59 protein-coding genes (2 of these 59 only partly in view) are annotated in these 57,671 nt (G+C 41.1%); 40 read left to right on the forward strand and 19 right to left on the reverse strand.

What is annotated here, in order from left to right:
• From BC659_RS09895 to dnaB, 3 genes are all read right to left on the reverse strand, one after another.
• A protein-coding gene (locus tag BC659_RS09895; protein WP_133474599.1) for a L,D-transpeptidase family protein crosses the window boundary here: on the reverse strand, positions 1-683 show its 5' portion. Its footprint begins 907 nt before the window's first position; 683 of the gene's 1,590 nt are visible here — the first part of the coding sequence; it begins with the start codon at positions 681-683; its stop codon lies beyond the left edge, outside the window.
• 98 nt (positions 684-781) lie between these two features.
• Positions 782-1,480, reverse strand: a complete 699-nt coding sequence (locus BC659_RS09900) for an RsmE family RNA methyltransferase (RefSeq protein WP_133474600.1) — start codon at positions 1,478-1,480, stop codon at positions 782-784.
• Between the two features lie 96 nt (positions 1,481-1,576).
• Positions 1,577-3,160 carry a replicative DNA helicase gene (gene dnaB, locus BC659_RS09905; RefSeq protein ID WP_133474601.1) on the reverse strand — a complete coding sequence of 528 codons (1,584 nt, stop codon included), beginning with the start codon at positions 3,158-3,160 and terminating at the stop codon, positions 1,577-1,579.
• A 473-nt stretch (positions 3,161-3,633) separates the two neighbouring features.
• Here dnaB and pheT point away from each other — a divergent pair, with 473 nt between their 5' ends.
• The 9 genes from pheT (at position 3,634) to BC659_RS09950 (ending at position 12,488) form a co-directional block, all read left to right on the forward strand.
• Positions 3,634-6,099 (forward strand): phenylalanine--tRNA ligase subunit beta, encoded by a 2,466-nt coding sequence (gene pheT / locus BC659_RS09910; protein ID WP_246027116.1) that lies wholly within the window; start codon positions 3,634-3,636, stop codon positions 6,097-6,099.
• A gap of 167 nt (positions 6,100-6,266) precedes the next feature.
• A complete protein-coding gene (locus BC659_RS09915) occupies positions 6,267-6,554 on the forward strand; it encodes a hypothetical protein (RefSeq protein ID WP_133474602.1) in 288 nt (95 codons plus the stop codon).
• 7 nt (positions 6,555-6,561) lie between these two features.
• The gene (locus tag BC659_RS09920) at positions 6,562-6,855 is read left to right on the forward strand and encodes a cell division protein ZapA (protein ID WP_246027117.1); all 294 of its coding nucleotides are present in this window, start codon (positions 6,562-6,564) and stop codon (positions 6,853-6,855) included.
• Positions 6,856-7,028: 173 nt separating this feature from the next.
• On the forward strand, positions 7,029-8,591 hold the full coding sequence (gene rny / locus BC659_RS09925) for a ribonuclease Y (protein ID WP_133474604.1): 1,563 nt from the start codon (positions 7,029-7,031) through the stop codon (positions 8,589-8,591).
• A 166-nt stretch (positions 8,592-8,757) separates the two neighbouring features.
• The gene (locus BC659_RS09930; protein ID WP_133474605.1) at positions 8,758-9,111 is read left to right on the forward strand and encodes a four helix bundle protein; all 354 of its coding nucleotides are present in this window, start codon (positions 8,758-8,760) and stop codon (positions 9,109-9,111) included.
• A gap of 94 nt (positions 9,112-9,205) precedes the next feature.
• Positions 9,206-9,556, forward strand: coding sequence for a 50S ribosomal protein L19 (gene rplS, locus BC659_RS09935; RefSeq protein WP_133474606.1), 351 nt, complete (start codon positions 9,206-9,208; stop codon positions 9,554-9,556).
• 131 nt (positions 9,557-9,687) lie between these two features.
• Positions 9,688-9,891: a Sec-independent protein translocase subunit TatA/TatB gene (locus BC659_RS09940; protein ID WP_246027118.1), complete on the forward strand. Its 204-nt coding sequence runs from the start codon at positions 9,688-9,690 to the stop codon at positions 9,889-9,891.
• Positions 9,892-9,923: 32 nt separating this feature from the next.
• Positions 9,924-11,360 carry an Asp-tRNA(Asn)/Glu-tRNA(Gln) amidotransferase subunit GatA gene (gene gatA / locus BC659_RS09945; RefSeq protein ID WP_133474607.1) on the forward strand — a complete coding sequence of 479 codons (1,437 nt, stop codon included), beginning with the start codon at positions 9,924-9,926 and terminating at the stop codon, positions 11,358-11,360.
• Between the two features lie 66 nt (positions 11,361-11,426).
• Positions 11,427-12,488, forward strand: a complete 1,062-nt coding sequence (locus BC659_RS09950) for a lytic transglycosylase domain-containing protein (protein WP_133474608.1) — start codon at positions 11,427-11,429, stop codon at positions 12,486-12,488.
• Positions 12,489-12,490: 2 nt separating this feature from the next.
• Here BC659_RS09950 and BC659_RS09955 read toward each other — a convergent pair whose 3' ends face one another.
• The 4 genes from BC659_RS09955 to BC659_RS09970 form a co-directional block, all read right to left on the reverse strand.
• Positions 12,491-13,723 (reverse strand): anthranilate synthase component I family protein, encoded by a 1,233-nt coding sequence (locus BC659_RS09955; RefSeq protein WP_133474609.1) that lies wholly within the window; start codon positions 13,721-13,723, stop codon positions 12,491-12,493.
• 69 nt (positions 13,724-13,792) lie between these two features.
• Entirely contained in the window at positions 13,793-14,251 is a 459-nt protein-coding gene (locus BC659_RS16840) for a hypothetical protein (RefSeq protein ID WP_162847406.1), read from the reverse strand.
• A gap of 86 nt (positions 14,252-14,337) precedes the next feature.
• Positions 14,338-15,600: an adenylosuccinate synthase gene (locus BC659_RS09965; RefSeq protein ID WP_133474610.1), complete on the reverse strand. Its 1,263-nt coding sequence runs from the start codon at positions 15,598-15,600 to the stop codon at positions 14,338-14,340.
• Positions 15,601-15,755: 155 nt separating this feature from the next.
• Complete coding sequence (locus BC659_RS09970; protein WP_133474611.1) at positions 15,756-18,017, reverse strand: RelA/SpoT family protein; 2,262 nt, start codon at positions 18,015-18,017, stop codon at positions 15,756-15,758.
• 184 nt (positions 18,018-18,201) lie between these two features.
• On the opposite strand from BC659_RS09970, the gene BC659_RS09975 reads away from it, so the two are divergent.
• The 20 genes from BC659_RS09975 (at position 18,202) to BC659_RS10070 (ending at position 34,874) form a co-directional block, all read left to right on the forward strand.
• On the forward strand, positions 18,202-20,025 hold the full coding sequence (locus BC659_RS09975; RefSeq protein ID WP_133474612.1) for an ABC transporter ATP-binding protein: 1,824 nt from the start codon (positions 18,202-18,204) through the stop codon (positions 20,023-20,025).
• Positions 20,026-20,451: 426 nt separating this feature from the next.
• A complete protein-coding gene (locus BC659_RS09980; RefSeq protein ID WP_133474613.1) occupies positions 20,452-20,712 on the forward strand; it encodes a hypothetical protein in 261 nt (86 codons plus the stop codon).
• Between the two features lie 92 nt (positions 20,713-20,804).
• The gene (atpB, locus tag BC659_RS09985) at positions 20,805-21,902 is read left to right on the forward strand and encodes a F0F1 ATP synthase subunit A (RefSeq protein WP_133474614.1); all 1,098 of its coding nucleotides are present in this window, start codon (positions 20,805-20,807) and stop codon (positions 21,900-21,902) included.
• Between the two features lie 36 nt (positions 21,903-21,938).
• The gene (gene atpE, locus BC659_RS09990) at positions 21,939-22,151 is read left to right on the forward strand and encodes an ATP synthase F0 subunit C (protein WP_026768996.1); all 213 of its coding nucleotides are present in this window, start codon (positions 21,939-21,941) and stop codon (positions 22,149-22,151) included.
• Positions 22,152-22,246: 95 nt separating this feature from the next.
• Entirely contained in the window at positions 22,247-22,756 is a 510-nt protein-coding gene (gene atpF / locus BC659_RS09995; protein WP_133474615.1) for a F0F1 ATP synthase subunit B, read from the forward strand.
• A gap of 116 nt (positions 22,757-22,872) precedes the next feature.
• Positions 22,873-23,436 carry an ATP synthase F1 subunit delta gene (gene atpH / locus BC659_RS10000; protein WP_133474616.1) on the forward strand — a complete coding sequence of 188 codons (564 nt, stop codon included), beginning with the start codon at positions 22,873-22,875 and terminating at the stop codon, positions 23,434-23,436.
• Positions 23,437-23,471: 35 nt separating this feature from the next.
• Entirely contained in the window at positions 23,472-25,049 is a 1,578-nt protein-coding gene (atpA, locus tag BC659_RS10005) for a F0F1 ATP synthase subunit alpha (RefSeq protein WP_133474617.1), read from the forward strand.
• Positions 25,050-25,210: 161 nt separating this feature from the next.
• A complete protein-coding gene (locus BC659_RS10010; protein ID WP_133474618.1) occupies positions 25,211-25,780 on the forward strand; it encodes a Crp/Fnr family transcriptional regulator in 570 nt (189 codons plus the stop codon).
• Between the two features lie 84 nt (positions 25,781-25,864).
• Entirely contained in the window at positions 25,865-26,212 is a 348-nt protein-coding gene (locus BC659_RS10015; RefSeq protein ID WP_133474619.1) for a YciI family protein, read from the forward strand.
• Positions 26,213-26,228: 16 nt separating this feature from the next.
• Complete coding sequence (locus BC659_RS10020) at positions 26,229-26,597, forward strand: DoxX family protein (protein WP_133474620.1); 369 nt, start codon at positions 26,229-26,231, stop codon at positions 26,595-26,597.
• Between the two features lie 166 nt (positions 26,598-26,763).
• Positions 26,764-28,971, forward strand: a complete 2,208-nt coding sequence (locus tag BC659_RS10025; RefSeq protein ID WP_133474621.1) for a TonB-dependent receptor — start codon at positions 26,764-26,766, stop codon at positions 28,969-28,971.
• Positions 28,972-29,010: 39 nt separating this feature from the next.
• Entirely contained in the window at positions 29,011-29,289 is a 279-nt protein-coding gene (locus tag BC659_RS10030) for a 2TM domain-containing protein (RefSeq protein ID WP_133474622.1), read from the forward strand.
• Between the two features lie 54 nt (positions 29,290-29,343).
• The gene (locus tag BC659_RS10035) at positions 29,344-29,970 is read left to right on the forward strand and encodes a hypothetical protein (RefSeq protein ID WP_133474623.1); all 627 of its coding nucleotides are present in this window, start codon (positions 29,344-29,346) and stop codon (positions 29,968-29,970) included.
• 51 nt (positions 29,971-30,021) lie between these two features.
• Complete coding sequence (locus tag BC659_RS10040; RefSeq protein ID WP_133474624.1) at positions 30,022-30,684, forward strand: DUF2268 domain-containing putative Zn-dependent protease; 663 nt, start codon at positions 30,022-30,024, stop codon at positions 30,682-30,684.
• Positions 30,685-30,689: 5 nt separating this feature from the next.
• Positions 30,690-31,298 (forward strand): hypothetical protein, encoded by a 609-nt coding sequence (locus tag BC659_RS10045; RefSeq protein ID WP_133474625.1) that lies wholly within the window; start codon positions 30,690-30,692, stop codon positions 31,296-31,298.
• A 6-nt stretch (positions 31,299-31,304) separates the two neighbouring features.
• On the forward strand, positions 31,305-31,991 hold the full coding sequence (locus BC659_RS10050) for a hypothetical protein (RefSeq protein WP_133474626.1): 687 nt from the start codon (positions 31,305-31,307) through the stop codon (positions 31,989-31,991).
• A complete protein-coding gene (locus BC659_RS10055) occupies positions 31,984-32,271 on the forward strand; it encodes a winged helix-turn-helix domain-containing protein (protein WP_133474627.1) in 288 nt (95 codons plus the stop codon). Before BC659_RS10050 ends, BC659_RS10055 begins: the two co-directional genes overlap by 8 nt.
• Before the next feature lie 110 nt (positions 32,272-32,381).
• Positions 32,382-33,308: an ABC transporter ATP-binding protein gene (locus BC659_RS10060; protein WP_133474628.1), complete on the forward strand. Its 927-nt coding sequence runs from the start codon at positions 32,382-32,384 to the stop codon at positions 33,306-33,308.
• Positions 33,292-34,167 (forward strand): ABC transporter permease, encoded by an 876-nt coding sequence (locus tag BC659_RS10065; RefSeq protein WP_133474629.1) that lies wholly within the window; start codon positions 33,292-33,294, stop codon positions 34,165-34,167. The genes BC659_RS10060 and BC659_RS10065 overlap by 17 nt, the downstream gene beginning before the upstream one ends.
• An 11-nt stretch (positions 34,168-34,178) precedes the next feature.
• Positions 34,179-34,874, forward strand: a complete 696-nt coding sequence (locus BC659_RS10070) for a LolA family protein (RefSeq protein ID WP_133474630.1) — start codon at positions 34,179-34,181, stop codon at positions 34,872-34,874.
• On the opposite strand, the gene BC659_RS10075 is transcribed toward BC659_RS10070, so the two are convergent.
• Both BC659_RS10075 and pdxA read right to left on the reverse strand, forming a co-directional pair.
• Positions 34,875-35,750, reverse strand: a complete 876-nt coding sequence (locus BC659_RS10075) for an aldose 1-epimerase family protein (protein ID WP_133474631.1) — start codon at positions 35,748-35,750, stop codon at positions 34,875-34,877.
• 2 nt (positions 35,751-35,752) lie between these two features.
• Positions 35,753-36,841, reverse strand: coding sequence for a 4-hydroxythreonine-4-phosphate dehydrogenase PdxA (pdxA, locus tag BC659_RS10080; RefSeq protein ID WP_133474632.1), 1,089 nt, complete (start codon positions 36,839-36,841; stop codon positions 35,753-35,755).
• Between the two features lie 205 nt (positions 36,842-37,046).
• Between pdxA and rsmA the strand changes: the two genes are divergently transcribed.
• Complete coding sequence (gene rsmA / locus BC659_RS10085; RefSeq protein WP_133474633.1) at positions 37,047-37,802, forward strand: 16S rRNA (adenine(1518)-N(6)/adenine(1519)-N(6))-dimethyltransferase RsmA; 756 nt, start codon at positions 37,047-37,049, stop codon at positions 37,800-37,802.
• Between the two features lie 43 nt (positions 37,803-37,845).
• Positions 37,846-38,784, forward strand: coding sequence for an NAD(P)-dependent oxidoreductase (locus BC659_RS10090; protein WP_133474634.1), 939 nt, complete (start codon positions 37,846-37,848; stop codon positions 38,782-38,784).
• On the opposite strand, the gene BC659_RS10095 is transcribed toward BC659_RS10090, so the two are convergent.
• Positions 38,785-39,495: a CPBP family intramembrane glutamic endopeptidase gene (locus BC659_RS10095; RefSeq protein ID WP_133474635.1), complete on the reverse strand. Its 711-nt coding sequence runs from the start codon at positions 39,493-39,495 to the stop codon at positions 38,785-38,787. It abuts the gene before it with no gap.
• 178 nt (positions 39,496-39,673) lie between these two features.
• Here BC659_RS10095 and greA point away from each other — a divergent pair, with 178 nt between their 5' ends.
• The 5 genes from greA to BC659_RS10120 all read left to right on the forward strand — a co-directional run bounded on the left by greA (position 39,674) and on the right by BC659_RS10120 (position 43,479).
• The gene (gene greA, locus BC659_RS10100) at positions 39,674-40,150 is read left to right on the forward strand and encodes a transcription elongation factor GreA (protein ID WP_133474636.1); all 477 of its coding nucleotides are present in this window, start codon (positions 39,674-39,676) and stop codon (positions 40,148-40,150) included.
• A 58-nt stretch (positions 40,151-40,208) separates the two neighbouring features.
• On the forward strand, positions 40,209-40,610 hold the full coding sequence (locus tag BC659_RS10105) for an HIT family protein (protein WP_133474637.1): 402 nt from the start codon (positions 40,209-40,211) through the stop codon (positions 40,608-40,610).
• 159 nt (positions 40,611-40,769) lie between these two features.
• A complete protein-coding gene (locus tag BC659_RS10110; RefSeq protein ID WP_133474638.1) occupies positions 40,770-42,089 on the forward strand; it encodes an MFS transporter in 1,320 nt (439 codons plus the stop codon).
• The gene (locus tag BC659_RS10115) at positions 42,086-42,955 is read left to right on the forward strand and encodes an MBL fold metallo-hydrolase (RefSeq protein ID WP_133474639.1); all 870 of its coding nucleotides are present in this window, start codon (positions 42,086-42,088) and stop codon (positions 42,953-42,955) included. Before BC659_RS10110 ends, BC659_RS10115 begins: the two co-directional genes overlap by 4 nt.
• A gap of 155 nt (positions 42,956-43,110) precedes the next feature.
• Positions 43,111-43,479, forward strand: a complete 369-nt coding sequence (locus BC659_RS10120) for a hypothetical protein (RefSeq protein WP_133474640.1) — start codon at positions 43,111-43,113, stop codon at positions 43,477-43,479.
• On the opposite strand, the gene BC659_RS10125 is transcribed toward BC659_RS10120, so the two are convergent.
• Positions 43,476-44,270 carry a DUF3108 domain-containing protein gene (locus tag BC659_RS10125; RefSeq protein WP_133474641.1) on the reverse strand — a complete coding sequence of 265 codons (795 nt, stop codon included), beginning with the start codon at positions 44,268-44,270 and terminating at the stop codon, positions 43,476-43,478. The two genes, BC659_RS10120 and BC659_RS10125, sit on opposite strands and share 4 nt — an antisense overlap.
• Before the next feature lie 11 nt (positions 44,271-44,281).
• Positions 44,282-45,154, reverse strand: a complete 873-nt coding sequence (locus BC659_RS10130; protein WP_133474642.1) for a lysylphosphatidylglycerol synthase domain-containing protein — start codon at positions 45,152-45,154, stop codon at positions 44,282-44,284.
• A 304-nt stretch (positions 45,155-45,458) separates the two neighbouring features.
• Here BC659_RS10130 and ruvC point away from each other — a divergent pair, with 304 nt between their 5' ends.
• A complete protein-coding gene (ruvC, locus tag BC659_RS10135) occupies positions 45,459-46,022 on the forward strand; it encodes a crossover junction endodeoxyribonuclease RuvC (protein ID WP_133474643.1) in 564 nt (187 codons plus the stop codon).
• A gap of 128 nt (positions 46,023-46,150) precedes the next feature.
• Here the strand turns inward: ruvC and BC659_RS10140 are convergent, their stop codons facing one another.
• From BC659_RS10140 to BC659_RS10150, 3 genes are all read right to left on the reverse strand, one after another.
• A complete protein-coding gene (locus tag BC659_RS10140) occupies positions 46,151-46,948 on the reverse strand; it encodes an undecaprenyl-diphosphate phosphatase (RefSeq protein ID WP_133474644.1) in 798 nt (265 codons plus the stop codon).
• Between the two features lie 96 nt (positions 46,949-47,044).
• Complete coding sequence (locus BC659_RS10145) at positions 47,045-47,284, reverse strand: DUF3098 domain-containing protein (RefSeq protein WP_133474645.1); 240 nt, start codon at positions 47,282-47,284, stop codon at positions 47,045-47,047.
• 108 nt (positions 47,285-47,392) lie between these two features.
• Entirely contained in the window at positions 47,393-48,268 is an 876-nt protein-coding gene (locus BC659_RS10150) for a cell division protein FtsX (protein WP_133474646.1), read from the reverse strand.
• 282 nt (positions 48,269-48,550) lie between these two features.
• Here BC659_RS10150 and leuS point away from each other — a divergent pair, with 282 nt between their 5' ends.
• Positions 48,551-51,358: a leucine--tRNA ligase gene (gene leuS, locus BC659_RS10155; protein WP_133474647.1), complete on the forward strand. Its 2,808-nt coding sequence runs from the start codon at positions 48,551-48,553 to the stop codon at positions 51,356-51,358.
• 33 nt (positions 51,359-51,391) lie between these two features.
• On the opposite strand, the gene BC659_RS10160 is transcribed toward leuS, so the two are convergent.
• Positions 51,392-51,874 (reverse strand): hypothetical protein, encoded by a 483-nt coding sequence (locus BC659_RS10160; protein WP_133474648.1) that lies wholly within the window; start codon positions 51,872-51,874, stop codon positions 51,392-51,394.
• Positions 51,875-52,007: 133 nt separating this feature from the next.
• Here BC659_RS10160 and BC659_RS10165 point away from each other — a divergent pair, with 133 nt between their 5' ends.
• Together BC659_RS10165 and BC659_RS10170 are read left to right on the forward strand one after the other, a co-directional pair.
• Entirely contained in the window at positions 52,008-55,121 is a 3,114-nt protein-coding gene (locus BC659_RS10165; RefSeq protein ID WP_133474649.1) for a S41 family peptidase, read from the forward strand.
• Between the two features lie 82 nt (positions 55,122-55,203).
• A complete protein-coding gene (locus BC659_RS10170) occupies positions 55,204-55,854 on the forward strand; it encodes a peptidoglycan DD-metalloendopeptidase family protein (protein WP_133474650.1) in 651 nt (216 codons plus the stop codon).
• A 65-nt stretch (positions 55,855-55,919) separates the two neighbouring features.
• Here the strand turns inward: BC659_RS10170 and BC659_RS10175 are convergent, their stop codons facing one another.
• The 3 genes in view from BC659_RS10175 to BC659_RS10185 are tightly spaced (at most 60 nt apart) and all read right to left on the reverse strand, a layout consistent with a single transcriptional unit that may run on beyond the window.
• Entirely contained in the window at positions 55,920-56,813 is an 894-nt protein-coding gene (locus BC659_RS10175; RefSeq protein WP_133474651.1) for an NmrA family NAD(P)-binding protein, read from the reverse strand.
• A gap of 60 nt (positions 56,814-56,873) precedes the next feature.
• Positions 56,874-57,296: a MarR family winged helix-turn-helix transcriptional regulator gene (locus tag BC659_RS10180; RefSeq protein WP_133474652.1), complete on the reverse strand. Its 423-nt coding sequence runs from the start codon at positions 57,294-57,296 to the stop codon at positions 56,874-56,876.
• A 60-nt stretch (positions 57,297-57,356) separates the two neighbouring features.
• Positions 57,357-57,671: the 3' end of a Rossmann-fold NAD(P)-binding domain-containing protein gene (locus BC659_RS10185; protein WP_133474653.1), read on the reverse strand. Its footprint extends 336 nt past the window's final position; the window shows 315 of its 651 coding nt (coding positions 337-651); the start codon falls outside the window, past its right edge — the gene reads right to left on this strand; its stop codon occupies positions 57,357-57,359.

A 57,671-nucleotide genomic window follows, 5' to 3' on the forward strand; every position in this document is an offset into this window, starting at 1 on the left:
CTCAGAGATTTCGGTAGAGCCGGGATGGAATCGAAGCCGGTCTCCTTGCTGAGCCGGCTATATTTTTGCACGAATTCCTGTAAGCGTCTATACTGGCTATTCTGTGGGGCATAGGCTTCGGCAGACTTATATAGTATGGCAGAATCCAGTAAAGCGTGCACATCTATTTTTTTTCTGGGAATAAACCATCCAAGTTCAGATGCATCAATATCGCTTCCTTTATACACTTTGGCGGCATATTGAAAAAATTGTCCGGTTAACAAAAGTTCTGTTTCCAATACCTGAGATTCAGCAGGTTTTCTCTTTGGGTTGTTTTGCTGAATGCTTTGTAACAATGAATCGAGTAAAGGATTATAAATACTACTGTCCGAAAAACTGGTAATATAATTTTGTTGAAGATTATTGAAATTGAGCGCCTGTTCTGCTAACCCTGTTGAATCGAACCACGCATAGGCATAATTTCGGTCTTTATAAAAATCATGAAATTGCGCTGTGAAATTTTCATATTGAGAATGGTTCTTCAGGAAAGCAGATAGTCTGGTACTATCAAAAAAAAGATTATTGAATGAGGTAACAGCAGTTATGCTTGTGTCACGGATTACTGGTTTTCTGCTTTTGCCATTTTTGCAGGAAGCATATAGTAGTGCCAGGCATATAGAAGAAATAATCAGCGCTTTACTCATGTTATGAATATACGAAAGAGGTGGGATAAAAAATACCACTGTGGTTGCAGAAAAAACAGAAATATTTGTACTCTTTTATGTCTTCAGTGGTATTCTGATCATATTGAAAGAAGTGTGGCCCCAACAATTCCAGCAGTCTCTGTTCTTAACCTGGTATTGCCTAATGAAACGGGCTCAAAACGGTTATCAAGGGCCGATGCAATTTCCTGAGAAGTGAAATCACCTTCCGGGCCAATTAAAAGGAGGCAGCTGTTTTCAGTTTTGATATCAGCTAATGATGTTTTTCGGTTTTCCTCGCAATGTGCAATCAGTTTTTGTGTTTGCATGGCACCTGATACACATGTAGCGAATTTTATGGGTTTATGTAAAACGGGTAGCCAACTCTGTTGGCTTTGTAACATGGCGGCAATCAGGATCTGCTGCATACGATCGGAACGAAACCGATGGTGTTCGGTTCTTGAGCAGATAAGGGGTATGATTTCTGAAACACCAATTTCAGTTGCTTTTTCCAGGAACCATTCAAAACGACTGGCATTTTTCAACAATGAAATGGCAATACTGATCTTTTTTTCAGGTACGGGAACAATGGTTTCTTTTTCAATAATAACAGTGCAATGTCTTTTATCTTCCTGTGCAATACTTGCGGTGTACAAGCTGCCTTTTCCATTGGTAAGTTCAAGCGCTTCTCCCGATTTCATTCTCAATACCTGAATGCAATGCTTGCTTGTTTCCTCACTCAGCTGGAAATGGCTGGAAGTAAAAGATACTGATGGTTCAAAGAAATAAGGTAACGGCATAGTTCTACAAATACTTTCTTATTACTGATTTCCCTTGGGTAATCCTTCGGTAAACTCAGGAGAGCACTCAGGGCAAGCTTATTCCTTATTTCTTATTTAAAATGGCGCGTCATTATCCGTGTCAAATCCTTCATCAAAATCGCCGCCATTCATTTTACTGCCTTTCTGTATAAAAAGTTTGCCACCATCATCGGCTGCCGAACCACCACCCGTTGGTAATGTGCCAGGTGCGATGGGCTTCCAGCTACCACCGCCAAAACCACTACCATCACTTTCCCATTCTTCAAATTTCTGAATTTCGAGTTTGGCCCGCAGCTTCACTGTTTCAAGAGAACCGTTACGGTGTTTGGCAATTCGTATATGGGTTTCGCCATGAGTACTTTCTCCCATTTCATTGTTCATTACCTCATAGTATTCCGGACGGTAAATGAACATAACCATATCAGCATCCTGTTCAATGGCACCCGATTCACGAAGGTCACTCAACTGTGGCATTTTACTTTCCTTACGTGTTTCCACCGCACGACTCAACTGGCTCAGTGCAATTATGGGAATGCCCAATTCTTTGGCAAGTGCTTTGAGGTTTCTTGAGATATTACTGATTTCCTGTTCACGGTTGTTGTTACGATCACCGCTACCACTCATTAACTGCAGGTAGTCGATGATGATGATGCCTACATTGTGTTTATTTACCAGACGACGTGCTTTGGCCCTGAATTCAAAAATGTTCAATGCGGCAGTATCATCAATATAAATAGGAGCTGTTTCTAATTTTTTGATACCCTTGCTGTGGAGTTGCTGGTACTCATAATCTTCCAGTTTTCCTCGGCTGATTTTTTCCATCTTAATCTCACTCTCTGCACTCAGTATACGCTGTACCAGCTGTGCGGCACTCATTTCAAGTGAGAAGAAACCAACAGGAATAGGTTTGGTTGGGTGAAGAGCTGCGTTACGGGCCAGATTTAATGCAAAAGCGGTTTTACCTACAGACGGACGTGCTGCCAGGATAATAAGATCTGTGGGCTGCCATCCGTATGTAATACGGTCGAGTGTAGCAAAACCACTGGGTACACCCGAAATATCTTCTGTTTTGGTACGTAATTCATCAATACGGTTAATCGTTTTGGCAAGTACGTTTCCGATATCTTCAAAATTCTTTTTGAGGTAATTGTTGGTGATGTTAAACATCTTGGTCTCACTGTCATCCAGTAAGTCGAATACATCGGTACTGTCTTCATAGGCATCACCAATAATTTCACCGCTGATGCGGATAAGCTCTCGCTGAATAAATTTTTGCAACACGATACGGGCATGTGCATCAATATTTGCGGTAGAAACTACAGCATTGGTGAGTTTGGTAACATAATATGGACCACCTACCAGGTCTAATTGCTCACGCATTTTCAATTCTTCAACCACAGTAAGGATATCGATGGGCATACTTTTCTGCTGAAGTCCCTGCATGGCCCTGAAGATGAGCTGGTGTGCTTCAACATAGAAGCACTCCGGCTTTACAATTTCCGTAACGGTATCAAATGCACTTTTTTCCAGCATGATGGCACCCAGTACAGCTTCTTCCAGTTCTTTGGCCTGAGGAGGTACTTTGCCATACACCATGGTGCTGAGATCGATGGCGGGTTTTCTTCTTTTTCGGTCTTTATTCAGGCTGGTCAGATCCATCTTTGTAGCAATTCTTTAATTGGTTGTTAGTAAGAACCTATCCGTATCCTCAGTGGCTGTTCCATGTTACGGAATTGTTACCTCGGCAGTTAGGGGGAGCGAATATGGGTTAGAATTTTTTCATCTTAAAATTTTTCTTTGCCATTTTTCATCCACAGCTATTCACAGTTCCACGCAGGTTATTCACTGCTCTATTCACACAAATTACAAAGCTTATCCCCGAAATTCAAAAGTTTTCCGCCACTTAGCACGGGAAATCCACAAACCTGTGTGCAGAAAGAAATTTTAGAAAAAGAGGGGTAGGGAGGGAGAAAAAACGTAATTGGGGAAAGCTGCGAGTGGTGAGCTTTGAGCCATGAGCTAACTTGATTTATGTGTAATAAAGTCTGGAAACCTTATGTACTGGGCATTTGAAAACCTGATTTCTTTGCTCATAGCTCATAGCTCACTGCTCACGGCGCAAAGCATGGGCTTTGCCGCTTATTATCCTTACTTTTACGCCCCGAAAAGAGCAATCGAATATGACCATTAGTTATAACTGGCTGAGTGAATATCTTCCCAGAACCATTGAACCTGAAGCTTTATCCAAAATCCTGACTGCAATTGGTCTGGAAGTGGAGAGTCTCGAAGCCTATGAAAGTATCAAAGGCGGATTGAAAGGTGTGGTAATCGGTGAAGTACTTACCTGTGAACAACATCCCAATGCCGATAAACTCAAAGTAACCACTGTTAATGTTGGTGCAGAAGTGCCGTTGCAGGTGGTTTGTGGTGCCGCCAATGTGGCCGCAGGACAAAAAGTAGCTGTAGCAACTGTAGGTACCACCATTTTTCCGGTTACGGGCGATCCGCTTACCATGAAAGTGGCCAAAATCAGAGGTGTTGAAAGCCATGGTATGATCTGTGCCGAAGATGAAATAGGTGTTGGTACCAGTCATGACGGTATTATGGTTTTACCGGATACTGCGATACCCGGACAACCGGCTGCAGATTTCTTTTCGCCTTATTCAGACTGGATTTATGAAATCGGGCTTACCCCTAACCGGATGGATGCCATGAGTCATCTGGGTGTTGCCAAAGACGTATGCGCCTATCTTACCCATCATGAACAGGAAACCAAAGCAGTATTGCCTTTTGCCCAGCATTTTGTAGCAGACAATAACAGTCTGCCCATAAAAGTAAAAGTAGAAAACCAACAAGCCTGTCCACGTTTCACCGGACTTACCATCAGTGGTATAACCGTGCAGGAATCTCCGGCATGGTTGAAAAACCGCCTGATAGCCATTGGTCAACGGCCCATCAACAATATTGTTGACATTACGAATTATATTCTTCATGAAACAGGACAGCCATTACATGCCTATGATACAGCTGCCATTACCAATGGAGAAGTAGTGGTGAAGAATATGGCTGAAGGCAGCTCTTTTATTACATTGGACGAAAAAGAAAGAAAACTCTCTTCTGAGGACCTGATGGTATGCAACAGTACTGAAGGTATGTGTATTGCCGGTGTTTTCGGTGGTATCAAAAGCGGTGTAAGCAATACTACCAAAAACATATTTCTGGAAAGTGCGTGGTTCCATCCGGTATCGGTAAGAAAGACTTCCTTACGACATGGATTGCGTACAGAAGCGGCCACCCGATTTGAAAAAGGTGTTGATATTTCTAACTGTGCTGAAGTGTTAAAACGTGCGGCATTGTTGATTAAAGAAGTAGCAGGGGGGCAAATATCAAGTGAGGTGACAGATCTTTATCCGCAGCCACAGCCCAGGAAAGAAGTATCTGTTAAATATCATTATATTAAAAAACTGAGTGGTAAAAATTACCACCCGGAAAATGTAAAAAGGATACTTAAGGCACTCGGATTCGAAGTTGCCAAAGAAGATATTGATGAGTTAACAGTTGTTGTTCCTTACAGTAAACCTGATATCAGTATTCCTGCAGATATAGTGGAGGAAATCATTCGTATAGATGGGTTAGATAATATAGACATTCCTACATCTATTACCATAAGTCCGGCGGTAGAACAGCTGGGTATGAAAGAAGCGTTGAAAGATAAAATAGCAGGATACCTTGTAGGGCTTGGTTTTGTAGAAATACTTACGAACTCAATTACCAACAGTAAATATTTTTCTGAAGATGTATTGAGTGGAACGGTTAAAATGATCAATAACCTTAGTGCAGAACTCGATGTACTGAGGCCCTCTATGCTCGAAACAGGTTTGGAAACCATTGCTTACAACCTGAACCGTAAAAACCAGCATCTTCAGTTGTTTGAATTTGGAAAAACCTATGCTACCAGTGGTGCAGGAGAATATACAGAAGCAGAAAGGCTTTGTATTTACCTCACTGGTCAGGCGCATGAGACTGGCTGGAGAGAGAAACCCGGTAGCTTTGATATATACTATGGCAAAGGAATTGCAAAAGCTGTAGTACAACTGTCAGGTATTGCAACTGTTGCTTTTGAACCCTCCGGGACCGATACAAATGTGCTCAATATTTTTGCAGGTAAGCAGATAATCGGAACAGTAGCGGAAGTAGATAAAAAGAATGCAGCAGCTTTTGATATCAGACAAACGGTTGTTTTTATTGACATCGATTATGCGGCATTGGTAAAAGCCGTACGGAAACAAAAAATTGTTTACCAGGAAGTGAGCAAATTCCCAGCTATGCAACGTGACCTGGCGATGGTGGTAAATACAAACACTACTTATGCTGCTATTGAGGCTGTGGTGCAAAAACTGAAAATTTCACGTTTGCAGGATATGCGTTTGTTTGATGTGTTTGAAAGCGATAAGCTTGGAGCCGGAAAAAAATCAATGGCCATCAGTTTCACTTTTGTAGATGAAGAGAAAACCCTTACCGATAAGGAAGCTGACAGCATGATGGCTAAACTGATTCAGGGACTTGAAAAAGAACTGGGAGCGGAGATCAGGAAGTAATCAGAAATAAGGAATAAGAAATGAGGAAGGGTGTCGGCTATGGAATCTGTGTGATAGAATAAAGCGCTACGCTATTGACCATTCACCATTGACGATTCACCATGCCCCGTGCATAATTGGTGTACTAAAATGGTTCCTTACTTTAAAAATGAAGTTAACTTAGAGAGATGTTAGATTTGGATCTGCATATAAAAGCTGTACAGGATAAACTTCAGTTATTGCTGAAGAGCCATCAGTTGCTGGCAAGAGAGAATCAGCGCTTGCAGAAAGAGCTGGAAAAAAGCCAGCAGCAGATGGTACAACGTGATGAGCAGATACTGGGTTTGCAGCAACAGGTGGATGCTTTAAAGCTGGGTACTTCAGCACAATCACCTGAAGAAAAAGCACTGCTGGAAAAACGCATCAACGGTTACCTGAAAGAAATTGATAAATGTCTGGCCCTGTTAAACACCTGATACCATTATGGCTGAGCTCATTCCTGTAAATATTGTTATTGCTGATAGAAGTTACCGCCTTCGTATTGAAGCCTCTGATGAGGAAATGGTTCGTAAAACAGCAGGTCTTATCAATGATAAAATCACGGAGTTCCGTAATAACCTCGCTGGTAAAGACATGCAGGATTATGTAGCTATGGTACTCTTATGGTTTGCTACAGAGCAAAACCAGAGCGGCATCGAGATGGTGAAATGGCAGGAAGCGGCGGCCAGGCTTAGCAGTCTGGAAAAACAGCTCGATAAGGCCCTGGAAGAAGGTTAACAGACCCTGGTCTATGAATCATTGTCTCTGGTATATCGACTTTCCTCTCCGGATTTCACTTTTCTTCTATGTATTTAATTATCTTCGCTTCTATCCTTTTACCTATTATGGTAAATTGTGATGTGTAATTGTGAACCACTGATTCTGAACTATTTAAAAATTAGACCAACAACATGGATACGATTCTCTTGATCATAACTGGTGCGGTAGCATTGATTGTGGGGTTGATAGCAGGTAAATTCATTTTTGCCAAAAACACACAGAAACAGATTGATGAAGCCAATTTACAGGCACAGAATATCCTTCGCGAAGCTGAACTCAGGGCCGAAACCATTAAAAAGGAGAAGCAGCTGGAGGCCAAAGAGCGTTTTGTTCAGCTGAAAGCCGAGCATGAGCGAGAGGTAAATGACCGCAACAGAAAAATCAGCGAGTCAGAAAACCGGGCCAAACAGAAGGAAATTTCCATCAATCAGAAAGAAGCTGCTTTAGACAAGCAGATCAAAGAAAATGAGGCCATCAAAGAAAACCTGAACCGCCAGATCGAAGTAGTTAACCAGAAACGTACTGAACTGGAGAAGCATCAGGAAGAACATATCCGCCGCCTGGAAAAAATTGCCGGCCTGAGTGCGGAGGAAGCAAGGGCACAACTCATCGAGAGCCTTCGTCAGGAAGCACAGACCAGGGCCTTATCGATGCAGCAGGAAATTATTGAAGATGCCAAACAGAAGGCCAATAAAGAAGCCCGAAAAATTGTTATACAGTCTATACAGCGAACGGCTGCAGAGCAAACCATCGAGAATACGGTTACTGTTTTCAACCTTGAAACAGACGAAATCAAAGGACAGATTATTGGTCGTGAAGGCCGTAATATCCGTGCCATTGAAGCTGCCACTGGCGTTGACCTGATTGTAGATGATACACCGGAAGCCATCATTCTTTCATCATTTGATCCATTGAGAAGAGAGATTGCGCGCCTGAGTTTACAGAGGCTGGTTGCCGACGGACGTATTCACCCTGCCCGTATTGAGGAGGTAGTAGAAAAAACCCGCCGCCAGTTAGAAGAACAGGTAATGGAGATAGGGGAGCGTACGGTAATCGAAATGGGTATCCATGGTTTACACAAAGAGTTGATCCGTATTGTCGGAAAAATGCGTTTCCGTTCTTCATACGGCCAAAACCTGTTGATGCATAGTCGTGAAACTGCCAATCTTTGTGGTATTATGGCGGCAGAACTGGGTATGAATCCTAAACTGGCCAAACGTGCCGGTTTATTGCACGATATTGGTAAAGTGCCTGATGAGGAAACTGAACTGAGCCATGCTTTACTGGGAGCCAAACTTGCTGAAAAGTATGGAGAAAATCCGGCGGTCGTAAATGCCATTGGAGCACACCATGATGAAATGGAAATGCAGTATGTGATTTCTCCGATCGTACAGGCCTGTGATGCCATCAGCGGCGCACGTCCGGGTGCGCGTCGGGAGATCATGCAGCAATATTTGCAGCGTATCAAAGACCTGGAAAACCTGGCATTGGCTTATCAGGGCGTAGAGAAGGCTTATGCTATTCAGGCTGGTCGTGAATTGAGGGTGATAGTAGAAGCAGAAAAAGTTACTGATGGCGAGAGCGATAAACTCAGCTTCGAAATCGCCCAGAAAATTCAAACTGAAATGACCTATCCCGGTCAGATCAAAGTAACCGTTATCAGGGAGAAAAGAGCGGTGAATGTAGCGAGATAAGAAGAGCCCTGAGCTTTGGGCTTCGAGCCACGAGCATATAAATAACTGAACTTAAAAACCACCTCAAATACCGAGGTGGTTTTTTATATATACATTGCGCATCAGGAGGTGCGTTTCTACCGGAGGGGTATGTACTATTTTAGAGGGTTTTTAAAATGGTAGCAAAATGAAAAATTTTAAAGAACTCAAAGTCTGGCAACTTGGTTTTGAAATAGCAACATCCAGTTATGAACTCATAAAATCGTTTCCCAAAGAGGAAAAGTATCTGCTTGTTAGCCAGATTACGCGAGCCGCTTATTCAATACCTAGTAACATTGCAGAGGGAAGTAGCAGAAAAAGTGAGCGTGAATATGCTCATTTTCTTGAAATTGCCTTGGGTTCAACTTTTGAGTTGGAAACGCATATATTGTTGACACAAAGCCTTGGTTTTAGTGACATAAGTCTTACAAAATCAATGCTTTGTAAAATTGATCAGGAACAAAAAATGCTTATAGCATTCATCAAAAAAATGGCTCGGTAAAAGCTAATGGCCCGAAGCTCGTAGCTCTCAGCCAAAAACTTTTGGAGAATCCCCTTCCCCTTCTTACCTTTGCCGTCCGCAAAAATTAAATGTTATGAACGCAGCAGTTCAGTTTGTACACGAGCAGTTAACTGTAAAGAAGGAATATCCTAAGTTTAAAGCAGGTGATAATATCACTGTAAACTATAAGATTATCGAAGGTGGTAAAGAGCGTATCCAGAGCTTCCGTGGTGATGTAATCAAATTACAGGGTAATGGTGCTACTGCTTCTTTCACTGTACGTAAAATCTCTGATGGTGTAGGTGTTGAACGTCTGTTCCCGATCCTGTCTCCAAACATTGACTCAATCGTGTTAAATAAAACCGGTAAAGTACGTCGTGCGAAACTCTATTACCTGCGTGAGCGTAGTGGTAAGAGTGCACGTATTAAAGAAAAACGTTTCTAAGCAATTTGCTACATCATATTACAGCGGAAGTTGGTATATACCAGCTTCCGCTTTTTTGTTTCCGTTATGAATTGTTTTTTAGTTTGGTAGCAAATTTGTTTTACTTTTGAAGTCTACAAAAAAATCAAACAATGTTGTCGTCTACATTACTTTTTGGTATGCCCGGTGGGAGTGAATGGATTATAATTGTTTTGGCAGTTTTGATCCTCTTCGGTGGCAGAAAAATTCCCGAATTCATGCGTGGTTTGGGTAAAGGTATCCGTGAGTTTAATGATGCCAAGAATAACGTGAAGAAAGAGATAGAAGAAGGTATCAAGGAAAAAGATCAGGCATAATCAGCATTCACTATTTAAAAGTATTCTAGCCTTTGTTTCGTTTCAGCACAATCAAAGACTATCATATTGCATTACAGAACGGCCAAACCACCTGTGTTGAGGCCGTTCGTTTTTATATAGATACCATTAAACGTGATGCCCATCTGAATGCATGGCTCAGTGTGTATGAAGAAGAAGCACTGTCATTGGCATCGCAACTCGATGATTCCAGAAAACCAGGCGAACCTCTTGCTCCCTTACATGGTGTGGTCATAGGCTTAAAGGATGTAATCCTGTATAAAGATCATCCTGTTTCTGCCGCATCTGCCATTTTAAAGGATTATACAGCTATTTATGATGCTACAGCTACGCTACGCCTGAAGGAAGCCGGCGCCATTATCATAGGCCGGCAAAACTGCGACGAATTTGCCATGGGTAGTACCAACGAACATTCTGCATATGGTGCAGTAAAAAACCCAATAGATACCACAAGAGTGCCTGGAGGCTCGTCTGGTGGGTCGGCAGTAGCGGTGCAGGCTGATCATTGTATGATCAGCCTCGGAAGCGATACAGGGGGCTCTGTGCGGCAGCCTGCAGATTTCTGCGGCATTATCGGACTCAAGCCCAGCTATGGCCGTATTTCGCGTTATGGTCTAATAGCCTACGCATCCTCATTTGACCAGATTGGTATTTTCGCTAAAAATATTGAAGACATTGCGCTAACCCTGCAGATCATAGCTGGTGACGATGCATTTGACAGTACGGTTTCACCAGAACCGGTACCTGATTATACCACTGAATTGCAAAATACCCTGACCGCCCCACAACGTATTGCTTATTTTAAAGAAGCATTGGATCATCCAGGGCTTGATCCGGCTATCAAAGCCAGTACGGAAGCCTTTATCAAAAAATTAACAGAACAGGGTTATATTGTAGAACCTATTGATTTTGAATTACTTGAATATGTAGTTCCTACTTATTATATCCTTACCACCGCTGAAGCTTCCAGTAACCTTTCACGCTTCGATGGAGTACGTTTCGGGCATCGCTCCAAACTACATTTCGAAGACCTCAATGCACTGTATAAAGCCTCCCGCTCAGAGGGTTTCGGTAAAGAGGTACAACGTCGGATCATGTTAGGCAGTTTTGTACTGAGTGCAGGGTATTTTGATGCTTATTTTACTAAGGCTCAACAGGTTAGAGCTATGTTGCATACCCAGACAGCAGCTATTTTTCAGCAGTATTCAGCTATTATTTCTCCCACAGTACCGTCTCCTGCATTTAAAATCGGAGAGATGCAGAATGATCAGGTAGCCATGTTTCTTGCAGATATCTATACCGTATTTGCCAACCTGGTAGGTATACCGGCTATTTCAGTGCCTTTGTTCCAACACCCCAATGGAATGCCCTTTGGGCTCCAGATTATGACTTCTCAGTTCGATGAGGTATCTTTGCTGCGTCTTTCGAAGCAGTTTATGGAGCTGGTCTAAGCTCCTGGCTGTTCCCGGCAACCTAACCCAACTGCGCTTTTATTTAACAAAATCGTCTATTAACAGATGAAATGGTTTGGCATTAGTTTACAAAGTCACATAAGCATCAGCAAAGTATTGCTGGTATGCTTTGCTTTTGTAGCAGGTAGCCTGGGTATGATGTCTTTTACCATGGACCCGGGTAATGGGGGAAAATCACTTTCTGATTCGCTGAACGATAAAACGGCTTTTAAAAGTCTTTTTACCAACGATCGTTTTGATGCTTCAAAACCATATGCCGGACAATTAAATCCACGTGCGGTGGCTTTTGTGCAGGAATACGTGCGGAAACATGGCGAGCATCTTGAAAAAATGAAGAGCTGGGGAAAGCCTTATTTTGATCTGTACGATAATATTCTCACGGTTTATGGTTTACCACGTGAAATGAAATACCTGAGTGTGATCGAAAGTTCATTGGGTGCCAATATCGTATCATGGGCCGGTGCAGCTGGTCCCTGGCAGCTTATGCCTTATGAAGCCCGCAGGTTTGGTTTAAGGGTAGGTAGTATAGACGACCGTACCGATTATTATAAAAGTACGCATGCGGCAGCCAAGCTGATGCGTGAGTTATATACTGAATTTCAGGACTGGTTACTGGTAGTAGCTGCCTATAATGCAGGGGCAGGACGTGTAAAGCAGGCTATCAGAAAGTCGGGTAGTAAGGATTTCTGGGACCTTCAGTATCATTTACCGGAAGAAACACGGAACCACGTAAAAAAATTCATAGGTACTCACTATGTATTTGAGGGAAGTGGCGGATGGACAACCATGACGGCTGCAGAAACCCAAATAAAGAAAGCAGCTATGCAAACCAGTGCCGATGTGGTGCTGAGTACGGAGGAAATTAATAACACAACCGTATTGGAAATAAATGGAAGGTACAATTCACTGGTGGTAACCAATGCTCTTTTAATGGATCTCAATCAGTTTAATCGCTGGAACCCAGGTTTTGATAAAACACTGGCGGAAGGGAAAAAATACTCCATGCGTATTTTGAAAGATAAGGAACCTATATTTCAGTCAAAGAAACAGCAACTGTTGATGGAGTCTGTTAGGGCTTTACTGGAAGGCACTTCTGTATCAAAATAACCTTACCCGGCCTCTAATACTTTTCTGATAGCTGCCGCTTTCAATAAACATTCTTCATATTCTTTTACAGGGTCACTATAAAAAGTAATACCACCACCCACCTGATAACCCAGGTATTTACTGGTTGCATTATATAGGATACTTCTGATGACTACATTGAAATCAAAATCACCATTAGGGGCAAAATAACCCACTGTGCCTGAATAGAGTCCCCTTTTTGTTTTTTCATATTGTTCAATCAGTTCCATTACCCTTTTTTTGGGTGCACCGGTCATACTGCCCATTGGAAAACAGGCTTTGAGGATCGACGAAAAAGGCAGATCGTTTTCAAGTTCTCCTTCTACCGTTGAGATCATCTGATGTACCTGAGGAAAGCTGTATATGCCAAACAACTCACTTACGGTTACCGAACCTTCTTTACAAATTTTGCTGAGGTCGTTTCTTACCAGATCAACCACCATTACATTTTCACTTTTATCTTTTTCACTTTCTTTCAATTCATTTAGTAGCATCAGATCAGCATGCGAATCGTCGGGGTTTCGTCTGATGGTGCCTTTGATGGGTTGGGAAATTACTCTGCTTCCTTTCTTTTGTAAAAATCTTTCCGGACTGGCACAAAGCAGATGTTGACTTTCATGTTTGTAATAACAGGCAAATGGATTGGGGGAAATGCTTGTAAGTTGCTGATAAAGTGAAACAGGGTTGATCGCTACATCTGTTGCATAAAATTCCTGACAGTAATTGATTTCGTAACAATCGCCCCTTACTATGTGCTGTTTAAGCTGCTCAATGGTTTTAATATATGCTTCTTTACTCAGTCTTGGTTGTATATGTGTAACTGGTAAAGTAAAAGATGGAGCTGCTGTGACTGATCTAATGGAAGCATACATTTCTTCCGGATCATTCTGGTCATTACACGTAATCGTGAGAATATGATCCTGTAATTGCAGGATCACGGCAGGTACAAAAAAGAAGAGGTCAGGAAACTGTATTCCATCAGGATGGGTAGAATGGAGCTGCTCTACTTTGTTTTTTGTATCATACGAAATATGACCAAATATCCATTGCCCTTTGTGCATCTCCAGAAAAACATCCAGCTCATCAAAACCTGCATCAGGTGCAAGGCGGGCTATACTGCCACAGGCAACCATGCATTCAAGGCTGGTATCATCTGACTGGTATTGATGGTTATCCAGAAAAGAACAAATGTTGAACCGGTTGGCCCAGTTCAACATTTGCGTTTTACATTCTTTAGTATCTGTTATCTGAAAAGAATGAGTGATAGGCAGTTGGTTTAGGATGATTTAGAAATCATCATCATCGTCATCATCAAATCCGCCACTTTTATCATTAAAAAGGTCGAATTCTTTGAAATCTTCATCTAATTTAAAATCATCATCATCGTCGTCGCCTTTTTTCTTGGCGCCGCCCGCTTTTTTACCTTTGCTCTTGGGAATGTCAAATTCATCGAAGTCTGGATCCCAGTCATCATCATCTTCTGATTTTTCCCAATCATCACCTTCTTCATCGATGTCGTCGTCATCGTCATCGTCGTCATCATCTTTCGACTTTTTTGAGGCAGACTTTGATGCTGCTTTTTTTGCAGATGGTTTTACATCCATTTCATCTTCATCTTCTTCAAAATCATCATCATCGTCTTCCATTTGCTTTTTGCTTTTTGGAGACGGTTTCTCTTCAGCATTTTTCGATGCTGCTTTCTTCGGGGTTGAGGATTTTTTATCCTTATCAGATCTTGCTGCCATATTCCAATAAGATTAACTGCGTAAAATTTCAACGCAAATTCTTATTAACCAAAAAAATTTTTCTGTTACAAATGCGATGCCACAAACTATAATCGTACAATCTGATCCCGGCCAGGGCCATTGGACACAAATTTAACAGGGGCACCTACATAATTATTAATAAAATCGATATAAGTTGACATTGTTTCAGGTAAAGATGCTGCTTCTTTAATACCCGTTGTATCAGTATTCCAGCCTGAAAAACTTTTCCAGACAGGTTCAATTTCAATTCCCGACATCTGAAACGGTACTTCCTGGGTTTGCTTACCATCCAGATTGTAAGCCGTACATACATTCAGCTCTCCAAAACTATCGAGCACATCTGCTTTTGTCATGATGATTTTAGAAACACCATTGATCATGCAGGCGAATTTCAGTGCAACCAGATCTATCCAGCCACAACGGCGTGGACGACCGGTGGTAGCGCCAAATTCGCTTCCTATACGGCGCAGTTCTTCTCCGGTAGCATCGTGTAATTCCGTGGGGAAAGGACCGCCACCCACACGGGTACAATAGGCTTTGGTAACACCCAATACTTCATTGATTTGTCTGGGCGACACTCCCAATCCTGTACAAACGCCGGCAGAAGTGGTATTGGAAGAGGTTACAAAAGGGAAAGTGCCAAAATCGATATCAAGCATGCTTCCCTGTGCTCCTTCAGCCAATACTTTTTTACCCTTGCTGATACTGTCGTTAATAAAATACTCACAGTTTATCACATTCAGGGTCTTCAGAAATTCAAGTGCTTCGAAAAATTCCTGCTCAGACGCAGATATGTCTTCAGTAAAATTAAAATTATCCAGTAAAACCTGGTGTTTGGTACGCAGGTCATTGTATTGCTTTTGGAAATTCGGGTGTAAAATATCTCCCACACGCAGTGCATTTCTGCCTGTTTTATCCATATAAGCCGGTCCGATGCCTTTTAGCGTAGAACCAATTTTAGATTCTCCTTTTTGTAATTCGGAAGCTTTATCTAATGCGCGGTGTGTAGGAACAATAATATTGGTTCGCTGAGAGATAAAAAGATTTTTACGTACGTCTACACCGTAAGCGGCTACAGCATCACATTCTCTTTTCAGGGTTACCGGGTCGAGTACAACACCATTTCCGATGATATTTACCGTATTCTGGTGAAAAATACCGGAAGGGATCTGATGCAATACCATTTTTTTGCCGTCAACATACAAAGTGTGTCCTGCATTCGGACCACCCTGAAAACGGGCGATGATATCGTATTCGGGAGCGAAGTAATCAACAATTTTTCCTTTGCCCTCGTCGCCCCATTGTAACCCAAGTATAACGTCAACCATAGTATTGCTTTGAATCGCGGCAAAAATAGGAGATAGTTTGGGGTTTGTTGTGTTTGGGAAGGAATATTTTTACCCGTAAGCGAAATCAAACTAAAATTTAAAAAACAAAAGTCAAAATTCAAAAAGGCATTTTGACTTTTGATTTTCGGCTTCTTTTATTTTCCCTCTGTTTCTGTGTCAAAACGATCAACTGTTTGTATACCGTTTAACGATTTAAGACGGACCACCAATTCTTCCAGTTCCTCCTTATCGTGTACAAATACCTTGATAGTTCCCTCAAAAAGGCCTTCCCTTGATTCAATCGTTAAGCCGGCAATATTAATTCTAAGGTCTCCGCTGATTACATTCGTTATTTTATTAATTACACCTACATCATCGAGTCCAACAATTTTTAAACCGGTAAGGAAAGAAATCTCCTTATTCTTCGCCCATTTTGTTTTAACAACCCTGTGTCCGTAATTCGCAAGTAACTGTGCGGCATTCGGACAACCCGTCCGGTGAATAATCAATCCTTTTCCTGTGCTTACAAAACCAAATACATCATCTCCGGGAATGGGATTACAGCATTTGGCCAGTGAATACATGATCTTGTCGCTGCTTTCGCCGAAAATGATCAATTCAGAATCTTTTTTGGGATAAACTTTTTGTGTAGGGTCGGACGATGTTTCCTGGATAACAGGCTTTGGTTTGGGTATTTCAATTTTATCACCCAGTATCTGAAAGTCTTTCAGTTCTTTCAGGTCAATAACCTTGGTAGCAATACGGTAATGCAGATCCAGCGGGGAGGGGAGCTTATAAAACTGAACCAGTTCATCAATATTATACTGGCTATAAGCGGCACCCATGCTTTCGAGTTTGCGCTGCAGTAAATATTTTCCATCCTCGGCTACTTTTCTTTTTTCTTCTCTGAGTGCATCCTTAATTTTATTACGTGCCTTGGCCGTAACCACAAAACCCAGCCAGTCTTCTGAAGGTTTTTGTTTATTACTAGTTATGATTTCTACCTGATCACCACTACGCAATTTATGGCTTATGGGTACCAGTTTGTGGTGCACTTTCGCGCCGATACATTTGGAGCCGATGGCAGAGTGAATGGCAAAGGCAAAATCCAGTGCCGTGCTACCGGTGGGTAACATTTTAACTTCCCCCTTGGGCGTGTACACATATATTTCTTCAGCCAGAAAAGATGTTTTAAAATCCTGTAAAAAATCAACACCTTCTGTATCCTGTGTACTCAATACTTCCCTGATCTGACCAAACCATTTGTCGAACCGGTCCTCATCATTACTGCCTTCTTTATACTTGTAGTGTGCTGCAAGACCCTTCTCTGCAATTTCATTCATTCGCTTGGTTCGTATCTGTACCTCTACCCACTTACCCTGTGGCCCCATTACTGTAGTATGTAAGGCTTCATAACCATTGCTTTTCGGATTGCTGAGCCAGTCACGTAAACGTTCTGGAGAAGGATTGTACTCATCTGTAATCATGGAATATACTTTCCAGCAATCTTCTTTTTCTTTTTCAGGAGGTGAATCCAGAATTACACGGATGGCAAAAAGATCGTATACTTCCTCAAAAGCCACTCCTTTCTTTTTTATTTTATTCCAGATAGAGTGAATGCTTTTTGGACGGCCATAAATTTCAAAATTGAAATGAGCGGCTTGCATTTTCTCTTTTAACGGACGAATGAACTCATTGATATATCGGGTTCTTTCCCGCTTGGTTTCAGCCAGTTTTTTGGCGATGTCGCGGTAAGCTTCCGGTTCCATGTACTTCATGGAAAGATCTTCCAGCTCCGTTTTAATACTGTATAAACCCATCCTGTGGGCCAGTGGTGCGTATACCCAAACAGTTTCTGAGGCAATTTTTAACTGTTTCTCCCGCTTCATATGGTCAAGCGTCCGCATATTGTGTAAACGGTCGGCCAGTTTTATCAGGATCACTCTTGGATCGTCTGTAAGGGTCAGTAAGATTTTTTTGAAATTCTCAGCCTGTTGAGAAGTATTGGTATCCATTACCGTGGATATCTTGGTAAGCCCATCTACGATACGGGCAATTTCAGTACCGAATTCTCTTTCAACATCTTCAAGGGTAATATCTGTATCTTCAACCGTATCATGTAAAAGTGCGCAAATAGTACTTCGTACCCCCAGACCAATCTCTTCCACACAAATCATAGCCACAGCAATAGGATGGAGAATATAGGGTTCTCCGCTCTTGCGCCGCATGGTTTTGTGTGCGTCGGCAGCCATTTCAAAAGCATGACGCACCAGTTCCTTATCGCCTTTTTTGAGTTTCGATTTCAGGCTTCGTAATAGTGCCCGATAATACCTGATGATCTCATTCTTTTCCTGTTCAGGACTCAGATTATACCTGGGTAACGCCGCTTCTGCCGGTATTTCTTTCGCTTGCTCCATATCTGGATACGAATATACGAAATGGTGAGTAGTGAGTAGTCAGTAGTGAGTAGGGAAGTTTCCTGTACTATTTCTCTGAATATCACTATTACCTCTACTCACTACTGACTACTCACTATCTTAACTAAAATTTACAGCACCGGTAACCAGCTCCGGGGGTTAGTTGTTAACTTTGACACTTCTCATGACTGAAACGAACAAAAAGAAAGTTTTCGATTTTTCACTGTTGTCAAGGGTATTTCACTTTGTGAAGCCCTACAAAACCAGCTTTTACCTGAGTATAATGCTGGCTTTGCTGATGGCGGCTTTTGCACCGGTAAGACCCTATCTCATACAATTAACAGTAGATCGGGCAACCGGAAAAGCGGTGGGTATTCCTGGCTGGCTAGATAGCCTTCTTTTCAACCCCGATTTATCGGATGCCAGTCGTTTTATTATTACAGTTACCCTTTTTCAGATCGCATTCCTTTTTGTTGAAACGGCCATTCGCTTTGTGTTCACTTTTATGACTGCATCAATGGGGCAGCATGTTGTGAGAGATATGCGTATTGCGACCTATAAAAAAATACTGGGACTGAATCTTCGACAGTTCGATAAAACCCCGATTGGCACACTTACCACCCGAACCATTGATGATATTGAAAGGATCAATGATATTTTCTCGGATGGCCTTATTCCCATTATTGCAGACTTACTGGTCATTGTGGTGACGCTCAGTGTCATGTTCTGGGAAAACTGGCAGTTAACACTGATTTGTCTGACCCCATTTCCGATCATGATCATTGCTACTTACTATTTTAAAGAGAGTGTCAATAAAAGTTTTATCAGTGTGAGAAATGCAGTAGCCAGTCTGAATGCTTTTGTACAGGAGCATATTACCGGTATGCAGGTGGTACAGGCTTTTGCAGCTGAAGAGCGAGAAATGAATAAATTTAAAAAGATCAATGCCGAACACCGGAATGCCAATATTAAAGCCATTTTTGCTTACTCCGTTTTCTTTCCTGTGGTGGAAGTGGTACTGGCGCTAAGCACCGGTCTGCTGGTATGGTGGATCGCCGGTAAACCTGCCGGTACCAGTCCGGGATTATTGATGGCTTTTATTCTTTACCTGAACCAGATTTTTCGCCCGCTACGTGTGATTGCCGATAAGTTCAACGTACTGCAAATGGGCATGGTAGCAGCTGAAAGGGTATTTAAGGTGATGGATAATACTGATGAAATTACCGCGGCAGATTATGGAACCCATTCACCTGAACATATCAAAGGTGAAATTGAAATGGATCAGGTTTCCTTTGCTTATACAGATGAACAATATGTATTAAAAAATATCAGTTTCCATGTAAAAGCAGGTGAAACTGTAGCACTGGTAGGGCATACCGGCAGTGGTAAAACATCTATCATCAGTTTACTGAATCGCTTGTATCAGGTACAGCGCGGTGAGATTAAGATCGATGGGGTAAATATTAAAGATTACGACATCGAAAGACTCCGGAAAAGTATGGGTGTTGTATTACAGGACGTATTTCTTTTTTCCGGATCAGTAATCGATAATATCACTTTGCGCAATCCTGATATTTCAAAAGAACAGGTAGTAGCTGCTGCCAAAATGATGGGTGTACATGATTTTATTATGCGTCTTCCCGGCGGATATGATTATAATGTGATGGAAAGAGGAAGTACACTGAGTCTGGGACAACGCCAGCTTATATCGTTTATCCGTGCCTTACTCTATAATCCTTCGATATTAATCCTGGATGAAGCCACCTCATCTATCGATACAGAAAGTGAGCTGCTGATTGAAAAAGCCATTGATCAACTCATCTCAGGCAGAACATCTATCGTGATTGCCCATAGGTTGTCTACCATACGCAAAGCGGATAAGATTATCGTGTTAGACAAGGGTGAAATAAAAGAGATGGGAAGCCACGATGAACTCTTGCTTATGGGCGGATTTTATGCTAAATTGCATGAGATGCAGTTTGAAAAAAAGAAGACTGTATTAGCATAAATACCTCAGTAATCTCAGGCAAAAAAATACAGCAACCGGTTTATGGATTTGTGTTTAAATCACCTGAAGAAAAACTGGCCGATCTGGTTTTTAGATCTGACATAGAAAAACTACAGGCTTTTACAAAAATGCTTCGTAGAAATGCCATTTTAAAGAAAGGTATTGTTGTAACACATTCTGCTGATAAATTATAACCCAACAGATTTTTATGGACATGCTGGATGAGGAATTTATTGCCTTTTGGCGCATCTTGAACCAGCATTAGGTAAAATACATCATGGTAGGTGGGTTGGCTACTTTTTTTCATGGATACGACCGGGTAACAGAAGACGTTGATATGGGATAGAAGATACCCTCGATAACCGGAAACGACTTAGAGCCGCTTTTCGTGAATTGCAGTATGGAGACATAGCATCACTCGAAACCATGGAATTTGTTCACGGGTGGACTACTTTTTATGCGGCCGGGGTGGAACTTGATATTATGACTTCTATAAATGGGTTGGAGGATGAATCCTTTTCAACCTGTTACGAAATGGCTGAAATAGTGAACCTGAAAGCTGTTAAAGTCCCCTTTTCACATATTAACCACTTGATTGCCAATAAGAAAGCCGTAAATCGCCCAAAAGACCAGATGGATGTGCTGCAATTAGAAGAAATTAAAAAGCTCAAAGAAAAAGACAGCTGAGACAGCATCTGATTTTTTCCTCATTTTCTCTTTACTCATTTACTGTTTTCACCCCCTTTACCCCTATCTTTGCCGCAAATTTCGAGACAGGTATGGCCCGCATGAGCGTAAAATCTTTACTGGTAGCGACTTTCAGCGTTTTCACAATGCTGTTTTCTACTGTTTCCTATGCCAATGATACTCCCCAGCACGGTACACCGGCTGCTGAAGGTCATGGCGCCAAGGAATTTGATGTTACTGAAACCATTCTCGAACACATAAAAGATGACCATAGCTGGCATTTATGGGGTCATACAACCCTGCCACTGCCCGTGATCCTCTATTCTGATAAGGGACTGGAGGTATTCTCTTCGGCCAAACTAATGGACGAGCACCATGAACCTGCTGTATATGCAGGTAATTACAATTACAAGACCATTGAAGGAAAGGTAAAAGTGGTGAAAGCGGATGGTAGCCTCGATAAAGAAGCTTCTGCCAAAGTGTGGGATTTTTCCATTACCAAAAACGTAGCATCATTATTTGTTTCTATAGCTATTCTTTTACTGGTATTCTTAACCGTTGGTGGCGCTTATCGTAAAAGAGGCGTGAAGTCTGCTCCCAAAGGCCTACAGTCTTTTATGGAGCCCATCGTTCTCTTTGTACGTGATGAAGTGGCCAAGCCCAATATCGGCCATAAGTATGCGAAATACATGCCTTTCTTACTGACGATCTTCTTCCTGATTTTAATCAATAATTTCCTGGGTCTGATTCCATTCTTCCCCGGCGGGGCGAATGTGAGTGGTAACATTGCATTTACCATGACCCTGGCTGTATTTGTGTTTATTGTGGTAAACATTAACGGCAACAAGAGTTACTGGGAGCACATATTCTGGATGCCCGGTATGCACTGGTCAATGAAAGCCTTTCTGGCACCGATTGAATTGATTGGTGTGTTTACCAAACCTATTTCACTGATGATCCGATTGTTTGCGAATATTACGGCGGGTCACATTCTGGTACTGAGCTTAATCTGTCTGATCTTCATATTTAAAACCGTGTTTGCATCTGCCATTGCTGTGCCATTTGCGGTGTTCATTGGTTTGATTGAATTGCTTGTGGCTTTTCTGCAGGCATACATTTTTACCATGCTGAGCGCCATGTATATTGGTATGGCTACCGAAGAGCATCACCATGAAGCAGCACATCATTAATAAAACTTTTTTCACTCACAATTAAAACATAAAACAATGGTAGTAGGAAGTGTTGCCGCAATCGGCGCTGGTTTAGCTGCTATCGGTGCCGGTATCGGTATCGGTCAGATTGGTAAAGGTGCAGTAGAAGGTATTGCCCGTCAGCCAGAAGCTGCTAACGACATCCGTGCAAACATGATCGTTGCTGCGGCTTTCGTAGAAGCGGTTGCCCTGTTCGCGGTGGTAGTTGCCCTGTTGGGTAACGGATAATCCGTTCAACTTTTTATACGGACCCCATGCAAAGGGCGGAAGGGTCCGTATAATTTCTCAGAAGAAATTTCAAACGCAGATAATAAACACCGTTTATGTTATTAGAAATCAACCCGCTGGTATTACCCGATATCGGACTTGTATTCTGGAATACCATTGCATTTATTGTACTCTTTTTCGTTTTACGTGCTTTTGCATGGAAGCCGATGTTGAAAGCCATTCACGATCGTGAACAGGGTATTGAAGATGCATTGAGCAAAGCCGATAAAATGAAGGCTGATATTGCTGCCATGCAGAGTGAAAATGAAGCATTGCTGGCCAAAGCCCGTGAAGAAAGAGCACAGATGATTAAAGAAGCAAAGGAAACTGCCGATAAAATGGTAGCCGATGCAAAAGATAAAGCCAAGAGCGAATACGACAGAATTGTGGCAGATGCTCAGGTTGCGATCAACCAACAAAAAAATGCAGCGCTTACCGACGTTAAAAATCAGGTAGGTTCATTGGTGGTTGAAGTAGCTGAGAAAGTATTACGCAAAGAACTGGCCAACAAATCAGAACAGGAAAACTATATTAAGCAACTGGCTGAAGGAGTGAAGCTGAACTAATTTGAAAATGTGGCAATTTGTCCGCCTTAGGCGGATGAAAATGAAAATATCCATTTTTCTAAAAAACACCATTCATCTCCATATTTCCAAATTTTCAAATTTTCAAATTCAAATAAATGCAGAATCCAAGATTAGCAGGAAGGTACGCGAAGAGTCTGGTTGATCTGGCTACAGAGAAAGGGAGCCTGGAGGCAGTGTATGCTGATATGAAATACCTGCAGGCTGTTTGTAAGAGCAGCAGAGATTTTGTAAACCTGCTCAAAAGCCCGGTTATTAAGGCCGATCAGAAAAATAGCATTATTACAGCTGTTACCACTGGAAAAGTAAGCGAATTAACTGCTGCTTTCAATAACCTCCTTGTAAAGAAAGGTCGTGAAAGCGATCTGCCTGAAATAGCAGAAGCATTTATTGATCAGTACAATGTACTGAAAGGCATTCATAAAGTATTGCTCACAACGGCTGTTCCGGTAAGTGAAGAGTTGAAGAAATCGATTGAACAGAAAGTAAAAGCCGAGAAAAATTTTGCCAATATTGAACTGGAAACCAAAACAGATGAAAGCCTGATAGGTGGTTTTGTACTCGAGTTCAATAATAACCTGGTTGATGCAAGCATTTTGCGCGATCTGAAAGACATTAAAAAGCAGTTCCTGCAGAACCTATACGTTCAGCAGTTACGATAATAACAATCACAAATCATCATTAAACAGAATACATCATGGTGGACATTAAACCCGATGAAATATCAGCGATACTGAGACAGCAGCTCAGCAACTTCAATGTATCGGCCGATCTGGAAGAAGTGGGAACCGTACTACAGGTAGGTGACGGTATTGCCCGCGTATATGGCCTCAACGGCGTGCGTAGTGGTGAACTGGTAGAATTTGAAAGCGGCGTAAAAGCCATTGCCCTTAACCTTGAGGAAGACAATGTGGGTGTGGTATTGATGGGCGAGAGCGGCGATATTAAAGAAGGTGCCAAAGTAAAAAGAACCGGTAAAATTGCCTCTATCAAAGTAGGTGAAGGCGTTGTTGGCCGTGTTATTAATACCCTGGGTGACCCCATCGATGGTAAAGGTCCAATCACCGGCGACCTCTATGAAATGCCCCTGGAACGTAAAGCACCTGGTGTAATTTATCGTGAGCCGGTAAAAGAACCATTACAAACCGGTATCAAAGCCATTGATGCGATGATCCCCGTAGGCCGCGGTCAGCGTGAGCTGGTAATTGGTGACCGTCAGACTGGTAAAACAGCTATCTGTATCGATACCATCATCAACCAGAAAGAATTTTACGATGCAGGAAAACCTGTATACTGTATATATGTTGCTATCGGACAAAAAGCCTCTACCGTTGCCGGTGTAATGAAGACTCTGGCTGACAATGGCGCTATGGCTTATACAACTATCGTATCGGCTTCTGCATCTGATCCTGCTCCACAGCAGTTCTATGCACCATTTGCCGGTGCTGCGATCGGAGAATTTTTCCGTGATACCGGTCGTCCTGCACTGATCATCTATGATGATCTGTCAAAACAGGCCGTAGCTTACCGTGAGGTTTCCCTGTTGTTAAGAAGACCTCCCGGACGTGAAGCATATCCTGGTGATGTATTCTACCTGCATAGCCGTTTGTTAGAGCGTGCAGCGAAAGTAATTGCGAATGATGATGTGGCTAAAAACATGAACGACCTGCCAGAATCTATCAAACACCTCGTAAAAGGTGGTGGATCTCTCACTGCCTTACCGATTATTGAAACACAGGCGGGCGACGTATCTGCTTATATCCCTACCAACGTTATCTCGATTACCGATGGTCAGATCTTCCTGGAAGGTAACCTGTTTAACGCTGGTATCCGTCCTGCGATCAACGTAGGTATTTCGGTAAGCCGTGTGGGTGGTAATGCGCAGATCAAATCCATGAAAAAAGTATCTGGTACCCTGAAACTTGACCAGGCACTGTATCGTGAAATGGAAGCCTTCTCTAAATTTGGTGGTGACCTCGATGCAGCTACCAAACTGGTATTGGATAAAGGTGCACGTAACGTAGAAATCCTGAAGCAGGCACAGTACACACCATTTAGCGTAGAAAAGCAGGTGGCAATCATCTACCTCGGTACACAAGGTTTGTTACGTGAAGTGGCCGTGAAGAAGGTGAAAGAGTTTGAAGCACATTTTCTGATGGAAATGGAAAACAAACTCCCTGATGTACTGGCTGAATTCAAAAAAGGTAACCTGCCAGAAGACGGTATCAACAAAATGGTTGAGCTGGCTAAAGGTCTGATGCCTCAATACAAATAAGTCGTTTTTCTTCGGAAATATTACAAGGCCCCGGTTTACCGGGGCTTTCTTGTACTATGGGCCTTCTCTTGAGGCTTGAGCCACAAGACTCAATATTAAATTATCAGGATGAATACCGGCCGAATAAACCAAAATGCAGTATTTGTTGTAAGTTGATACATATGCACGAGATCCTGGAGCAACATATCCGTTCGAAACTGGGTAAGGATACCGAAGGACTGGAAGAAGTAATCAGTTATTTTAAACCCATACAATTAAAGCGAAATGATTACCTGTTGAGGGAAGGTGAATTATGCAGGCATTGCTATTTTATTGTTGATGGGGCGATTCAGGTATTTACAGTAGATGGAGCAGGTAATGAAACCACACGCGATTTTATTCTGGAAGAAAACTGGCTTATGGAAATCAGTAGCTTCCTTCAACAGGTTCCCTCTAAAGAATTTTTCAGGGCCATTGCAACCAGTCAGGTATTGGCAGTGAGCAGAGATCATTTTATGGAGCTATCAGCACGTTTCCCGCAATTCGAAAAAATGTACCGTCAGATACTGGAATTATCATACTCCCATTCGGTATACCGTATTAACACATTTGTGTCGATGGATGCATTGGAAAGATTACGATGGATGATGGATAACCAGCCCAAACTCTTTACAAGGCTATCAAGTAAAATGATTGCATCTTATCTGGGTATATCCCCCGAAACCTATACCCGTTTGAAAGGCAAATTATAAAGTCTTGACATTTGTCAAGAGTGGCCTGCCGCCGCTCTTTCATTTTTGTAGTGTTAAATCATTTAGTAAATAAAACACTACCACATGAAAGAGTATCTCTTATTATTCTACAACCAAACAGGCAAAGCAGCCTACATCACTACACCTGCAGATATGCTGGAAGACATGCCCCGATGGCAGCAATGGATCGGTAATATAGCCATGCAGGGAAAACTGGTATCGAGCCAGCCTATTGAGTACGATGGTACCCTTGTTACCCAAAAAGGAATTACGGCAGGTCCCTTTGTTCAGAATGAAATAGTACTTACCGGCTACCTGCTTTGTAAAGCTGAGGATATAGAGGAAGTAAAAGAATGGAGCCGGTCATGCCCCATTTTAAAATATGAACACGGCTCAGTAGAAATACGCCCGGTAATGCCATTTGAAGTATAAACCAAAAACCATTGATATGAATACAATTATGGGATGGGGGAGATGGTTGTTTATACTGTCATTCCTCTTGTACACAGGCTTACATTTCGGATTACCAGAGGCTGGTGCCGAGATGATTCCTTCATTTTTTCCGGCCAGGTTGTTCCTGAATTATGCAACCGGTGTGCTGGTTACGGCTTTCATCATCAGTTGTCTGATCGGCAAGTACGATCAACTGGCTTCATTACTGATGGCGCTGTATGTTTTGCTGATGATTTTCCTGATTCATATACCAAGGGCATCCTCCAGTGTAAATGATATGCTGAATATTTTCAGGAATATCATGGTGATTGGGGCGCTTTTAATGTATGCCAAGGGATTTTCAAAGGATCGTTTTTTGCAATAAAACTTGAATTATATACTTTTTATGGAGGGGTTTCTTATGGGAAACCCCTCCATTTATTTGTAAATCAATTATTTATGCCCTTCCTTCATTTTCATAAAAAAGTTTTATTTATAATTTGGTTTATAAAATAAACTATTCTATGTTTGCTCTATCAAAACAACGAGCAATGAAAAAATGGATGGTGGCCTTACTGAGCATAGTTCCTTTTCTCGTACAGGCACAGGTAAAACTCACGGGTTCTGTAAAAGACCAAAAAGGGCGTATTCTGGCAGGAGCCAATATCGTAGTTAAAGGTTCTTATGACGGTGGCGTATCTGATTCAACAGGTCATTTCTCCTTTAAAACCTATGAAAAAGGAAAACAGGTTGTGGTGGCTACCAACATGGGTAATAAAACCATGGAGCAGGAAATCATCATTGATACGACACCTGTTATTAATATAGATTTTGTACTGAAAGAAGAAATCAGTGAACTGAAAGCTGTAACTGTAACAGCCGGAAGTTTCGAAGCAGGCGACAAGAAAAAAGCTGCAACCGTTTTAAGTTCATTGGATGTATATACAACAGGTGGAGCCAATGCCGATATTTCTGCAGTAGTAAAAACATTGCCTGGTGCACAGCAGGTAGGTGAGCAGGAAGGTTTATTTGTACGCGGTGGGGCTGGTTATGAAGCTAAACAGTTTATTGATGGTACCCTGGTAAACAATCCTTTTCTGGCCAGTGTGCCCGATATCGCATCACGTGGTCGTTTTGCGCCGGCTTTGTTTAAAGGAACCATTTTCAGCACAGGTGGTTACTCTGCTTTATATGGTCAGGCACTTTCTTCTGCTTTGATCATGGAGAGTATTGATATTCCGGAACGCTCTGAGGTAAGTGCATCTATTTCTGCACTTTTTTGGGGGGCAGGCTTGCAAAAAGTAGCTAAAAATAAAAAATCATCATGGGGTGGTAATTATGGTTATACCAATCTAGCCGCCTATTTCGGCATCGTAAAACAAAAGCCTGAATACTTTCGCATGCCCCAGTTTCACACAGCTGATCTCAATTTCAGAGCCAAAACCAAAACGGGCGGTATGATAAAATACTACAGCACATTTGGGGCCAGCGACCTGGGCTTACGCAGATCCAATATCGATGACCCTGCATTAAAAAATGCTTTCGGTTTGCATAATACCAACTGGTACCATAACCTTAGTTGGAGAGATAATTTGGGTAATGGCTGGAAAATGAACCTGGGATTGGGTTATAGCATTGATGTAAACAAGATCGATCAGCAAATTCAAAACCAGCAGAACCAGAAAATAACAACGGGTCAGCCATGGATCGATAACAATAATTTTAACCTGAATACCCGTTCCGACTTATCGCAGTTCAAAGCCGTGTTCGATAAAAGATTAAGTGGTATCAGTGTAATTCGTTTTGGTGGTGAGTACATGTATTTCTATAACAGAAGTACCTACAATAACTTCAAAGCCTTATTACCCGATCATTTCAAAGCATTGTTTTCTGAAGCAGATCTCTATATTACGAATGACCTCGCAGCAAAAGTAGGTGCGCGCTTCGAACATTCTTCATTGATCAATAAAGCCAATATCGCACCACGTTTATCACTGGCTTATAAAACAGGAAAAGGCGCACAGATGAGTATTGCTTATGGTGAGTTTTACCAAAAACCAGAGAATACCTATCTCTATAATACTACCAATTTCGGGTATTCAAAAGCTACCCATTATATCGCTAACTATATCAAGAATACAACCCTGCAAACATTCCGTATTGAAGCATTCTATAAAAAATATGACGGACTGGTAAAAACCTATCCTGTACTGAACAATGCAGGTGCTGGTGATGCAAAAGGTATTGAGTTATTCTGGAGGGACAAAAAAACATTCAGTGGTCTTGATTATTGGATAAGTTACTCTTACCTCGACACAAAACGTGATTTCCTGAATTATCCAAAAGAACTGCAGCCCACATTTGCTGCCAATCATACAGCCTCTTTTGTGATGAAACGTTTTATCAGTAAAATCAATACCGGCTTTAATTTCACATATTCATATGCTACTGGTCGCCCTTACTATAACCTGCAACAAAGTGGTGCGCAATATGTGATAGCAGATCAGGGTAAAACCATCGATTATCATAATCTTGGATTCAGTTTTAATTACCTCACATCTTTAGGGAAAGCTTATGCTGTAATAGTGGGATCCGTAACCAATGTATTAAACAGTAAGCAGGTATTCGGTTATAACTATTCGTATAACGGCGCCAGAAAAGAAGCCATTACGCCACCAGCTCCTCAGTTCTTTTTTCTAGGTGTATTCCTGAGCTGGGGTGTAGATAGAAGACAGGATGCAATCAATAATAACTTATAATTCAAAAAGTCATAAAATCAAACTTCAAAAAACTACTGTATGAACAACGAACAACGCGATGAGCAACTCTGGCAGATTGCTAAAGCAAGGGCCAGTTTTAAATGGGGACTGCTTAGCTATTTTGTAGTGAATGCCTTTCTGGTATTGATCTGGTTTTTTTCTCCTTCAGAGAACGGGCGGCATCATTATTTCTGGCCCATCTGGCCAATACTGGGTTGGGGTGTAGGATTGGCTTTTCATTATTTCAGCGCATATCACGGCAATAAGTTTTTAACAGCCGCCGATGAATACGAAAAATTAAAGAACAAAAAAGGATAAAATACCCGCTATAAAATCAAGAAATCAAACATCAAAAAATCAAAACTCTTTATTATGAAACAAATTATTGTAATCCTTACCATGTTATTTGCCGGACAGTTAATGGCACAAACAAAATATGAATCTGGTATGCAAAAAGGACTGGAGCAATTTGCTGCTGCGAAATCAGCAGAAGATATGGCTGCAGCTTCAGCTTTTTTTGAAAGAATTGCCGATGCAGAAAAAGATAAGTGGTTGCCTTATTACTATGCTGCATATACCAATCACTTAACCGGCTGGATGAACCCCAAAGCAGACAAAGACAAAGTAGCCGAAAAGAGCAAGGATCTCCTGGGTAAGGCAGAGGCACTGGAAAAAAATGCTGATACTTATTGTATGCGTCAGATGATTGCAATTCAACAGTTAACGGTTGATGGTATGTCACGTTACCAAACCTATGGTGCTATCGCAGCACAGGCTATTGAAGATGCCAAGAAGGCGGATGCCAATAACCCCAGAATTTATCTGGTAGAAGCCCAATACATGATCAATGTACCCGCTGCTTTTGGCGGTGGTAAAGCGGTAGCTAAGAAACTGGTAGAAAAATCTTTGGAGTTGTATGGTACTTATAAGCCGGCTTCTCCTTTTCATCCTCAATGGGGTAAGGATCAGGCTACGCAATTGTTAGCTGCCTGTCAGTAACTAAATCTCAGAATCAACAGAACTACGCAACAGTTCCAATAACTTTAAATGATGAATCAGCTGTTTACTATCTTGTTGGTATTTCATATAGCTGGTGGTGGTGCAGGTTTAATAACCGGCACCATTGCTGCATCTGCAAAAAAAGGCGGAGCCTTGCATCGTAAAGCAGGTGTCATTTTCTTTTGGGGAATGTTACTGGCATCGCTTAGTGCATTGTTGATGAGCTGGTTGCCGGATCATGAAAATCTTTTCCTTTTCGCAGTGGGTGGATTTACATTGTATATGATACTTTCTGGTTACCGTATTGTATTGCTGAAGCGGTATTTTAAAAATGCTGCAGGCAGATTTCCGGTTACGGATTATCTGATCACCATTTTTGGAGGTTCATTTGCTGCCTTTCTGGTTGTACAATCTATAAAAGGATTATCCGGTGGAAATACTTTTAGTATTGTACCGGGTGTATTCGGAATTATTTGTGCGAGTTATGTGCTGCATGATATTAAACTTTTTCTGGGTCGAACATCCATAAAAGTATCCTGGATGTACAATCATATTGTTCGTATGATGGGTGCTATGATTGCTTCTTATACCGCATTCCTGGTAGTAAATGTGCAGATAGATATGCAGTGGATATTGTGGTTGTTGCCAACCGTTATAGGTAGTATTTTAATTGCGTTCTTTATAAGAAAATATGTTGTATCCGTTAAAAACTAACTACTATGTCTGAGCAAATACAGGAAAATAGTCAGGAAAAAGAATTTTCTCCGGAAGAAAGTCTGCAGCTGATCAGATCCATGATCTCCAAAACAAAAGATGCTGTTGCGGTGGATAGCTTTTATTTTCTATTCTGGGGTTGGCTGGTATTTGCCTGTTGTGCCGTAGAATATGTGTTAATGGTTTACTTCAAATACCCTGATCATAGTTTTGTTTGGTGGTCGATGCCTGTTGGTGGTATTATTTCGGGTACCTATAGTGCCAGACAGGCCCGTATTAAAAGAAGCATGACTTACATTGAAGAGGCACTTAGTTATCTCTGGATTGCTATTGGATTATCTTTTTTTGTATTGGTATTTGTGAATATTGTTTCTGAAGCCTGGAAAACAGCTTTTACCTATTATATACTAATGTATGCTATCGGAACATTTGTGAGTGGGAAGCTAATCAGGTTTAAGCCCCTGGTAATCGGTGGAATCCTGAATTTTATCCTTGCTGCAGTATCTATTAAGTTTAATTTTGCCAACCAGTTATTAATCGGAGCATTGGCAATACTGATCAGCTATATTATTCCTGGTCATTTATTACGAATAAGATATAATACCAAAAAATAGTATATCATGTCAGATGAAAAAAAGATGACAGAGCAGGAAAGCCTCGACCTCATCACCAATATGATACAGAAAGCCAAAAGCAGCTACCATGATACGGGTATAGGCTCATTGCTTTGGGGAACGGTGGTATCCATTGCTTCTTTTGTATCTTATTTCGAACGTACCTATGATTTCAGTATTGGATTTGATATATGGTTGATTGTACTGGCAGCAATTATTCCACAGATTATTTTTTCGATCCGGGAAAAGAAAGCCAATCAGGTAAAAAAATATGAAGACGATGCATTGAATAGTGTATGGCTCGTATTCGGACTTTCTATTTTTGCCTTGAATTTTTACCAGATTGTTGTTCCGGGTGTAACCTCGAAATTTATACAGGAAGACGGCTGGCAAATGACCAAACATTATCTGGATGGCAGTAAACCCGACGAAGTACTGATTCCGTTTCCGCCCAGTTTTTATTCCTTACTGATACTCCTCTATGCTTTTCCAACCCTTGTTACAGGTGTGGTGAAGAAATTTAAACCCATGCTTTTCGGAGCAGTGATTACATATGGTCTTTTTATAGGCTCTTGCTTTACCCGTTCAGAATACGACTGGTTATTGGGGGGCGTGGCAGCGATTATTTGCTGGTTTATTCCCGGCATTATTTTACGAAGAAAGTACCTGGCGCAACAGAAAAAGCATGTTTAAAGAACTGGATCCCATATTACACTCACAATTGCGACTGGCCGTCGTAAGCCTGCTTATTGGCGTAAAGGAAGCGGAATTTACTTTTATACGCGAAAAAACCAATGCGACTGCGGGTAACCTGAGCGTGCAGGTTCAGAAACTGAAAGATGCCGGCTATATTGAAGTAACCAAACAGTTTAAAGACAACTATCCCCAAACCACCTGCAAAATTACCCCAAAGGGTATAGAAGCTTTTGAAGCCTATGTACAGGCATTACAGCAATACCTTAAAGTAGGGTAGGCGATGTAAGATCTCAGATCTGAGATCTTACATCTATAGCTAATGGCTTTTTACTTTTTATTCTGCTTATCTCCCAAACTTCCGCTGTACTTTTGGTGTTATACGTAAACATGCAATCAATTATACAGGTAACGGGTTTAACCAAATCATTCAAAAACCTCACAGCCGTCAAAGATCTCTCCTTTACCGTACAGGAAGGTGATGTTTACGGCTTTCTTGGTCAGAATGGAGCTGGTAAGAGCACCACCATACGGATGTTGCTAACACTGATTCAGCCAACAGCGGGCTCTATTGAACTTTTTGGTATGCCCTTGCATACACACAGAACAGAAATTCTCAGGCAGGTGGGTGCCGTTATTGAAAAACCTGATGTTTACAAATACCTGAGCGCTATTGAAAACCTACGCATTTTCGCAAAACTCAGTGGCCTCAAACCTACCGAGCAACAGTTGATGAACCAGCTGGAAATGGTGGGACTGGCAGACAGGGCAAAAGATACTGTGAAAACCTTTTCACAGGGTATGAAACAAAGGTTGGGTATCGCAGTGGCACTCATACACGATCCTAAACTTATTATTCTTGATGAACCTACCAATGGTCTTGATCCACAGGGTATAGCAGATATCAGAAATCTGATTCGTCACCTGAGTCGCGACCTCAAAAAAACAATCCTGGTATCATCGCATCTGTTAAATGAAATAGAACAGATTGCTACCCGGTTGCTCATCATTGACAAAGGTCATAAGCTGGTAGAAGGTACAACAACCGAACTTTTCGATCCATCACAAACACTGGTAGAACTGGAAACGGTGAATAATGATGCTGCTTTGTTACAATTACAAAATAGTAAATGGACAGATCATCTTCAGCCTCGCAGAACAGGTGCTTTGCTGATTAAACTTCACAGAGACCAAATACCTGATCTGCATAAAGATCTGGTAGCGATGCAGGTTCCGGTTCTTTCCCTGCAACCCAGACATTCGCTGGAAGATTATTTTTTACAGCTAACATCAGCACAACATGCGCACACTCATTAATATAGAACTATATAAAATATTCAGAAGACCCAGAACTTATATTGCTTTCGCAGCAATCTCAGCGCTGATTGTTATGATACAATTCGGGTTGAAAGTAGACGGTCAGACTTATGTAGATTTCATGTTGAATGATATAGGGTCTACACTTGAGATTGATGGTAAAATCCTGAACGGCTACCTGGTTTGTTATATCATGCTGCAGTTGTTACTGGTACATGTTCCACTTTTGATTGCGCTCATAGCTGCTGATATGATTTCCGGAGAAGCAAATATGGGAACACTGCGTGTATTACTTTCCAAACCATACAGTCGCACTTCATTTATGCTGGCAAAATTCATTGCCTCTACTATCTATACACTCTTGTTACTTGTGTGGTTGGCTTTTCTTGCATTGTTTGTGAGTATGTGGGTATTCGGAACAGATGATATGTTTTTAATGAAAAGTAGTTATGTGGTATTACTGAAGGAAAACGATGTTTTCTGGAGGTATATAGGAGCTTTTATTTTCGCAGCACTCGCCATGACCACTGTAGCGGCACTCGGTTTTTTTCTGTCTGTTTTTGCAGAGAACTCTATTGGTCCTATTGTGGCAACGATGAGCGTCATCATTTTTCTAACCATACTCAGTACCATGAATATTCCTATATTCAATATCGTAAAACCCTATCTGTTTACCACACATATGATCAGCTGGAAGGAGTTTTTTGATATACAGGTAACAGAATCCAATGAAGCTATTCTGGGTAGCATACAAAATAAAGATCGCATTCTTCATTCTGCTATGGTGCTGATCATTCATGTCATTGTATTCGTATCAGCCGCCATCGTAATATTCAGAAAAAAGGATATTCTAAGTTAAAAGCAAACAACATGCAAAAACTCTCGATACTACTATTTGCTATCTACTATTCACTATCTGCTGCAAACGCACAGGATGCTACATCGCTGATCATGAAAGTAAAAGCAAAGCTTGATCAGGTAAATGACTATGAAGCAGATGGCAAAATGAAAACCAATGTGGCTTTTATCAAAGCGCCGATCGGGAAAGTGAAAATCTTTTATAAAAAACCGAATAAGTTCAGGTTAAAGAAAGATGGAGGCATATCCTTGCTGCCAAAAGGAGGGGTGTCAGTCAATATGAATTCATTGGTTACCACAGATCAGTTTATGGCACTTGAGGCAGGAGAAGCAGAAGTAGGGGGAATAAAGACAACAGTAGTGAAAATGCTTCCTACAGCAGAAAACAGTGATATTGTATTGACCACCATGTACATAGATGAAGCGAATCTCCTTATAAAAAAAGCGATAACCACCACTAAGGAAAATGGTACTTATGAAATCGAAATGAATTATGGCAGGTTCGCTTCTTACGGGTTACCCGATAAAGTCATTTTCAGCTTCAACACAAAAAACTACAAACTCCCTAAAGGGTTGACACTTGAATTTGAAGACAATGAAAAGCCACTCACCGAAGAGCAAAAATTAAAAAATAAAAAGGGAAGGGTAGAAATTACGTATAGTAGCTATGCTATTAATAAGGGAATAGCAGATGCTGTTTTTAAATAATCAGAAAACAGTAACAGACCAGTTTCTGATAAATTGTTCGCCGGCATGCAGTGAATGAATGCCTTCTTTTTCTTCTATTTTACCGCTGGTGTTTACATGGTCGGCTATGCCACACCAGGGTTCAATACAAATAAAGTCTGCATTTTTTGCGCTCCAGATACCCATATAGGGAAACTGCTGATAGGCAACTTTGATACCATGGGCATGTTTATGGCATAAAATGGAAATGGAATCAGATCGCAATGATTTAAAAACGAGTGCATCTCCATAAAACAAGGACTTCTGCAAAGTGATTGTATCCTGGTTTTCAAAAAAAGAGACAGCGTCTTCTTTAATCAAACCTTCAGGCGATAGTGGCCAGATACCCGTATACTCTCGCTGGTTAAACGCTAAGTAGTAATCTTCAAATACCGTGTCTTTAACAAAAGGAACCGCAAATGCTGGATGGGCACCCACCGAAAAATACAGTTCTTTTGTATCGGTATTCACTATGCGATAGCTAACCTGAATGCTGTTTTTATCAAGCTGGTACCCGATCTGGAAAACAAACTGAAAAGGATAGACGAGCAGGCTTTCGGTGTCGCTTGCCAATGAGAATAGGATCGAATCAACGGACTGGTCTACTACGCTAAAAAAACGATCACGGGCAAATCCATGTCGACCCAATAAGTACGTATTTCTCCCGTACTGGTAAGTATTATTTTTTAATCCCCCTACAATGGGAAACAGCACAGGGCTTTTCTTGGCCCAGTAATCAGGATTGCCAGACCACATATATTCAAAGCCGGTACCATTATGTACAATACTTTGTAATTCTGCTCCTTTATCGCTGATACTTACCGATAAATACTCATTGGAAAGATGATAAAGTGACATGATTATTCAGTTTCTTCAATCTTTTCATCAACGGCATTGGCCAGAATACGCGCACTCATTTTTCTGAGCGGATTCTGACGCATTTCTGCATAACCGAAACGAAGACGGATAATTTCAATACACTCAAAAGTAGCAGCCATAAAAGAACTATGGTCAGCCTTACCTTTACCGGCAATATCGAAAGCAGTTCCATGGTCAGGACTGGTACGCACCGCATTCAGGCCGGCAGTAAAGTTTACTCCTTCACCTATTGCTAAAGACTTAAAAGGAATCAGTCCCTGGTCATGATACATGGCCAGTACCGCATCAAAACGTTCGTATTGCCCTCGTGCAAAAAATGCATCTGCACTATAAGGGCCAAATACCAGCATATTGTGTTTGGCCTCTTTAATAGCAGGCTTTATAATATTTTCCTCTTCACTGCCAATCAAACCTTCATCACCCGCATGAGGATTAAGACCCAAGACAGCAATTTTCGGTTTGTCGATACCAAAGTCTTTCTGCAAACTGCTGTGCATGATCTTAAGCTTACTGATGATGCTTTCCTTAGTAATATGTTTTGATACATCTGCAACGGTAACATGTTCAGTAACCAGACCGATTCGCATATTCTCTGCCACCATAAACATCACCACATCATTTACACCAAAAAGGTCTTTGAGATAAGGTGTATGGCCACTGTAATTGAAATCGGCTGACTGTATATTCTTTTTATGAATAGGGGCTGTAACCAGACCATGAATATGTCCGGCTTTTAAAGCCTGTGCCGCTTCCTTCAGAGAAATCAACGCATATTTACCCCCTGTTTCATTCAACTGCCCGGGTGTAATGGCTACTTCTTCTTCCCAACAGGGATAGATATTAACCTGTTTAGGGTTAAGCCTGCTGAAATCCTTACCACTTGCATAATTGAAATTAATATCGGGTAAACTCTTACGGTAAAAATTAATGCTTTTGTTACTGGCAAAAACAACCGGGGTGCAGATTTCCAATAAACGATGGTCTCCCAGGGTTTTCAGGATCAGTTCAAGGCCAATACCATTCAGATCTCCACATGTGAAACCAATAACAGGTTTTTGCATTTCATTCATCGGGGACAATTTTGACTGTAAAAATACGGATTATCCATGGCTAATAGCGAATAGCTAATGGATTATAGCTAATAGTAACAGAAGTCTTTCGGTTAAGGTCATCTACCCATCAACTATTAACCATCTGCTATAATCATAAGCCATAAGCTATTTGCTATTGGCTATCCGCTATCCGCTATCCGTCAATTAACGTACTTTTGTGGAGATGGAGTATACCCTTAAAAAATCGCTGGGGCAGCATTTTCTGAAAGATGAATCAGTTTGTCACAGAATCGTGGCATCCCTGAAAGAGGATACTTTTTCCCGATTGGTAGAAGTGGGTCCCGGGGGAGGGGCTTTGACAAAATACTTGCTGGAAATTCCCGACATCGATTTTAAGGCTGTTGAACTGGATGATGAAAAAGTAACGTATCTCGAACATACTTATCCATCGGTAAAAGGAAAAATCATACATCAAAGCATATTGGATGTGGCCATACCTTTTGAAGAACAGTTTACGGTAGTTGGTAATTTCCCATATAATATTTCATCCCAGATCCTGTTTCGTATACTTGAATGGAAAAAGCATGTGCCTGTTATGATAGGTATGTTCCAGAAAGAAGTCGCAGAAAGAGTAGCGTCGGCATCTGGCAGTAAAGAATATGGTATACTGAGTGTATTGGTACAGGCATTTTATGAAGTGGAATATTTATTTGATGTACCACAAAGCGCTTTTAATCCACCCCCTAAAGTAATGAGTGGGGTTATTAAACTAAAACGCAGAGAAACTGTTTGTGATATGAAAAGTGAGAGAGCTTTTTTTGTGTTGGTAAAAGCAGCTTTTAACCAGCGAAGAAAAATGCTCCGCAACCCTTTAAAGGGTATGTTTACACCAGAGACCCTGCAGCAGGAAATATTTACAAAGCGTGCAGAACAATTGAGCGTAGCAGATTTTGCAGCTTTGACTTTCCTTATGAAATAACGCTACAACACAGAAAAACACAAGTATCAAGAAGATAGTACAAATGTCAACAAACAAAGTAATCATAACGGCGAAAGTACATCCTTACCTGATCGAAAGACTTGAAAAGGCTGGCTATTGGTGTATATATGAGCCGGCGATTGGTTATGAGGAACTGAAAGAACAGATGGTAGATTGTACAGGATTGATTGTAACTACAAGATTGCAGATTGATCGTCCATTACTTGATCAGGCCCTGTCACTTAAATGGATCGGTAGACTGGGAAGTGGTATGGAAAAAATTGATGCAAGTTATGCCAGATCAAAAGGTATTCAATGTGAAAGCAGTCCTGAAGGGAATAGAAATGCGGTAGCTGAACAGGCATTGGGCATGTTGCTGAACCTGATGAACAGAATAACCAGCAGTTACCTGGAAGTTAAGGCTGGTAAATGGAACAGAGATGCCAATCGTGGCGATGAACTAACCGGTAAAACTGTTGGTATCATTGGTTATGGAAATACTGGTGAGGCATTCTCCAAAAAACTCAGCTCTTTTGATGTAACCATACTGGCGAATGACCTGTATAAAACAGATTTTGCAAAAGGATTTGTCAGGGAAGCAGCGGTTGAACAGATTCAGCGTTATGCAGAGGTGGTAAGTCTGCATCTGCCACTGAATGAATCAACACATCATTATGCAAATGATGACTTTTTTAATACAATGGAGAAACAGCCCTATTTTATCAGTACATGTCGTGGAAAAGTTACAGATACCAAGGCATTGATAAGGGCTCTTCAGCATAAAAAGATCAGAGCAGCTGCATTGGATGTGCTGGAAAATGAAAAATTAGAAACCTATACCGAAGAAGAAAAAGAAGATCTCCACTGGCTCCTGAACCAGCCGAATGTAATTATCACACCACATATTGCCGGATATAGTCACGAGTCGTATTATCTCATGGCCAAAATAGTATTGGATAAACTCGGTATCGGGGATAAATAATCAACGCTCCGTTTTTGTATAAACAAGTTCTCCCTGTAGTTTTCTTGTATATAACCAGGTGCAGAATGCCGGAACAAATAACTGATAGATCACCATAAACAAAGAAGCTACCAAGTCATTTTGCTGAAATGAAGGGTCCTGAATCGGAATCAGTAAATGTTTTCCGATGGAGCCCTCAGAAAAGATGATACTTCCTGCAAAGTTCCACCCAAAATGTAAGCCGATGGGTAAGTACAAAGAATTGGTTTTTATAAAAGCATAGGCATACATCCATCCGGCAGCAGCTGTGATCAGGAAAATAAAAATCATCTGCACAGGATGGTTCCATGCATTATATGAAAACCAATGGTACACACCAAAAGCTATAACCGATAACCATAATCCTCTTACTGGGCCCAGTTTTTTCAATGCGATATAGAATAAAGCACCTCTGAAAATAAGCTCTTCATACAGTACAGAACGGAGAACCCACCACATGCCATCCAGAAAAACTGACCATGGATAATAGTGGTTTCTTTGCCAGGTAATACCGGTTAAAGAAGAGCGCACCAAGTGAAAAATAACAGCCAGTGACAATGCAAGTAGAATACCTATAATCAATTGTATAAGCCTTTTGATGCTTGGTTGCCAGCCAAGAACAGAAAGCCCTTTTTTATCAAAAAACCTCAATAAAAGTAAGGAGAGAAGAAGCTCTACTAAAATCCCCATCATAACTGACTGATTTTAAGTTTTTTAGGCATTTTATGCCGTTTTGAAGTTAATTGATTTTTGAAAATAAAATCCATGCTAATGACCATGAATTCTATATAATTTTCTATTTTTACAGTCATGCAACGCTGCAATCAAATGTGGCGTTGTATTTTTTTTACCCTTTTTAAACCGAAAGTATATGAGTGAGAGTACCATGTATGTTACCAAGGAAACATTTGAAAGAATGCGGGAGGAACTTCAGAAGATGAAATCGGTGGACCGTCCGGCCGCCTCACGCGCCATTGCCGAAGCAAGGGAAAAAGGAGATTTAAAAGAAAATGCTGAATATGATGCGGCCAAAGAGGCGCAAGGCATGCTTGAGGCCAAAATCAAGCAACTGGAAGGTGCCATTGCCAATGCCAAAATTGTAGATACCAGTGATATCGATACCAGTAAAGTAACCATACTCACCAAAGTAACCATTACCAATGTGGCTACAAAAAAAACAGTGACCTATCAGATTGTAGGAGAAAAGGAAGCCGATCTGAAAGCTGGTAAAATTTCAGCCGGTTCACCTATCGGGAAAGGATTGATGGGTAAAACAAAAGGGGAGGTTGCAGAAGTACAGGCACCTACTGGTATTATAAAATTCAAAATCGAAGACATTACTGTTTAAATCATCCTGACGAAGCGCCATGAATATTTTTCATGGCGCTTCGCTTTTATATTGCTGTATGACCATTTTTTCTAAAATTATTGCAGGCGAAATTCCATCTTATAAGATTGCAGAAAACGAAGATTTTTTTGCTTTCCTGGATATTTTCCCACTGGTAGAAGGTCATGTGCTGGTAGTACCCAAAAATGAAACAGATAACTTATTTGATCTCTCAGACAATTATCTTTCCGAAATATTGCTTTTTTCCAAACCCATCGCAAAAGCCATCGAAAAAGCGTTCTCCTGTAACCGCTGTGGTATAAGTGTAGTAGGATTGGAAGTGCCCCATGCACATGTGCACCTGATTCCCATCAATAGTGCCGATGACCTTAATTTCACCAGACCCAAGCTCAAATTGAGCCCCGAAGCATTGCAATCGGTGCAGCAGCGAATTCTGGCAGAACTCGGGAGTGAGCAGTGAGTAGTCAGTAGTGAGTATGATTGCTGGATCAAAAATCATGATAACTCTTCAGCCAGGGTACGACTGACTAATAATTTTATACAAATAATAAAACGCTTACTCACTACTGACTACTCACTACTCACTTTCCCCTAACTTTAGTAAAACAAACCCCTCCACATGCAAACTACTGCTCCTAAAAGGGTTATCAATGGCTGGGCCATGTATGATTGGGCCAACAGTGTTTACAACCTGGTGATTACTTCTACCATTTTTCCAGCTTATTTCGAATCGGTAACGGGAGACGGTAATGATGCCACTTCCAATGATACGGTTCGTTTATTCGGTCGTGAATTTGTCAATACATCGCTTTACAACTATGCCCTTGCTGTGGCATTTATGATTGTTGCTGTAATGTCGCCCATGTTATCATCTATTGCTGACTACAAAGGGAATAAAAAGAAGTTTCTTTTCTTTTTCTGTACCATGGGAAGTATTGCCTGCAGTGCTTTATTCTTTTATAACAGTAGCAATCTGGCATATGGCCTGGCCTGTATGATTATTGCCTGTGTAGGCTACTGGAGCAGTCTGGTATTCTACAATTCTTTTCTTCCCGAAATAGCAGCACCGGCCGATCAGGATCGGGTGAGTGCCAGGGGTTTTGCCATGGGCTATATAGGTAGTGTGATACTGCAGATCGTATGTTTTGTGTTTGTATTAATGCCCGATACTTTTGGTATAACTGTAGGAAAAGCGTCACAGATATCATTTTTACTGGTAGGTATCTGGTGGTGGGGTTTTGGTCAGCTCGCACTCAGCCGTCTGCCACGCACAACACCAGCCGGAAACCCGGAAAGCAAAGGCAGCATTTTCACCAATGGATATAAGGAACTGAATAAGGTATGGAAGCAGTTACAACATATGCCTGTGCTGAAAAGATACCTTGGTGCTTTTTTCTTTTTTAATATGGGTGTACAAACCGTTATGCTTGCGGCTACCTTGTATGGAAAAAGCGAATTGAATATACCTACCACCAATCTGATTATTTCTATACTGATCATTCAACTGGTAGCCATTCCAGGTGCGTTTACCATTGCCAAACTATCCGATAAACTGGGTAATTTCCGAGCGCTGATGATCACAGTAGCTTTATGGATTATCCTCTGCATTATCGGATACCTGTTACCACGTGATGGTGTAAATGAATTTTATGCCCTTGCTGTATTGGTAGGTTTTGTAATGGGAGGTATACAGTCTCTCAGTAGAAGTACTTATGCCAAACTGATGCCTGAAACAAAAGACACCACTTCTTTTTTCAGTTTTTATGATGTCACTGAAAAAATAGCTATCGTAATCGGTATGTTTAGTTTCGGGTATATCAATGAATATACAGGCTCACAAAGAAACTCAGTACTGGCATTGGTAGTTTTCTTTGTGGTTGGACTGATATTGCTCACATTTGCATCTGCCACAAAACATAAACAGGGAAAAGTAGCATGAAACTATATTCAATCAACAGCGGGAATTTTAAACTGGATGGCGGTGCCATGTTTGGTGTGGTGCCCAAATCAATGTGGAATAAACTCAATCCCGCAGATGAAAATAATATGTGCTCATGGGCCATGCGTTGTTTACTCGTAGAAGACGGTAATAAATTAATACTGATTGATAATGGTATGGGTGATAAGCAGGATCCTAAGTTTTTCGGCCACTATTATCTGCATGGTGATGACACCCTGGATACATCACTTGCTAAGTATGGGTTTAATCGTAACGATATCACAGATGTTTTTTTAACCCATCTACATTTCGATCATTGCGGAGGTAGTATTGTACGGGATGGCGATAAACTGGTACCCGCTTTTAAAAATGCTACCTACTGGAGTAATGAAAAACACTGGAACTGGGCAGTGAAACCCAATGATAGAGAGAAAGCCTCTTTTCTCAAAGAAAATATTCAACCTATACAGGACAGTGGTCAACTGAAATTTGTTGAAACGCCATCCGCTGGGTTTACACCGGATGGCAGACTGGAAACAGTTTCTTTTACTGATCATTTCTCCATTCGTTTTGTGAACGGACATACAGAGAAGATGATGTTACCTCAGCTTCAGTATAAAGGACATACATTGGTGTATATGGCCGATTTACTACCATCTGTGGCTCACCTGCCCATTCCATACGTAATGGCGTATGATATGTTCCCATTAACCACACTACAGGAAAAAAAGAATTTTCTACAGGAAGCAGTGGATAATAACTACATACTTTATTTCGAACACGATCATATCAATGAATGCTGCAGTCTGAAAATGACAGAAAAAGGTGTGCGGGTAGGAGAAACATTCGCCTTGTCATCTTTATAAAAGCTTACTGCTGATGTAGTATTTCACCCATTCAAATGTTACAAAAAAACAGTGAAAACACGGCATAAAATCGGTGTTTTTTAGGCTGTTATTGCCAATGTTTCATGTTAAGTTTACATTGAAATCCTAGCTTTAACACGCTATTTTAAAATCCAATGTCCAAGAACCAGGTAACGGGATGTCCTAATTGCGGATGCAGGATATCTTTCCGGCAGTTTATTCTGCTGAACAACTTTTCCGCTATCAACTGCGATACCTGCAATGCCCGGATAGAAATATCCAACAGAAATGGCAATGCAGTTATCGCAGCTATTTCAGGTATTGTTTCTGCTGCAACAATTGTCTATGCTACCTATGCAGGTAAACAATATTTCAACTCTTTATTACTGGGACTAACGGGTGGTATTTTCTGCGCAACAATTTTTGTATTGATCATTTGCAGGGTACTATATAAGCGATCACAGTTATATAGAAGTGTACATACAAGCCCCATTCATTATACTGAGCGTGGTGCAGTAGTTTAGTGATTAAAACTAATCATGGAACTTAAAGGATAACGTAAGTTCCGGTACTGCATCATATCTACTTTTACACTACCTACCACAATCGGGCTCTCAATACGCAAGGGAATATGGTTGGGGTCATCGCTAACCCATACAGTCATTTTTTCTCCGCCCTCAAATAAAGTACCTTTTACCAACAAGGGTTTGAATTTAATAGCTCGGAATTTTCCATATTTGGTCTTAATGGTTTCCTTACCTAGGTATTTTATATAGAGATTGTATACTTCATTATCCAGGAACATGGCAAAGGGAATTTTATCCTCCGGCTTGTATTTATTGAAATCAATATTTCGTGCATAATAAATAGAACTCAGCACGTCCTGTATGCAACCTGGTACTTTGTAAACACCTTCTGTGGTAACGGCTGTATTGGTTTCCTGATTGAAAGTAATGTTTTCAAATTTTTTATAACCACCTTCCTCAATATTTCTGATAAACTTAAGTGGCTGAAGATTTGCTGTGTCAATATAAGATTCATAACGGTCGCGCACCTTGAATATCCAGTCATAGCTTGGATTAGAGCTGCCTTTACCAACAACATGATATGCAATCCGGTTATTTATTTTATCTAGTGAAACAGAAAAATTAGCATTGCCTGCATTCACATAGAGGCCAATAACTGAATAGAATACATTGTAAGAAATACTTTCGCCCTCTTCAAAAGCTTTGTTACGTATACCACAAAACTCATCGCCGGCCGATAGTGGTTGTAGCCCCATTATCCAGATGACTAATAAAAAGATTTTTTTCATGCTTGTCTTGTCTATTTGTTATTACGGAACAGCCGAATACCCAGTAAAAAAATACTTCCTGCTATAGCCGGAACAATCAGGTTTATAATCCAGATACTTCCGGTACTTGCAATGATGCCTAAAAGATTGGTACTTAGCAAACCAAATAACTGTAAACTGGCTTCACCCCTGATACCAAGTTCTGCCAATGTTACCGAAGGAATGATGGATAGTACCAATAAAAGTACCGCCACCAAAGCTGCTGTATCCACTACACTGATTCCTACTTCAAAAACCTGCATCACCAGCACATACTGTGTTATAAATACAACGTACCGGAGCGCAGAAAGAAGTAAAATTTTTGTTAAGAACTTCCAATCGAGCTTCTCCATATTCTCCACCACAAACCTGTATTTGGCTACCAGGGGTATTTTCTCAAGTAACCTGATCAGCCATGATAACTTATAATACAATAATCCCAATAATATCGTGCCAAAACTAAGTATACTCATTAAACCAGTTAACCAGAACATAGACAAGCCTTCAGGATGATGGGTTGCATCTACTATAAAAATCCGCATATATAGCATACCCAATAAGCCCATTACCAGATTTACAAGGATAAGGCTCATGCTTCCAACCATGGAAATAGCCATTCCTTTTAAACGATGCCCCTCATCCAGAAAAACAGACCGGGCGGCCGATTCTCCAAAGCGGTTGATACTGTTGAATACCAGTGCATGACCCGATAAAGTGGCTTTCATGGCTTTCCAGAATGAAACTTTCTGTACTAAACTCACCAGTATTTTCCATTTATAGGCCTCAAAACCCATATTCAGACCCAATAAAGCAATAGCGAGTAATAGTTTCCAGGATTGTGACCCGCGAATAGAGTTGAGGATCATGTTCCACGACTGCTGTAGATTTTTCTGTTCACTTATTTGCTGATAAATAGAAAAACCCAGCCAGATAAAAAGTACCGGCCCCAGAAAATAGTTCAGAAATATTTTAAAACGTTTGTTCAGAAATTCGCTTTATATACAAAGAACGGGGAAATGTGGGAGATAGCGGATGGCTAATAGCTAATAGCTGATAGTTATAGGCAGTTGGCCCGATGATATTTACCAGCACATTTCTCTACTATAATCTATCCACTATCTTCCATTAGTCATTACCTATTAGCCATCTCTTCCGTATTTTCACCCAGGAATGGCAAAAGATGAAATTATATTAGGCATTGATCCGGGTACTCAGTTAATGGGCTATGCTTTACTGCGTATTCATAATGGACAGCCACAGGTATTGTTAATGGATATAATAAAATTAACCGCCCAAAAAGATATTTATGCACGTCTTGAAACCATTCATGCACGTGTTTGTGAGCTGATTAAATTATATAAACCATCCACTTTTGCGATCGAAGCCCCTTTTTTTGGTAAAAACGTACAGAGTATGCTGAAGCTGGGAAGAGCACAGGGTGTGGCGATTGCTGCGGCCATGCAGGCCGGTTTAACTGTAACAGAATATTCACCCAAAAAAGTAAAACAATCCATCACCGGAAACGGTAATGCAGACAAGGATCAGGTATGGAAAATGCTCCAACGCATTTTGCAGATAGAAGAAAAACCACAGTATTTTGATGCAACAGATGCCCTCGCAGTCGCATTGTGCCATCACTACCAATCATCATCTCCATTGGCAGCAGCAGGAAAAGGAATCAAAGGATGGGAAGCATTTATCGCTAAAAACCCGGGAAGAGTGAAGAAAATGTAAGATCTCAGATGTCTGATGTCTGATGTCTGATGTAAAATTGGAGATGCATGATAGTAAACGATACTACTATATCTGATATCTGCCATCTGCGATCTGACATTCCTTCATAAAATCAAGAAATCAAGAAATCACTTCAGGTATCCTGTGAGAACGAGTACCAGTAAGATGGTGCCTCCGATTACGCGATACCAGCCAAACCATTTAAAACCATGTTTCTGGAGAAAGCCAATGAAAAATTTAATGGCAAGCATGGCAACGATAAAAGCAACCAGATTACCAATTGCCAGGGCTATGAGATTGTCTGTATTGGTGAGTATCTCAGGGTTTTCTTTCCAGGCTTTGAGTAGTTTATAACCTGTAGCTGCTGCCATGGTAGGCACTGCCAGAAAGAAAGAAAATTCAGCGGCGAGACTTCTGTTTAACTTTTGTTGCATACCGCCGATAATACTGGCCGCACTTCTGCTTACACCCGGAATCATAGCCACACATTGCCACAATCCAATCATAAAAGCCCGCACAAAACCCACTTCTTCCTCTTTTACAATAACCGGTTGCTGAAAAAGTTTATCGATAAAAAGGAGTACCAAACCACCTGCTAACATGGTAATGGCCACAGTAAGCGGACTCTCCAAAAGGTCATCAATCTTATCAGAAAATAAAGCACCGAGTGCCAGTGCAGGAATAACAGCGATCAATAATTTCAGATAAAAATTCCAGCGGTTGAGCGGAAAGAATTTTTTATGGTATAAAACCACTACCGATAAAATGGCTCCCAACTGAATAGCTACCTCAAACAGTTTAGTGAAATCGTCTTTTGCTATGCCCAAAAATGAACTGGCAATAATCATATGACCAGTAGAAGAAATCGGAAGAAACTCAGTAAGTCCCTCTACAATAGCAATTACAATGGCATCGAATATAGACATGCGTAGTGAATAGTGAGTAGTCAGTAGTCAGTAGTGAGTAGTTGAGTGCGAGTATTAGTTTTTTCTTACTCACTACTGACTACTCACTGCTCACGATTACTTGTTCTTTTTAAAAATGGCATATATCTCAACAGCCAGACCGATGATAATCAGAATGGGTGCAATGGTAATGCGGGTAGTGCTGTATACTTCTTTGTAATCAAATACATTGGGATCGCTGCTTTTACCGCCACTCATCAGAAAAAAGCCCAGTGCAATGATGGCCGCGCCAATCAGCATCCATTTATAATTGTCTTTTGTAAAAAGAGGAGCTGCTGTATTTTTTGTTTCACTCATAAGAGATGGTTTTTTGGTCAATGATTATTGGTGAGTAGTGAGTAGTCAGTGGTAAGTATCAGATTCTCTATTTTCTTACTCACTACTGACTACTCACTGCTCACTATATTAATAAAGGTCATCCAGTTTCATCTTCAGGTACTTCAATACACTTCTATAGGTGCTGTATACTGAAATACCTACACCTAAAACAATTAATCCGCCAAAAAGTATGAAAGTAAGTTTCCAGTCACGAATAGCTTTCAGTTGGGGAAACTGACTCTCAGCCCAGCTGATAATGCTGAACAATAGTACAATGGCAATACCCGAACTGATCAATCCATTTACAATGGCCCGTATATTCAAAGGCCGTGCAATAAAGTTTCGGGTAGCACCTACCATTTGCATGGTCTTAATCAGGAAACGGTTACTGAACATGGCCAATCGAATGGTATTATCGATACTCACAATTACAATGATGCAAAGTATAATAGCAATGACCAGAAATATAAGACCAATTTTGGCTGCCCGTTCATTCAGGTTGCCTACCAATGTCTGGGGATATTGAATATCAGTAATCTGGTTACCATATTTGGCCAGTAATTCTGAAGAAATACGGGCAAGGCTGTCTTTGTTTACATAATTAGCTTTGGCGTAAAAATCAATGCTCTCCGGAAGGGGGTTCATATCCAGTATCTTGGCCCAGTCTTCATTATTTTCCCTGTTCCAGATTTCCTGTGCTGTTTTCTTGTCTACATAAGTAACCGTCTTGGTATAAGGTCTGCCGGAAATATATTGTTGAATCTGACCAATGGTATCCTTATTCAGGGTACGCAGATAGGCACTGATACGGATATCTTCCTTAAAAGCATTACCCACCGAATTGATATTCAGAAAAAACCATCCCATAATACCCATAATCAATAAAACCAGGGCCACTCCAATAATGGAATAGATATAATTGGGTTTGCTACGTTTTAAAGAAGATTTTGCACTATCAGCCATACTTACCAGTTTTTCTCAGTTCTCCCTTCCCCATCTGTGAAGAAGGGCAGGGGATGAGGTAGCAAATGTAGGGTTTTGACGCCTAAAGACTTACATTTGCAACCACTCTAACGATCATTTTGCCATTGAAAATAGAGCAATCCTTACTTATTTGGGTTAAAGATATGTTAGGATTGCAGGCAGCCAACGAAAAGCACTGTACCTACAGTTTTCTTTCCGCTTTCCTGCCCCTTTCAATAACGGCCAAACAGTATCAAAAATTATATAGAACCGGATCAAAATATGGAATACAATTTCAGAGAGATTGAACAAAAGTGGCAATCCACATGGGTAAAGAGCAAAGCCTACCAGGTAAAAAACAATACCGATAAGCCCAAATACTATGTATTGGATATGTTCCCATACCCCAGCGGAGCAGGTCTGCATGTAGGCCACCCGCTGGGATATATTGCCTCTGATATTGTGAGCCGCTTCAAAAGACTCAAGGGTTTTAATGTATTGCACCCCATGGGTTATGATGCGTTCGGACTTCCCGCAGAACAATATGCCATTGAGCATGGTGTACATCCGGCCAAAAGCACGGCGCAGAATATCGATAATTTCAGGAAACAGCTCGATAATATTGGCTTTTGTTACGATTGGGAACGTGAAGTACGCACCTGTGATGCATCATACTATAAATGGACACAATGGATATTTCTACAGTTGTTCAATAGTTTTTATAACAGGCAATTACAAAAAGCTGCACCTGTTACCGATCTCATTCAATCATTTGAGGCCAACGGTAATGCAGATCATATTTGTCCGGGTGATAACAGTATTCGGTTTACTGCAGCGGAATGGAAAGCATATTCAGAAAAAGAACAGCAGGATATTTTAATGCAGTATCGTCTCGCATTCTGTGGATACGGTGAGGTAAACTGGTGCGAAGCATTGGGTACGGTACTCGCCAATGATGAAGTGGTAAATGGTGTGAGTGAACGTGGCGGACATCCCGTAGTTAAAAAGAAATTGCGCCAGTGGTACCTGCGAATCACCGAGTATGCCGATCGATTATTGTCGGGTCTCGATACCATCGAGTTCAGCGAAGCCATGAAAGAAATGCAGACCAACTGGATCGGAAAATCATCGGGAGCGGAGATCAGCTTCGAGCTGAGCGCTAAGAGCCATGAGCAGCCGACTGGCTCGCAGCCTGCAGCTCAAAGCTCAAAGCTTATTGTGTACACCACCCGCCCCGATACCATTTTCGGTGTAGACTTTATGGTAGTGGCACCGGAGCATGAACTGATTGAGAAAATTACCACACCTGAACAGAAAGAAGCGGTTGATGCTTATATCACCTATGTAAAAAGCAGGAGCGACAGAGAAAGACAGGCCGAGAAAAAAATTACAGGCTGTTTTACGGGTGCTTATGCAATCAATCCTTTTGATGGCAGGGAAATTCCGGTATGGATATCTGAATATGTACTTGCAGGTTATGGAACAGGAGCCATTATGGCCGTGCCCTGTGGTGATGAGAGAGATTTCAGGTTTGCGCAACATTTTAATATACCAATTACCAATATTATAGGTGATGCTTATGATGGTACGGATGCCAACCCAACCAAAGATGCCATACTCAGTAACAGTGGTTTTTTGGATGGCATGAAAATGCGTGATGCTATTGAACTCGTGATTAACAAACTGGAAGAAATGGGCATCGGCAAACGCAAAGTCAACTACAAAATGCGGGATGCTGCTTTCAGCCGTCAACGTTATTGGGGAGAGCCTTTTCCGATTCTATGGAGAAATGGTATCGCCTATCCACTAGATGAATCGCAATTGCCACTCGAATTACCAAATGTAGAATCTTATAGTCCGGGTCCTGAAGGTGAAGGGCCGTTATCCAATATTCCTGAATGGACCCACCAGTTTGGTGATAAGGGCGTTCTGGAAACCAATACCATGCCCGGTTATGCAGGCAGCAGCTGGTATTTCCTGCGTTATATGGATCCGCATAACGACAATACTTTCTGCAACCGAAAGGTTAGTGATTACTGGAACCAGGTAGATCTGTATATCGGCGGAACAGAACACGCAGTCGGACATTTACTGTACAGCCGTATGTGGACCAAAGCATTGTACGATTTAGGACATATCGGATTTGATGAACCGTTCAGGAAATTGCTGAATCAGGGAATGATACAGGGGAGTAGTAGGTTTGTGTATCGAAAAAAAGGAACACAGACATTTATTTCAGTAGGGTTGGTAAATAAAGAAGAAGTTGATCAACTACATGTTGATGTGAATATTGTTGATGGTGTTGAATTAGATATAGAAGCGTTTAAAAAATGGCGCAATGGCGAATATGCCAATGCAGAGTTTATACTGGAAGAAGGCAAATACATCTGCGGCGTGGAAGTAGAAAAAATGTCTAAATCAAAATTCAATACCGTTAATCCGGATACACTGGTTGAAAAATTTGGTGCCGACACTTTCCGTATGTATGAAATGTTCCTGGGTCCGGTAGACCAGAGCAAACCCTGGGATACCAAGGGTATTGAAGGGGTACACCGCTTCCTCAAAAAAATGTGGCGCTTATTCTTTGATGAAAACAAAGGTCAGGTATGGACGAATGATGCTCCCACAGCAGAGGAACTCAAAGTACTGCACCGTACCATCAAAAAAATTGAAGACGATACAGAGCGTTTCAGCTTCAATACAGCCGTGAGTAGTTTCATGATTTGTGTAAATGAACTGAGTGATTTGAAATGCCACAAAAAGGAAATACTCGAATCTTTGCTCATTCTCTTAACGCCTTATGCACCCCATATTGCTGAAGAACTCTGGCAACAATTAGGTAACAGCGGTTCTATACTCGATGCGTCTTATCCTGTATTCAATGCAGCTCATGTTACAGAAACCAGTAAGGAATACCCAATCAGCATCAATGGTAAAATGAGAACCAATATCACCATTGCCCTGGATGCTACAGAAGACCAGGTAAAAGAACTGGTACTGGCCAATGAGCTGGTACAGAAATGGATGGAGGGAAAACCTTTGAAGAAGTTGATTTTTGTCAAGGGGAAAATGATAAATATAGTAATATAAAAAATTAAGTAGCAGGTACATAGTACCTGCTACTTAATTTTCATATCGCTCAAATACAAATTGAATTTTACTTTCATCGTCTTCCGGGTCAAATTGAATGGTCATATGTAATTGGCCCTCCTTCATATACGCTGACCAGTCATCGGTTTTGTCTTCGCCTAAGCTATTCTTAGATGTTATACTGATCAGTTTTTTGTTATCGTTAAAACAAAATTTCATATTATCATCGACAACACCTTCCATAAATTGCATGGTAAGCTGATTGCCTTTCTTAAATTCAAATCTGATATTACCCCAGGACATTTTATTTAGTTCAATGATCATCTGTCGATTTGTATCGGGATAATTTTTAATGGCATCGGATTCAATAAAGGAAGAATCTGTTTTCAGGTTAAAATACAGTTCGCTGGTTTTCACGGAAATCACTTTCCATTTACCAAGAATCATTGTATCGCACTGACTATTTGCAGTGAGAGTGAACAATACGCAAAGACACAGAACTGCCAGTTTTTTCATAAAGTGATGAAATTTATTTAAATATAGTAAAATATTTTCACGTGTTTATTATCAACTTCATTAGCCGTTGATCACAACTGCACTCTATTACATGCGCTATCTTATATATCTTGTACATCCAAAAACCTTACCAATGAAAAGGATATTTTCCTTAGTACTTGCCTGTTTATACCTGGCTAGCGTACAATCACAAAACAGTCAGCCTTATTTTTTATCCAATCCCGCATTAAGCCCCGATGGCGAAACAGTGGTATTCGCTTTTGAAGGCGATCTCTGGAGAGCCTCGGTAAAAGATGGCAAAGCCACCCGTATTACCGCCATGCAGGGTTATGAAAGCAGTCCACGTATTTCGCCCGACGGACAATGGCTGGCATTCAGCAGCCGCCAGATGGGTAATGCAGATGTATACATCATGCCATTAGCAGGAGGAGAAATCAAACAGCTTACTTTTCATAGCGCTACAGATGAAGTAAACAACTGGAGCTGGGATAGTAAGAAGATTTATTTTACTTCCAACAGAATGGGACAGATTTCCGGTTTTACCATAGGTATTAACGGTGGTACACCAGAACGTTTATTTGGTGACCATTTCTTTTTGCTGGATCATGGACTGGCAGAACATCCTTCAGGTGATATCTATTTTAATGATACCTGGGAAAGCACCAGCCAGATCGCCCGTAAGCGATATAAAGGCCCTTTCAATCCAGATATACAATCGTATAATATTGCCACCAAACAGTATAAAAAACATACCGATTGGGAAGGCAAAGATTTTGCCGCTACCATTGATAAAAACGGTAAACTATATTTCATTTCAGATGAAGCCAATGGTGAATACAATCTATATGCCTTAGACAATGGAAAGAAAACAGCATTAACACGCTTTAATACCTCTATTAAAGCACCACAGGTAAATGCAGCCGGAAGTAAAGTGGTATTTGAAAGAGATTATCAGTTGTGGTTGTATGATGTATCAGCCAAAAAAGCAGAAAAACTCAATATAACCCTGAACCGCAATTATGTATTGCCTGCAGAGAAAGATTATAATGTTCGTGGTGAGATTACCAATCTGGATGTTTCACCCGATGGCAAAAAAATTGCTTTCTCTTCCAGAGGAGAAATTTTTGTGAGTGATGCAGATGGAAAGTTCATTCAGCAAATCAATAAGGGTAACACTGAAAGAGCAAAAGAAGTGAAATGGATGAGTGATAATAAAACCCTGTTATTTAATCAGACAGTAGATGGATTTTTAAACTGGTACACGGTGGCAGCTGATGGTAGTGCAGGTGTAAAACAGATTACCAAAGATGCACGAAATAACCGTTCTGGTGTATTGAATAAGTCGCGTACCAAAATGGTATACCTGAGTGGCCGCGATGAGGTACGTTTACTCGATTTAAAAACCTGGGACAACAAAATCCTGATCAAAGATGAGATCTGGGCCATTCAGAATTCTGATCCTGGTTTCTCTCCCAATGATGAATACGTATATTATACTGCGATCCGCAACTTCGAACAGGATATTTTCATACATCATCTTAAAGACAATAAAACCATTAACCTCACCAATACAGGTGTTACAGAATCTAGTCCGGTATGGAGTCCGGATAGCAAGTACATTTATTTTATTTCTTCCAGAACAAAACCGTCTTATCCGTTTGGTATGCAAAACCCAAGAATTTACCGCATGCCATTAGAGAAAATAGATGCACCTTATCGTAGCGATAAATATGAGGCACTCTTTAAAACAGAGAAAAAAGATACCAGCAAAAAAGAACCCGCTCCCATAAAAATTGATGCTTCCAAAATTATGGACAGGCTGGAGCAGGTAGGTCCTGGTTTCGGATCACAGTTTTTACTGAATGTACTGCAGAAAGGAGAGAAGACCATTGTATTATATATAAGCAATCATGCCGAAGGCCGTAGTGCTTTATGGAAAACCACGCTTGAACCTTTTGAAGCTCCCAAAACAGAATGCATCAATGGAGCAGATGCTTTCAGTGTAGACTATGCAGAAGGAGGCGATAAAACCCTGTTACTTATCAATGGTTCTATATTCAAATTAAACCTGGATGCCAATAAGGTAGATCCTGTAGCTATTGCACAGGTATTCAGGAGAAACCTTTCAGCAGAGTTTGCGCAGATATTCCAGGAAACCTGGGCCCATGTAAATGAGAATTTCTATGATGAAAAGTTTCATGGTATAGATTGGCTGGCTATGCGTAAAAAATATGAAGCCTATGTCCCATATATCAATACCCGTGGAGACCTCCGTACTTTACTGGCAGATTTACTGGGTGAGTTAAACTCCTCACATCAGGGTTTTAGTTCTGCAGGTGATGAAGAAACTGTTCAGCTTTCCAACAGAACCATGGAAACAGGTATCATTTTCGAAAATAACGACCCTTATAAAGTGAAATATATAGTGGCGGGTTCTAATGCAGACAGATCAACCATTGATATCCGCCCCGGAGATATTTTGCAGAAAGTAAACGACGAAACCGTAGATGCCAAAACCGATCGTAGTTATTATTTCAGTAAACCTTCATTAGATGGTGAGCTTACACTAACATTCAGTCGTGCTGGTCAGACGGTTACCACTAAAGTTCACCCACAAGCGTCTCTGTTTGCTAATTTATCGCAGGAGTGGAGCGATATCAACCAGAAAAGGGTAGATGAGAAAACCAACAACCGTGTAGCTTATCATAATATGAAAGATATGGGAACGGGTGAGTTGGATAAGTTTCTGATTGATATGACACAGGATTTTTACCAGAAAGATGCATTGATTCTTGATCTGCGATACAATACAGGTGGGAATGTACACGATGAAGTATTAAAGTTCCTGAGCCAGCGAGCCTACCTGCAATGGAAGTACAGAGAAGGAAAACTAACACCACAATCTAATTTTGCACCTGCTGATAAACCCATTGTATTATTGATCAATGAACAGTCGCTGAGTGATGCTGAAATGACATCACAGGGTTTCAAAGCATTGAAACTGGGTACCATTATCGGTATGCCTACCTATCGCTGGATCATCTTTACGAGTGGCACAGGCTTGGTAGATGGTTCCTTTGTACGTTTACCGAGTTGGGGTTGTTATTCTTTAGATGGAAAGGATCTTGAAATAACAGGTGTAGAGCCGGATATTAAAATTCCGATGAATTTCGAAGATCGCATCAATGGTCGTGATCCACAACTGGATAAAGCGATTGAAGAGATCTTGAAGAAATTGAAAAAATAAATTTCCTGTATCTTGTAATCTGTGCATCTGTGGCAAATAATTTCGCCACAGATGCACAGATTTTTTGATTAAATCCTAGTTGATGTTTTCTCCTATAGTTCCTTTTGATAGATTGACGGATATACTTTTCAGGCTCGATCTTACTGCAGCAAACAGAGAGGTTACTGATGAGTTGGTAAATGATACCCAATTATTTTCTGCATATATTGATCATTGTTTGGCCGACACAGGTGCGAGGTATGCGATTGGAGGGTATGATGAGCATCGCACTGTTTACAGCAGAAGTACGGTGTTTGATGGTATTGATGAACCACGCAGGTTGCATTTGGGAACCGATATCTGGGGAACAGCCGGTACACCTGTATTTGCACCACTGGAAGGTGAAGTGCATAGTTTCGGCTTTCACGAAACCTATGGTGATTATGGAGCCGTTATTATTCTGCAACATCAGTTAGCAGGTGAGCGCATATATAGCTTATATGGTCATCTTTCATTGGGTGATCTGGATGGTTTGTATGAAGGGAAACCAATACAGTCTGGTGAGCAGATTGCACATTTTGGTATGCCTGAAGAGAATGGCCATTGGCCACCACACTTACATTTTCAATTGATGAAAGACATGCAGGGGATGAAGGGAGATTACCCGGGTGTATGTAAGTTCAGTGAAAGAGAAAAATACCTCTCTAATTGTCCCGACCCCGCATTTATATTGCGATACACTTTCGGAGTATAAAAATTCTGTGCATGCTGTGTTTTCAGTGACAAAGAGCCACTGAAAACACAGAAGCGCACAGACGATTAGCTGTTTGCATACACGGCTGCAAATTGAGCTGCAAAATCAGCAAGTTTGGTTTTTCCGAGTTGTGCAGGTTTATTTGCATAATAATGAGACAGCATTTTACCACTTTGCATAGCAGCTCCCATTTCTGTGTAATTTTTGGCTACTTCTTCCGGCAAACCAGCCTGTAACATGCCGGTAAGTGACTGTTCGTCTGAAAACTGTATCCATTTCAGATCGGTTTTGCCAATGGCTTTGCCAATAGCTGCGGCAATATCATCAGTAGAAGTTTCTTCACTCGCTATATAGTGAATCTGGTGCCCCTTAAAGTTGGCATCCAGTAAATACGAAACGGCTACGTCTGCAATATCATCCGGAGCTACAATAGGAAACTTTCCTGCCGGTAAGCTGAAATTGCTACCCATGATGCCCATGTTTTTGATGAGTCCGATATTGGCGAAAAGATTATTATAGAAGTAGGACGGACGTAAGAAAACAATATTTACTTCTTTGAGTTGTTGTAAAGCCTGTTCTGCACGATATAAACCTGTCACAGGCCCACAGCCTTCTGAAAGGTCTGCACCTACACTACTCAGAAATACAACCTTCTTAACGCCACTGGCAGTTATAGCCCTTGCGTATAGCTCGCCAACCCCGCCTATATAGGCTTTCCAGTCAGCCGCATCAAGAGTGGGTGGTACCATAGCATATACTACATCAGCACCGGAAAAGCTACGGGTTAAAAAATCCACATCGTCAACAGAGCCTATGGCAGTGTTCGCGCCTGCAGCAACCAGTTCCTGCAGGTTAGCTTCATTGCGTCCGATAACAGTAACCTGATGACCTTTCTGTAAAAGTGCAAGGCTTACCGGCTTTGAAATATTGCCCGCCCCGCCTGTGATAACATAATTCATAGTTGATGGTTTTTATTTTTTAAATTATTATTTGTATATACAATTATATTGGTAAAAAAATTAGAGCTGATCAGCGATAGCTCCCAGTGTTTTCACCAACTGGTTACTTTCTTTATGTCCTATGATAGAAGCATATTGTTGGTAAAACGCTGTTACACATTTTTTTAGTTGTGGAAATAATTCTTTTGCTTTGGGTGTGGGATACACATTCGTAATCTTTCCCTCTGTGGTTCTTATAACCAGTTTTTTTTCTTCCAGTTTTTCCAGCAAACGTGTAATGGTACTGGGGGTTAGCTGCATCTCATCCGATAGCCTGCCAGGTTGTACACCGGGTTCTTCCAATACAGCCATCAACACATAACCATGACTGGGAGAAAGGTCTACCTGCTTCCAGTTTTCGATGGCTAATTTCTCTATTTTTCTTGCCAATGCATTGGAAGTAAAATAAAGGCATTGATGATATCTGCTATCGGTTGTTTTCATTCAGGAAGCAAAGCTAAACTAAATATTTGTATATGCAAATATATTTTTACTCCCCTGAAATCATTCAAATTGTTTTATCTCATCCGAGGATATATAATGTATACCCTCATCATAATGATGTGCTGCATGTTGCATGGCTTTGGCGATACTGAGTGCCGAAACGGGCTGGTATTTTTTGAAGGGCCCCACCAGTAACGGACCTATGATTTTGGCTATCGACATAGCTATTTTTTCACCAACCCTTCTTTCCGCACGTTCACCCATAATCAAGGAGGGGCGAAAAATATAGGTGCCAGAAAAATTCAGTGCTTCGATGGCTTTTTCGACCTGCCCTTTTATTTTACTGTAAAAGATAGAGGAATCCATGTCTGCCCC

It is taken from the genome of Sediminibacterium goheungense, assembly GCF_004361915.1.
Lineage (GTDB): Bacteria > Bacteroidota > Bacteroidia > Chitinophagales > Chitinophagaceae > Sediminibacterium > Sediminibacterium goheungense.

Excerpts from the sequence above, each read along its gene's own strand:
- BC659_RS09915 (WP_133474602.1), top strand. The coding sequence starts at position 6,267 with ATGTTAGATTTGGATCTGCATATAAAAGCTGTACAGGATAAACTTCAG.
- BC659_RS09970 (WP_133474611.1), bottom strand. The coding sequence starts at position 18,017 with ATGGAGCAAGCGAAAGAAATACCGGCAGAAGCGGCGTTACCCAGGTAT.
- BC659_RS10035 (WP_133474623.1), top strand. The coding sequence starts at position 29,344 with ATGAAACAAATTATTGTAATCCTTACCATGTTATTTGCCGGACAGTTA.
- atpB (WP_133474614.1), top strand. The coding sequence starts at position 20,805 with ATGGCCCGCATGAGCGTAAAATCTTTACTGGTAGCGACTTTCAGCGTT.
- BC659_RS10110 (WP_133474638.1), top strand. The coding sequence starts at position 40,770 with ATGCAAACTACTGCTCCTAAAAGGGTTATCAATGGCTGGGCCATGTAT.
- BC659_RS10055 (WP_133474627.1), top strand. The coding sequence starts at position 31,984 with ATGTTTAAAGAACTGGATCCCATATTACACTCACAATTGCGACTGGCC.
- BC659_RS10070 (WP_133474630.1), top strand. The coding sequence starts at position 34,179 with ATGCAAAAACTCTCGATACTACTATTTGCTATCTACTATTCACTATCT.
- BC659_RS10075 (WP_133474631.1), bottom strand. The coding sequence starts at position 35,750 with ATGTCACTTTATCATCTTTCCAATGAGTATTTATCGGTAAGTATCAGC.
- atpE (WP_026768996.1), top strand. The coding sequence starts at position 21,939 with ATGGTAGTAGGAAGTGTTGCCGCAATCGGCGCTGGTTTAGCTGCTATC.
- BC659_RS10010 (WP_133474618.1), top strand. The coding sequence starts at position 25,211 with ATGCACGAGATCCTGGAGCAACATATCCGTTCGAAACTGGGTAAGGAT.
- BC659_RS09965 (WP_133474610.1), bottom strand. The coding sequence starts at position 15,600 with ATGGTTGACGTTATACTTGGGTTACAATGGGGCGACGAGGGCAAAGGA.
- BC659_RS10140 (WP_133474644.1), bottom strand. The coding sequence starts at position 46,948 with ATGTCTATATTCGATGCCATTGTAATTGCTATTGTAGAGGGACTTACT.
- BC659_RS10045 (WP_133474625.1), top strand. The coding sequence starts at position 30,690 with ATGTCTGAGCAAATACAGGAAAATAGTCAGGAAAAAGAATTTTCTCCG.
- BC659_RS09900 (WP_133474600.1), bottom strand. The coding sequence starts at position 1,480 with ATGCCGTTACCTTATTTCTTTGAACCATCAGTATCTTTTACTTCCAGC.
- atpH (WP_133474616.1), top strand. The coding sequence starts at position 22,873 with ATGCAGAATCCAAGATTAGCAGGAAGGTACGCGAAGAGTCTGGTTGAT.
- BC659_RS10115 (WP_133474639.1), top strand. The coding sequence starts at position 42,086 with ATGAAACTATATTCAATCAACAGCGGGAATTTTAAACTGGATGGCGGT.
- BC659_RS10160 (WP_133474648.1), bottom strand. The coding sequence starts at position 51,874 with ATGAAAAAACTGGCAGTTCTGTGTCTTTGCGTATTGTTCACTCTCACT.
- BC659_RS10170 (WP_133474650.1), top strand. The coding sequence starts at position 55,204 with ATGTTTTCTCCTATAGTTCCTTTTGATAGATTGACGGATATACTTTTC.
- BC659_RS09940 (WP_246027118.1), top strand. The coding sequence starts at position 9,688 with ATGTTGTCGTCTACATTACTTTTTGGTATGCCCGGTGGGAGTGAATGG.
- greA (WP_133474636.1), top strand. The coding sequence starts at position 39,674 with ATGAGTGAGAGTACCATGTATGTTACCAAGGAAACATTTGAAAGAATG.
- atpF (WP_133474615.1), top strand. The coding sequence starts at position 22,247 with ATGTTATTAGAAATCAACCCGCTGGTATTACCCGATATCGGACTTGTA.
- BC659_RS09950 (WP_133474608.1), top strand. The coding sequence starts at position 11,427 with ATGAAATGGTTTGGCATTAGTTTACAAAGTCACATAAGCATCAGCAAA.
- BC659_RS10180 (WP_133474652.1), bottom strand. The coding sequence starts at position 57,296 with ATGAAAACAACCGATAGCAGATATCATCAATGCCTTTATTTTACTTCC.
- dnaB (WP_133474601.1), bottom strand. The coding sequence starts at position 3,160 with ATGGATCTGACCAGCCTGAATAAAGACCGAAAAAGAAGAAAACCCGCC.
- BC659_RS09955 (WP_133474609.1), bottom strand. The coding sequence starts at position 13,723 with ATGTTGAACTGGGCCAACCGGTTCAACATTTGTTCTTTTCTGGATAAC.
- BC659_RS09920 (WP_246027117.1), top strand. The coding sequence starts at position 6,562 with ATGGCTGAGCTCATTCCTGTAAATATTGTTATTGCTGATAGAAGTTAC.
- BC659_RS10060 (WP_133474628.1), top strand. The coding sequence starts at position 32,382 with ATGCAATCAATTATACAGGTAACGGGTTTAACCAAATCATTCAAAAAC.
- BC659_RS10030 (WP_133474622.1), top strand. The coding sequence starts at position 29,011 with ATGAACAACGAACAACGCGATGAGCAACTCTGGCAGATTGCTAAAGCA.
- BC659_RS10090 (WP_133474634.1), top strand. The coding sequence starts at position 37,846 with ATGTCAACAAACAAAGTAATCATAACGGCGAAAGTACATCCTTACCTG.
- BC659_RS10165 (WP_133474649.1), top strand. The coding sequence starts at position 52,008 with ATGAAAAGGATATTTTCCTTAGTACTTGCCTGTTTATACCTGGCTAGC.
- BC659_RS09930 (WP_133474605.1), top strand. The coding sequence starts at position 8,758 with ATGAAAAATTTTAAAGAACTCAAAGTCTGGCAACTTGGTTTTGAAATA.
- rsmA (WP_133474633.1), top strand. The coding sequence starts at position 37,047 with ATGGAGTATACCCTTAAAAAATCGCTGGGGCAGCATTTTCTGAAAGAT.
- BC659_RS16840 (WP_162847406.1), bottom strand. The coding sequence starts at position 14,251 with ATGGCAGCAAGATCTGATAAGGATAAAAAATCCTCAACCCCGAAGAAA.
- rplS (WP_133474606.1), top strand. The coding sequence starts at position 9,206 with ATGAACGCAGCAGTTCAGTTTGTACACGAGCAGTTAACTGTAAAGAAG.
- rny (WP_133474604.1), top strand. The coding sequence starts at position 7,029 with ATGGATACGATTCTCTTGATCATAACTGGTGCGGTAGCATTGATTGTG.
- BC659_RS10130 (WP_133474642.1), bottom strand. The coding sequence starts at position 45,154 with ATGATCCTCAACTCTATTCGCGGGTCACAATCCTGGAAACTATTACTC.
- BC659_RS10015 (WP_133474619.1), top strand. The coding sequence starts at position 25,865 with ATGAAAGAGTATCTCTTATTATTCTACAACCAAACAGGCAAAGCAGCC.
- leuS (WP_133474647.1), top strand. The coding sequence starts at position 48,551 with ATGGAATACAATTTCAGAGAGATTGAACAAAAGTGGCAATCCACATGG.
- BC659_RS10145 (WP_133474645.1), bottom strand. The coding sequence starts at position 47,284 with ATGAGTGAAACAAAAAATACAGCAGCTCCTCTTTTTACAAAAGACAAT.
- BC659_RS10175 (WP_133474651.1), bottom strand. The coding sequence starts at position 56,813 with ATGAATTATGTTATCACAGGCGGGGCGGGCAATATTTCAAAGCCGGTA.
- BC659_RS10020 (WP_133474620.1), top strand. The coding sequence starts at position 26,229 with ATGAATACAATTATGGGATGGGGGAGATGGTTGTTTATACTGTCATTC.
- pdxA (WP_133474632.1), bottom strand. The coding sequence starts at position 36,841 with ATGAATGAAATGCAAAAACCTGTTATTGGTTTCACATGTGGAGATCTG.
- BC659_RS10025 (WP_133474621.1), top strand. The coding sequence starts at position 26,764 with ATGAAAAAATGGATGGTGGCCTTACTGAGCATAGTTCCTTTTCTCGTA.
- BC659_RS10095 (WP_133474635.1), bottom strand. The coding sequence starts at position 39,495 with ATGATGGGGATTTTAGTAGAGCTTCTTCTCTCCTTACTTTTATTGAGG.
- BC659_RS10050 (WP_133474626.1), top strand. The coding sequence starts at position 31,305 with ATGTCAGATGAAAAAAAGATGACAGAGCAGGAAAGCCTCGACCTCATC.
- BC659_RS09980 (WP_133474613.1), top strand. The coding sequence starts at position 20,452 with ATGGAATTTGTTCACGGGTGGACTACTTTTTATGCGGCCGGGGTGGAA.
- ruvC (WP_133474643.1), top strand. The coding sequence starts at position 45,459 with ATGGCAAAAGATGAAATTATATTAGGCATTGATCCGGGTACTCAGTTA.
- BC659_RS09975 (WP_133474612.1), top strand. The coding sequence starts at position 18,202 with ATGACTGAAACGAACAAAAAGAAAGTTTTCGATTTTTCACTGTTGTCA.
- atpA (WP_133474617.1), top strand. The coding sequence starts at position 23,472 with ATGGTGGACATTAAACCCGATGAAATATCAGCGATACTGAGACAGCAG.
- BC659_RS10120 (WP_133474640.1), top strand. The coding sequence starts at position 43,111 with ATGTCCAAGAACCAGGTAACGGGATGTCCTAATTGCGGATGCAGGATA.
- BC659_RS10105 (WP_133474637.1), top strand. The coding sequence starts at position 40,209 with ATGACCATTTTTTCTAAAATTATTGCAGGCGAAATTCCATCTTATAAG.
- BC659_RS10040 (WP_133474624.1), top strand. The coding sequence starts at position 30,022 with ATGAATCAGCTGTTTACTATCTTGTTGGTATTTCATATAGCTGGTGGT.
- BC659_RS10125 (WP_133474641.1), bottom strand. The coding sequence starts at position 44,270 with ATGAAAAAAATCTTTTTATTAGTCATCTGGATAATGGGGCTACAACCA.
- BC659_RS10065 (WP_133474629.1), top strand. The coding sequence starts at position 33,292 with ATGCGCACACTCATTAATATAGAACTATATAAAATATTCAGAAGACCC.
- BC659_RS10150 (WP_133474646.1), bottom strand. The coding sequence starts at position 48,268 with ATGGCTGATAGTGCAAAATCTTCTTTAAAACGTAGCAAACCCAATTAT.